We start from the raw sequence: 56,634 nt of genomic DNA, 5'->3' as shown, positions 1-56,634 counted from the left end.
ATGAGCAGGATCGAGGTCAGGGCCAGCAGGCCGCCGAGACCGCCGATCCACCCCAAGGTGGTGCCGATCGCGCCGGTCATGGCGGCGGCGCCGGCCGGGCCGGCGGTGAGGTGGGAGAGCAGTGACTGGCCGCAGGCCAGGCTGACCGCGCCGCCGAGCTGCTTGGTGAGCATCGAGCCGGCGGTGGCGGTGCCGATGTCGGGGCGCGGCACGCTGTTCTGGGCGACGATGCTCGCGCCGCCCATCGCCGGCCCGGTGCCAAGGCCGATGAGCAGCAGCCATACGGCGATCATGAACGTTGGGGTCGCGGCGCCGAGGGTGAGGAAGGGCAGGCTCCCGGCGGTCAGCAGCGCGGCACCGGCCAGGAGCGCGGGCCTCGGACGCCCGGTGCGCATGACGATCGTGGAGGTGAGCCGGTTGCCGGCCACCATGCCGGCCAGCATCGGCAGCAGGAGCAGCCCGGAGAAGGTGGCGGAGTAGCCGCGTACCTGCTGCAGGTACAGGGCCAGGAAGATGCCCACGGGCAGGCCGGCGGCCTGGAAGAAGAACCCGGCCGAGACGATCGCCGTGTAGGTGCGGTGGGCGAAGAGCCGTGGCGGCAGGATCGGCCCCGCGGCGCGCCGTTCCACCACGATCAGGGCGGCCAGGAGCACGGCGCCGGCGATCAGGGGCGGGCCGACCATCGGATCGCCCAGTGCCCGTACCCGGCCTTGCTCGGTGTTGCCCTTGAGGCTGAGCCCGAGCAGCACGAGTGACAGCCCGCAGGTGAGCGCCACGATGCCCGCCAGGTCCACCCGGCCGGCGCCGGCGGCCTTCGAGGGGGCGCGGGGCAGCAGGACGGCGAGGACGGTGGCGCCGGCCAGGCCGATGGGCAGGTTGAGCAGGAAGGCCCAGCGCCACCCGGCGTGGTCGGCGAGCACGCCGCCGACCAGCGGACCGCTGAGCATCCCGGCGACGAGCATGCCGGCCATCACGTTCTGCATGCGGACCATGCCGGCCATGCGGCTGGGCGGGTACAGGTCGCGGACGATGGACATGCTGACGGTGAGCAGTGCCCCCGCGCCCGCGCCCTGGACGGCGCGGAAGGCGACCAGCGTGGTCATGGACGGGGCCATGCCGCAGGCGAGCGAACCGGCCAGGAACAGCCCGAGCCCGAGCAGCAGCGGCGCGCGGCGGCCGTACAGGTCGGAGAAGCGGCCGTACAGCGGGACGGTGACGGTGGAGGTCAGCAGGTAGGAGGTGACCACCCACACGTACCAGGTGTCGGTGCCGCCGAGCTGGGTGACGATCCGCGGCATGGCCGTGCCGGTCACGGTGCCGTCGAGCATGCCGAGGAAGGCGCAGCTCAGCAGGGTGATGGTCAGCAGCCGGCGGCGGGCGGCCGGCAGGTCTTCGTAGGGGTCGTCCGCCGGGACGGTCGTGGCCGTGGTGGGCGGGGGCTCAGGGGCGGGCGGCGCGGGGCGCCGGCGTGGCAGGGTCGGCATGGCTGAAACCTACGGAGTGAGTCCTCACTCCGTCAAGTTCGAGTGAGGACTCACTCACCTCACCCCCGAGCCGGCGTCCCGGCGCCTGAAGCCGAGCGAGACGACATGAGGTGGAGGGTGCGGCCGCGGGTGAACGGCGCCTCGAAGGGGCGCAGGTCCGTCTTCCCGGTCGAGCTGAACACCTCAAGGCGCAGCTCGCGGCCGGGGCGCGGGCCGGCGTAGGCCAGGAAGAAGGACGGATCGCAGAGCCGGTCCAGGCCGAGCAGCAGGTCGGCGTGGTCGGTGCCGGTGTCGGGGTCGACGAGCTGGGAGGGGACGCCGGCGAAGCCGAGACGCCACTTGAACCCGAACAGGCCCGGCTTCGCGATGTGGCCGTAGACGTTGGGGTCCATGCCCAGGGTGATCGCCGTGAAGCCCCGCTCTCTGGCGACCTGCGCGGCCGCCAGGTACAGCACCCTGGCCAGGCTCGACTCCCGGCGGCGCGGGTCGACCGCCGAGAACCGGATGTGGACCAGGCCCAGGCGCGGCTTCTGCCAGCCCAGGCAGCAGCCGGCCAGCTCGTCCCCGTCGTAGACGGACACCGCGAAATGCTCGTCCGCGGCCTGCGTCAGCGCCGCCTTCTGCTCGGCGGCCACCGCCCACCCGTGCCGCATCTCGGCGACGCGGCTCGCGTACAGGGGCAGGAACCTGTCCAGCAGGCGCCGGTCCACCGGCTCGGTGCGGACCACCAGGCCCTCCTCGGCCGCGCGCCGCCGCGCCGTCCTGATGTTCTGCCGCTCCTTGGGGCCGAGTCGGGTCAGGAACTCCTCCTCGCAGGCGCCCGTGCCGGCGATCCAGGTGACCAGGAACGGCTTGGGCAGGAACCCCGCCCGGCGCAGCTCGGGCCACCGCTCGACGGGCGGATCCGGCACGCGCACCACGTCCAGGCGGTCGCGATGGGGCTCCCAGCCGCCGCCGAGCGCCTCGGCGGCGTCGAGAAGGCCGATCCTGAGGCCGCGGAATTCGGTGAGCTCCATCGTCTCCCCCAGATGCGAGTTTCAGACGCCCGACCCGGCCGGCACGTTCAGGTAGGCGTCGGCGCGGCGCAACGGGCCGAGCAGGAAGGCGGCGGCGATGGCGAGCTGGATCACCCCGAGCCCGGCGAAGACCGGCGCCGCGCTCCCGGCCCGGGCGGTCACCCACCCGCCGAGGACCGCTCCGAGCGGCACGGGCGTCCAGGACAGGACCTGGCTGACGGTGACCACCCGCGCCAGCATCCGCGGGGGCGCGAGCCGCTGCCGCAGCGTGCGCAGGTTGACGACGAAGAACATGCCGAGCCCGGAACCGAGCGCCCACAGCACCACGACGGAGGGGAAGGATTCGGCGACGCCGATGCAGAACATGCACACCGCGCCGCCGAAGAACGGGATCAAGATGGCCTGCGCCGCGCTCAGCCGCCTGGCGAGCCTCGCGCTGAGCAGCGAGAAGATCGTGGTTCCCAGGCCCGCGGCGACGAAGAGCCAGCTCACCGCGCTGTCGGTGGCGAGGTAGTGCTGCTTGGCCAGCGTCACGATCTGCTTCTCCGCGGTCGCGCCCACCAGCAGGTTGGTCAGGGCCAGCAGGATCGCGCAGGCGCGCAGCACCGGGTGGCCGAACACGAAGCGGACCCCGCCGGCGATGCTGTGCCGGACGGGCTCGCGGCCGGCCGCGGCGACCCGCTCGGGCAGCGAGCGGCGCAGCGACCTCAGGCAGCACGCCGAGAAGGCGAACGAGCCGGCGTCCAGGAGCAGGGCGGTGGAGGCGGACATGACCATGAGGGACACCCCCGCCAGGGCCGGCCCGAGGACCCCCACCGCCGAGTAGGCGGCCGAGAGCCGGCCGTTGGCCGCGTCCAGCCGGTCCGGGCCGACCAGCGCCGGCATGACCGCGAACTCGGCCGCGTTGAACGCGATCGTCAGCGTCGAGATCGTGAACCCGGCCAGGTAGATCCACCAGACGTCCAGCATGCCCGCGTGCGCGAGGACGGGGATCGAGGCGACGGCCAGCATCCGCCCGGCGTCGGCGGCGATCATGACCTGGCGGCGGGACAGCCGGTCCACGTACGCGCCGATCACCAGGCCGAACAGCGGATAGGGCAGGAACTCCACCGCCATCGCGATCCCGAGGCTCAGCGGGGACCCGGTGAGCCGCAGGACGATCAGGGGGACCAGCACCAGCGACACCGCCGAGCCGAGGTTGGAGACCGACTGCGCGAGCAGGAACACGTAGTACGGCCGGCCCAGCCCGGCGGGGACGTCCGCGCGGCGGAACATCAGCCGAGGGTGTAGCCGAGGCGGGTGGCGATCGACTCGGTCTGCTTCTTGTGCTCCAGTTCGTGCAGGGACATGGCGCGGCAGATGTCCAGGATGGTGATCGTCCCGTCGCGGGTGTGCTCTCCGGCGTACTCCAGCTCGTCCTTGGTGATCTGGTCCAGGGCGGCGATCCACTCCTTGCGGCGGGCCTCGAAGCCCGCCAGCCGGTCGGTGAGCGGGGTCCTTGCCCGGGCGAGGATCCGCTGCACCTCGTTCACGTCCATGTCGGGCAGGGTGAGGCCCGGTTGGGCGAGGATCTGCAGCACGCGCGGCGCCATGATCGAGTCGGCCGCCATGACGTGCACCGCCACCTCGGTGATCGACCATTCGGCCGGCTCCGGGCGCGTCTCGGCGTCCTCGCCGACCATGCCGGCGGTCCGGCGCAGCTTGGCCGGGGTCTGGGCGAGGTCGGCCAGCAGCCCGGCCAGTTCCAGCGAGGCCGCGCGGCCGCCGGTGCGCAGCCCGTAGGGCCGCCATTCGACCAGGGCGCTGTAGCGCTCGGCCGGCTCGACGGTGCTCCAGACGCCGGGTTCGCGGCGCGCCGCCTCGTCGATGTCGTAGTAGTTGATCCAGGGCAGGTACCCGGCGACGCGCCTGCCCCGCTGCTCCAGCACGCTCACCATGCTGGGCGTGGCGGGGCCGCCACCGGGACGCTGTTCGACGTCGATGTAGACGATCTCCTCGGTGGTGTCGCTGCCGGGTGACCTCCGCACACCCATCAGCGTGCCCGTCATGGTGATCTCGGACATGATGACGATCACTCCCGTGCCGTTGTCGATGGTGGACCGAACAGGGGGAGGTATCACGGTCCGGGCCGCGACGCCGGCGCCGGACCGTGATACGCGCGGGGGAGGCTCAGGACGCGCCGAGCGGGACGATCGCCGGAAGGCGGAAGAACGTGTGGTACCTGGTGTCGGTGCTGCCCAGGTAGATGATCACGTCGTAGGGGTCGATGGGCTCCTCGCTCGGCTGCAGCCAGGTGGCCTGGAAGTGCTGCTCCACCAGCAGGCCGGTGCCGATCGCCTCGAAGAGCTCCTCGCGGGTGTAGGCGCGGGTCTCGCGCTCGTCGGGGGTGCTGGTCAAGAACCCGGAGAAGTACATGTCCTCGGGCAGGCGCCGGCCGGTGCGGGCGAACAGCTCGGTGGCCTTGCGCGCGGTCTCCTCGCTGTGGATCCAGTGGACGTCCTCGCCGCCGATCTTCAGGCATTCGCCTTCGCCGGCGTTCTTGCGGTTGACGAAGATGGGGTTGCAGTCGACCCGGTGTTCCTTCTTGATGGCCATCACGACTTCGAGATGGGTGCTCTCGGGCAGGTCCTCCAGCTTGTGCTGGGCGATCTCGAACCCGTAGCTGATGTGCAGGTGCGGCAGGTGCTCGTGCAGGTGCTCCTCGAGGTTCTCGAAGGGCCCGTGCGGCATGTGGGTCGCGACCGGGGTCTCCCTGCCGGGCAGATCGAAGATGCCTCCGAACGGCGGGAGGCACGGGCGGATGATCAGATCGGGCTCGGCCAGCGCGGTGGTCATACCTCACTCCAATTTCCGTTGGACGCCGGCGTCGGCCGGCGATCCCGACAGTCTGTGGATCATCGAACGGCCCAGGAAGGGCGCCGGTGGAGGGGGCCGCGTGCGCACGCGGGCCCCGCGACGGCGCGGCCGTTGTTCGTCGTGCTCGATATGCGGGTGATGGTTCGCCCTACCTGGAGCCGGCGGCGGCAGGTCGATCCTCGGAGTGTCGCAGCCGGGCCGCCGGCCGGTCGAGACGTCATAGGGGGAGAGAAACCCGGGACTGGGGTCCCCGGCGGGGGGAGTCCCGCTCGGTCCGGCCGGGAACGACACGGCGGCCCGCGCCGCTCGCGAGGCGCGGGCCGCCGCTGTCGTGGCCGCCTTTCGTGGTCGTCGTTTCGTGGTCGTCCCGCCGTGCTGCTTTCAGGGCCGCACGGCGGGGTTCAGCGGCTGATCCGCACGGCGTCGGCGATCACATAACCGGTGCCGGAGGTCCAGCGGCTCACCCCGACCACGTTGAAGGTGCCGGCGTTGAGGGAGAAGGTGCCGATGCTCCGCCAGCCCCCGCCGCCCGAACGCTGGTCGACGTACACCGTCTGGTTGCCGCCCGAGGCGGCGACGATGTAGGGGGCGGAGCTGCTGTAGCCGGGGTCGGCGGGGTACCAGACCTCGACGCGGTAGGTGCCCGCGCTCGGGATGCTCGCCTGGAACCAGGCCGGGTCGCTGGCGGCCACCGGGTCGGCGTACCGGTAGTCGGCGCCGTAACGCTGGCCGGAGTAGGCGGAGGTGCCCCAGTTGGCGCCGGCCGTGAACCGGCCGGAGGTGGCGTTGTCGACGATGGTGGACCAGGTGGTGGTGCTCCCGGTCACATACCCCATGTACTTGTTCCAGTCCCAGTTCGGGCCGGGGTCGGTGTGGGTGGAGCCCGGCACCTCGACGTGCCCGATGATGTGGCTGCGGTCCTTCGGGATGCCGTACTTGTCGCAGATGTAGCGGGTCAGCGCCGCCGAGCCTCGGTACATGGCGTCGGTGAACCACGACGCGTCGTTGACGTACCCCTCGTGCTCGATCCCGATGGACCGGGTGTTGTAGCTCCAGTTGCCCGCGTGCCAGGCGATGTCCTTGTCGCGCACCATCTGGGTGACGGCGCCGTCGGAGGAGCGGACCACGTAGTGCGCCGAGACCTGCGCGCTGGGGTTCTGGAACCAGGAGATCGTGCCGGCGTAGGAGCCCTGCGTCACGTGGATGACGACCCGGTCGATCGCGTAGGCCGACGGACGGCTGGAGGCGGTGTAGTTGCTCGAGCTCGCGGCCACCCAGCTGCCGTCGGGGTAGTCGGGGGCGGCGGCCTGCGCGTTCAGGTCCATCGTCCGGGCGTAGTCGCCCCGGTCGGCGCTGACCTCCCGCGGGGTGACGGTCAGCCCCGCCGCCCGCAGGCCCTGGCCGAGCAGCCCGTAGACGGTGTCGGCGTACAGCCGGGCGATCTCGGGGGTGGAGGCGTTGCCGTACCTGGCCACGGCCGCGTACCACCGCCCGGCGTCCTTCCTTGCCGCATCGTCCAGGCCGAGCTCGTCGGCGTACGCCCTAAGGAGCGCGGCGGCGCCGAGGACGTTGGCCTCGGTGTCGGCGCGCAGCTTCGCGGCCGGCAGGCCGGTGAGCTCGGCGGCCCGTTCGAGGCTGTGGGTGGTGGGGTTGCTGACCAGGTGCATCACGCCGTAGCCGCCGCTGGCGCTCGGCTTGCCGCCGTGCGCGTCGAGGTGGGTCTCGGCGTAGGCGAGCGCGACGAGCAGGTCGCGGGGGACGTCATGGGCGGCCGCGGCGCGGGCGAACGCGGCGGCGAGGGCCGGTTCCCGCGCGGCGTCCGCCGGGGCGGCGGCGAGCGCCAGCAGGGAGCCGAGCAGGAGGAGCGCGGTGGCCAGCAGGCGGCCGGCTGTGGGGACTAATCGGGTTCGGGTTCCGGGAGATCTCATGGGGGGCTCCTGGGTGGGGGGTGCCGATGCGTGCACAGTAAGGGGTGTTTCTGACAAATGTCGATAATTGACATTACTCGCCAGTTGGCAGAAGATTTTTGCCCTTCTTGCTGCACGGCTCGGCGGGGCGTGACCCCGCCGCGCCGGCGCCGCGGACGGCCCGAAAGGTCAAAGGCCGTGCCGGCGGTCGCCCAGCGAGCGCTCGCAGGCCTCCCGTTCCGCCCGCGCCGAGAAGGGACTGCGGCGCGCGGCGACGGCGAGGCGGGTCTCCTCGGCCACCAGGTCGGCGTTGATCCCCGCGCCGGCGCGCACACCCGCCGCGGCGGCCGCGATGACCTGGTCCATCAGGTCGGCCACGTTGCCGGCCACCCACACCCCGGGCAGCTCCGTCGCTCCGAAAGGATCGGCGGCGACGTAAGAGCCGATCACGTGCCCGTCCCGCTCCTGCTCGGTCACCGCGAGGCCGAGTGCGGTGAGCAGGCCGGCGCGGGCGGTGAAGCGGGGGGCGACCACCAGGGCCTGGCGGGAGACCACCCGGCCGTCGGCCAGAGCCACGCCGGTGAGCCGGTCGGCGGTCACCTCCAGGCCGGTCACCTCGCCCCGCACCACGGTGATGTCGCGGGCGTCGAGTTGCTCGGACTCCTGCTCGCCGGGCTCGGGCGCGGTGTGCAGGAAGAGCGTCACGTCCTTGCTCCACTGCCGCCACAGCAGGGCCTGGTGGGCCGCCAGCGGGCCGGTGGCCAGGATGCCGAGCGGCTGGTCGCGGACCTCCCAGCCGTGGCAATAGGGGCAGTGCAGCACCTCGCGCCCCCACCGCTCGGTCACGCCGGGCACCTCGGGCAGTTCGTCGGCCAGACCGGTCGTCACCAGCAGTCGGCCCGCCTCCACCGCCGGACCGTCCTTCAGGAGCACGCGGAAGCCGCCGGCCTCCAGGCGCTCGGCCGCCACGACGTCGCCCTCCATGATCTGGCCGCCGTAGCCGGTCACCTCCTGCCGGCCCTCGGCCAGCAGCCGCGACGGCGCCGTGCCTTCACGGCCCAGGTAGCCGTGGACATGGGACGCGGGGGCGTTGCGCGGCCGGCCGGCGTCGATCACCAGCACCGAGCGGCGCGCCCGGGCCAGGGTCAACGCCCCGCTCAGCCCTGCGGCGCCGCCGCCGACGACCACGACGTCATATCGCCGGACCCCGCCCTGCGGGGAGACGGTCACACTCTTGCTTGTCGCCTCAGTCATGAAGCACCTCCTCCATTCACGGCAGATGCTGCGCCACCACCCGCCGGCTTGACAAACCTTGTTGCCGGGATGGCAAATAGGGACATGGCAGAGAGAGACTTCACGGCCGTGCTGACCGCCGTGGGCCCGCGCCTGCGCGCCCTGCGCCGCGAGCGCGGCATCACCCTGGCCCAGCTGAGCGAGGCGACCGGCATCTCCCTCAGCACGCTCTCGCGCCTTGAGTCGGGGCAGCGCAAACCCACCCTGGAGCTGCTGCTGCCGCTGGCCCAGGCCCACCGGGTGCCGCTGGACGAGCTGGCGGGCGCGCCGGCGACCGGGGACCCGCGCGTCCACTCCCGTCCCTTCGTCCGGCATGGCCGCACCTTCGTGCCGCTCACCCGCCAGCTGACCGGGTTGGCCGCCTACAAGCAGGTCATCCCGGGCGGCCAGAACGGGTGTGATCTCGAACAGCGGGTGCACGAGGGCTACGAGTGGCTTTACGTCCTCTCCGGCCGGCTGCGGCTGCTTTTGGGCGAGCGCGATCTCGTCCTGTCCGCGGGGGAGGCCGCCGAGTTCGACACCCGCACCCCGCACGCCTTCGCCAGTGCCGGCCCTGAGCCGGTGGAGCTCCTCATCCTGTTCGGCCCGCAGGGCGAGCGCATCCACGTCCGTGCCCGCCCCGCCGCCAAGTGATCTCCGCTCGCTTCTCGTTCGGGCCGGGTCTTGCCATGCGGCGGTAAAGACTCCGGTCCTCATCGGCCACACGCGTCACCCCGGCGTCACCGGTCGCGGCCGGGAGGCTCGCGGAGGGCCGGCTTCGCAGCCGGCCTCCAGGACTGCTGATGGACGGCTGGGACCGGGTGGCGGCCTACGTGGTGAACGAGCGGCTGGACGTGCTGGCCAGGAACGCGGTGGCGACCGGTCTGTACGACGGGCTCGAGCACAACGACAACCTGCTGAGGCTGGCCCTGCTCAACCCCCGGGCGCGGGAGTTCTACCTGGACTGGGAGCTGGACACCCGCTACAAGGTGGCCCACCTGCGCGCGGCCGCCGGGACGGCCCATGACGACCCGTTCTTCTGCGGCGCCCGGAGTTGACGAGGCGATGGGGCTCGGTCACCCGGACTCCGCCCGCGCCGTCGTGGGTGCGGTAGTCGAAGCGCAGCCGTTCGCGGTCCCTGCACGCGGACGCGATCGCCGCCAGCGTGCCGGCGTCGACGGGCGGGCCGGATCCCGGGAGCGTGACCATCGCCGCCGCGAGCGTGCTCACGCGGCGGCGCAGGCGGGAGGGCAGCATCCGTTCCAGTTTGGCCAGCGCGCGGACCGAACTGTCCTCGATCCCGGCCACCGTCCCGCCCGCCGCGGTCCGCAGCCCGATCGCCACCGCGACCGCCTCGTCAGACCTGTTCGGTGTCGCCCGGCGCGGGGCCGTCACTTATGGCAGCGCCGCTGAGATCCTGCCGAGTTTGGCCGGGTTCATCACCCACATGATCTGATCGATGCCTTCCGCCGAGGCGCTGATGGTCACGAGTGCGGCGACGGCCTCACCGTGCGACACCAGCACACCTGGCCGTCCGTTCGCCTCGACCCATGCGATCGTCGCACCAGGCCAGAATCGCGGCGCGAACGCCGCGACGAACTTGGCGACGCGCGTGCGGCCGGCCACGGGTATCCGCGCCACCCCGCGCACGGCACCCCCGCCGTCGGAGTAACTGACGACGTCCACGGCGAAGAGCCGTTCCAGCGCGGCGAGGTCGCCGGTCCGGGCCGCGGCGAGAAAGGCCTTGAGGAGGCGTCGATGCGCGGCCGAGCTCACCGGCTTGCGGCGCTCGGCGACGACACGCTTGCGCGCGCGGCTGACGAGCTGGCGGATGTTCGCCTCATTCAGCCGCAGGATGGCCGCGATCTGATCGTAGGGGTAGTCGAACGATTCCCGGAGCACGTACGCCGCTCGTTCCGTAGGCGTGAGTCTCTCCAGGAGAAGCAGGACCGCCAGCTCCAGCGCCTCGCCGCGTTCGGCTCTCGCATAGGGGTCGGCGCTGGTGTCCACCGGCTCGGGAAGCCATGGGCCGACGTAGGCCTCGCGCCGCCTGCGGGCGGATTGGGCGACGTTCATCGCCAGCCGGGTCGTCGCCGTCGCCAGGAAGGCGGCCGGGTCCATGACGGCCGCGCGGTCCGCGCTCTGCCACCGCACCCAGACATCCTGCACGACGTCCTCGGCCTCCGCCGAGCTGCCGAGCATGCGGTAGGCGATACCGAAGAGCCGGGGACGCAGGCCCTCGAAGACCGAAGCGGCCTGATCGAGCGCGCTCGCCGCCCCCGGGTCCCCTGAGTCCATGATCGCGTTTGCCTCCGCAGCTTCCTGCCTGACCTACGTCCGACCTACCCACGGTGAACGGCCGCCTCGCCGCCGGCGGATCCGGGGCGGACCGTGCTCGCACGGGTGAGGTCACGCGCGCCGATACAGTACGCGCATGTCACTGCTCCGCACCCGCATGGTGGCCCGCGACCTGGGAGAGCCGCATCGTGCCTCCAGCCCTCTGGAGCTGCTCTTCGACCTGACCTTCGTCGCCGCGGTGTCGCAGGTCGCTGGGCGGCTCGCGCACGCGACGGAACAGGGGCACGGCCTCGAGGCGGCAGTGCCGTTCCTCATGGTCTTCTTCGCCATCTGGTGGGCGTGGATGAACTTCACCTGGTTCGCCTCCGCGTACGACACCGACGACGTGCCCTACCGCGTCATGACCCTCATGCAGATGGCCGGCGTGCTCGTGCTCGCCGCCGGGGTGCCCGCGGCGTTCGAGGGCGAGTTCACCACCGTGACGGTCGGCTACCTCGTCATGCGGGCCGGGCTGGTGAGCCTGTGGCTGCGCGCGGCGATCGCGCACCCCGAGGGCCGGACGACGGCTCTTCGCTACGCGATCGGAGTCTCGCTGGTTCAGGTGCTCTGGGTGTCCAGGCTAGCCCTGCCAGGGGACGGGCCGTTCTGGCTGTTCTTCGTGCTCGTGGCGCTCGACCTCGCCGTGCCCCCGTTCGCGGAGCGCACCGGGACGACGGCGTGGCACCCGCACCACATCGCCGAACGGTACGGGCTGTTCACGATCATCTTGCTCGGCGAGAGCGTGCTCGCGGCGACGAACGCCGTGCGTGGCGCGGTCGAGAACGGGCTGAGCGCCCGCCTCGTCGTCATCGCGATGGCCGGTCTGGTCATCCTGTTCGCGCTGTGGTGGATCTACTTCTCCGAGCCGGCCGGCGAGGGGCTCGAGGAGCGACGCGACAGGTCGTTCTTCTGGGGCTACGGGCACTACGCGATATTCGCGGCGCTCGCGGCGCTCGGCGCGGGACTCGAGGCCGCCGTCGCGTCGGCGGGCGAGGGCGAGCACCACATCGAGGCGGGCGCGGGCGCCGTGGTCGCCTTGGTCGGCATCCCCGCCGCCGTGGTGCTCGTCATGCTGTGGGTACTGCACGCCCCCCTCGTGAGCCGCAACGTCGTGCGACCGGAGTCGATCGGCGTCGCGGTGGCGCTCGTGCTGCTCACCATGTTCGCCGCACCCACCATCGGTGTCGCCGCGGGGCTCACCGTCATCGCCGTGGTGCTCGTGCTCCTGCTCGCGGTGACGCTCGCGAGTGAGGCGCGGCGAGCGCGGAACCGATCGCTTCCGGCGCCCGCCGCCAAAGCGCCGGCCCCGGGATGAGCTCTCGCCCCCGGCCACAGCCGCGGCCGGGCCGCGGTCACTTGCCGGTCTCCTCGGGTGGGGCGTAGGCATCGGGGACGCCGTCATGGTCGCGGTCTTCGGTCTCGGCCCGATGAAGCCGGCGGTAGGCGCGGTTGCGAAGCCGCAGCACGACGGCGGCCAGCATGGCGGCGATCAGGGAGCCGGTCAGCACGGCGACCTTGACGTGCTCGTCGCGCAGGCTTCCTATGCCGAAGGCCAGCTCCCCGATCAGCAGGGAGACGGTGAACCCGATCCCGGCGAGGATCGCCAGGCCCGCGACGTCGATCCAGCCCAGTCCCTCGTCCAGGTCGGCCCGGGTGAAGCTGGCCGTCAGCCAGGTGGCGGCCATGATTCCGAGCGGCTTGCCGGCCACCAGGCCGATGACGACGCCCAGGGCCACAGGGTCGCCGAGTGCGGTGCGCAGCCCGTCGGCGCCGCCGAGGTGCACCCCGGCGGACAGCAGGGCGAAGACGGGCACGGCCACGGCGGCCGACAGCGGCCGGAAGCGGTGCTCGAAGTGCTCGGCCAGGCCCGGTCCCGCTTCCGGGCCGCCGGCGCGCCGCCTGCGGACGACCGGCACGGCGAAGGCGAGCAGCACGCCCGCGACGGTGGCGTGGATCCCGGCCGCGTGCACCAGGACCCACGTGGCGGCGGCCGGCGGCAGCAGCAGCCACCAGGAGCGCACGCGCCGCTGGACCAGCACGGTGAAGGCCGCCAGCGGTACGAGCGCCGCCGACAGCCAGGCCACCTGCAGGTGCTCGGTGTAGAAGACGGCGATGATGACGATGGCCAGCAGGTCGTCGACCACGGCCAGCGTGAGCAGGAAGGTGCGCAACGCCGAGGGCAGGTGACGGCCGACGACGGCGAGCACGGCCAGGGCGAAGGCGATGTCGGTGGCGGTGGGCACGGCCCAGCCTCGCACCGCGCCGCCGGCGGCACCGGTGTTGACGATCAAGTAGATGGCGGCCGGCGCGATGACGCCACCGACGGCGGCGGCGATGGGCACGACGGCCCGCCTGAGCTCACTCAGGTCACCGGCGACGAACTCGCGTTTCAGCTCCAGCCCGGCGACGAAGAAGAAGATCGCCAGCAGCCCGTCGCCGGCCCACTGGGCCATGGTCAGGTCCAGGTGCAACCCCGCCGGGCCGATCCGGGCGCCCTGCAGCGCCTCGTAGGCGCCGGCCCACGGCGAATTGGCCCACACGAGCGCCAGCGCCGCCCCGGCCAGCAGCAAGGCGCCGCCGATGGTCTCCCGGCGCAGGATGGCGGCGATGCGGCGGGTCTCGGGCCACGAGCCGCGGCCGAACAGGCGGGGGGCGCTGCGAGTGGTGCTGGGCATGGGCTCGCTTTCCAGGGTCGGGTCGAGACTGCCGACCAGACTTCCCGGCGCACCGGTCTCAGCCTATCGGTGCCCCCTGGTGCGCCGGAGGCGGAGCCCTCTTCTCATCCGCCGGGGTTCGTCCGGCTCTCGAGGGCGAGCACCCGGGTGCTCTCTTGTGGCTACGGCGTGCTCAAACAGACACATCGTAGCCATTGCGGTACGCTGTTCGCAACAGAGGAGGAGGCCCGTGATGACCGATCCGGGGAAGGAGCCCGCGCCCGTCCTGGTGTGGAGCAAGGACCGGCGCACCCCACGCCGTCAGGCCCCGAGCGTGGAGCAGATCGTGCACACCGCTATCCGGATCGCCGACGCCGAAGGGCTGTCCGCGCTGTCGATGCGTCGCGTCGCCGCCGATCTCGGCTCCGGGACGGCCTCGCTCTACCGGTACGTGGCCAGCCGCGACGACCTGCTGGATCTGATGATCGACACGGTGCAGGGCGAAGCCGGCCCGCCGCCGCTGTCCGGCGACTGGCGGGCCGACCTTAGCGAGGTCGCCCGCCACGTCCGCGCCACGATGCTTCGCCACCCGTGGCTCGGCTCCGAGCTCGCCGGCCGCCCGGCCCTCGGCGCGAACTCGCTGCGCCGGTACGACGTCGCGCTCACCACCGCCACCGCGCTCACTCCGGACATCACCCTCGCCGCCAACGTCGTCGACACGGTCCTGGCGTACGTCTTCGGCACCGTCGCCCGGGAACTCGCCGACGAGCAGGCACGGCGGCGATCCGGCCTCACCGAGGATCAGTGGCGAGACAGCGTCGCTCCCTACATCCGCGACGTCATCGCGAGCGGCGCCTACCCGCAGTTCGCCCGCCTGGTACTCGACGCCGAAGACACCGGCCCGGACCAGCGCTTCGACTTCGGCCTCGCCTGCGTACTGGACGGAGTCGCCGCCAGGGTGGGCGGCACCGGATCCGCCGGCCTCGCGCACTCCTAGGCAACGACATTGAGCCACCTCACCGCCTCCACGCTGCTTCCGGTCACGCCGGTGCTGGGCGTCGTCATGGGCGCGCTGGTCATCGCCGCCGCCGGTGTCGCGGCGTTCGGCCGGCTGGGATACGGCCGGGCCGCGCTCGGCGCATCGGCACGGGCCGCCGCGCAACTCGCGGCCGTGTCCCTGGTGATCACCTCGATCACCAGGTCGCTGCTGTTGATCGCCGCGTTCGTGCTCGTCATGTTCCTGGTCGCCGGCGGTACCGCGGGGCGGCGCATCACCAGCGACCGGACGGCCTGGTGGGCCCTTGTCCCCATCGGTGCCGGTGCCCTGCCGGTCCTCGCGGTCCTGCTGGCCACCGGCCTGGTGCCGCCGCGCGGAATAGCGGTGATCCCCATCGCGGGAATCCTCATCGGCGGCGCGCTGACCGCCACCTCGCTGGCGGGACGCCGCGCCCTCGACGAGCTCATCCAGCGGCGCGGTGAGGTCGAGGCCGCCCTGGCCATCGGCTTCACCGACAGGGAGGCCGCCGTGGAGATCTGCCGGCCGCAGGCCGCCACCGCCCTCATGCCCGCGCTCGACCAGACCCGCACGGTCGGCCTGGTCACTCTCCCGGGCGCGTTCGTCGGCATGCTGCTCGCCGGCGCCACCCCGCTCGCCGCCGGCGCCGTCCAGCTGTTCGTCCTCATCGCGCTGCTCGCCGTCGAGGCGATCGCGATCGTCGTCACCATCGAACTCGCTGCCCGCGCCAGATTCACCCGCCCACCGGCGGAGGCGGACGCAGCCGCGCCCAGAAGGTGGTTCGGCCCGCGGCGTCGTTGATCACCGGCGCCCGGGTGCCGACATAGGGGTGCCGTCAACGAACGCGTCACCCGCCCCGAACCTCGGATGATCACGGATGCAGGCCGGGATACGAGGGGCGGGTTTTGCCGGCGATGACGTTCTAGGGCGTTTCTAAGGTTCGCCGACGGCGTGGTGAAGGTGGCCCGGATTAGCTGACAGAGGTCGCCGGACAAGGCGCCGGCGCGGAAGGAGGAGGTCATGAATCGACGAAGGGCCGTCGTGGTCGCCGGGGTGATCGCGGTGCTAGGGCTGAGCGGATCGGGGGCCGTGGCGGCCTCGGCCGGTCAGGAACCCCCCGCTGTCAAGTGCGACCCGGCCACGGTGGGGAGCCGGGCCGCTGACCCTGCCGATGAGAAGGCCAAGGCCAACAGCAAGGACGAACCGATCGGCACCGAGGAACTGGCCCCGGCACTGGCCGCCGAGTTGGGCATCAGCCTCGACCAGGCGACCTCGGCCCTGCAGGAACTGTTCGCGCACGCCGACGAGCGGGGCGGGCTGCAGCCGGACTCGCCGAGCTTCCACGCGGTGGCCGACCGTCTGGGCATCTCCACGGAACAGCTGAGGCAGGCACTGGCCCGGGTCAAGCAGGCTCTGGACCCGATCAAGCAGGGCCAGGACGCGATCAAGCAGGCCCCGGACGCGGTCAAGCAGGCCCCGGACGCGGTCAAGCGGGCGGCCCAGCCGCCTGAGGATTCAGCCTCACCGGGCGCCGGCAAGCCCTAAGACCATTAGGGCGGGCGGGGCTAGGCGGCGGTGAGCTCGACGGGGAGAGTGGGATCATGCACGTCCTTGTGGCCGACGACGACGAGGCGGTACGCCGCTCCCTGACGCGTGCGCTCACCCGTGAGGGCTATCACGTGAGCACCGCCGCCGACGGCCTGCACGCGCTGGAGGCGGCAGGCGGCGGCAGGCAGGACGCGGTGGTGCTGGACATCATGATGCCCGGGCTCGACGGGCTGGCGGTGTGCCGCCGTCTGCGGGCGGGCGGAGACCGTACCCCGATCCTGATGCTCACCGCCCGCGACCTGGTCACAGACCGGGTCGCCGGCTTGGACGCCGGGGCTGACGACTACCTGGTCAAGCCATTCGCGCTGGAAGAGCTGCGGGCTCGCCTGCGCGCGCTGCTCAGGCGCAGCGGCGCGGCGCAGGAGCTGCTGCGTTTCGCCGATCTCGAACTGGACGCTGCGGCCTGCGTGGCTCACCGCGGCGGAAGGCTGCTCGATCTGACGAGAACCGAGTACACGCTGCTGAAGGTGTTCCTGCGCAACCCGAACCGGGTGCTGAGCCGTAGCGTGATCTTCGACGCCGTCTGGGGCTACGATTTCGGCCCATCCTCCAACGCGCTCTGGGTCTACATCAGCTACCTGCGGGCCAAGCTGGAGGCCGCAGGCGAGCCGCGGCTGATCCAGACCGTCCGGGGGCTGGGATACGTGTTGCGGGAGGAGCCGTGACGTTGCGCACGCGGGTCGCCGTGGCCGTGGCCGCCGTCGTGGCGGTAGCGCTGCTGGCCGCCTCCCTGGTGCTGTACCCGGCCATGGCGGCGGGGCTGGCCGGCCGGCACGACGGGGAGTTGGTGGTGGCCGCCGGGCAGACGCCCCGCCTGCTCAGCGCGCTCAAGGCCACCGACGTGCCCATGCCCTCGCCGCCGATCAACGTGGGCACCACCCTGCTGCAACTCTTCCCCCCTCCCGTCACTGCCGGCGCCGCTCCGGGATTCGTGCCGGTCACCAGCCGGGACGCCGACGTGGCGCGGGGCGACGGCGCCGCCTACTTTCAGGAGACCAGCTACAACGGGGTCCGTTACCGCGTCTACACCGCTCCGCTGCTCCTGCGAAATGGGTTGGTGCGCACCGCCGTTGCGCTGGACCAGGACGCGGCGACGCTCGCACAGCTGCGGCTCCTGCTGGCGGCGCTGACCGTCGGCGGCGCGCTGATCGCCGGAGCGGGCGCGCGTCTCGCCGCCGGGCGAGTACTGCGTCCCATCGCCCGGCTGACCGACGCGGTCGAGCAGATCACCGCCACCGGTAAGCTCACCGCCGACGGCCTGGACAGCGGCGGGCGCGACGAGGTGGGCCGTCTGGCGCGCTCCTTCACCACGATGACAAGCGCACTACGCGAGTCGATGCTCGCCCAGCGGCGCCTGGTCGCGGATGGCTCCCACGAGCTGCGTACCCCCCTCACCAGCCTCATCACCAATCTGGAGCTGCTGCAGGAGGGCCGCGGCACCGCCGACCCGCAGGCCCCCGCCCTCGTCCACGAGGCCCGTGCCCAGGCCGCAGAGCTGCGCGTTCTGGTCAACGACCTGGTCGAGCTGGCCAGGTACGGCGACATCCAGATGCACATCGAAGACGTCCGCCTCGATCTGATCGCGGAACATGCGGTCGCCAGGACGCGAGCCCGCGCGCCGCAGGTGTGCCTGCGCACCGAACTCGCGCAGTGCCTCGTACGCGCCGACGCCGACGCCGTCGAACGAGCCGCCACCAACCTCATCGACAACGCGGTCAAATGGAGCCCGGCAGGCGGTGAGGTGCTGGTACGGGTCACACCACCGGGCATCCTTTCGGTGAGCGACCAAGGGCCCGGCATCGCACCGGACGACCTGCCCTTCGTCTTCGACCGCTTCTACCGCGCGCGCGAGGCCCGCGCGCTGCCCGGATCAGGCCTCGGCCTGGCCATCGTGCGGCAGATCGCCGAGGCGCACGCGGGCACCGTACGCGCCGAACCGCTTCCGCGGGGTGTCCGCCTGCACCTGTCCCTGCCCGCAGCCAACTGAACCGGCCCCCAGCCCCGGGCAAGCCAGACTGACCACTTCCGTCTTTCGTGTCAGCCCGATCATCACCGGGAGGGCGACGTGCGCACCGCCGACCGCAGGCCTCTGGCCTGCTCGGCGCGGGCGGTATCCGGCGCACCGGTCGTTCAGGGACGCCCGCCCCTCGTCACGCGCTGCGCCAGCGGGCCCGCGTCCCGGCACCGTAACCGCACCTCATCAAGGTGCCGGAGCCGGTCCTGCCGAGCGCGCCCACTGGTGAGCAGAACGCGCCGGGGTGGACTCCGCTACGGATCGACGGCCGAGGCGGGCGCGCGGCCCGGGTCGCCCGCGGGGCCGGCTTGGGCTTGTGGACCCTCCTTGTCGGCGCCGGTGCCGGCGTCCGCGTGGGAGCCGCCCTGGTCATGGTCGGCGCCGAGGTCGCCGTCGCCCGTTCGTCCAAGGCGCCGGCGGGTTCGGGCGTGGTCGGCCGGCTCGACGTCCGGATCGTGGGGGATGGCGGTGCCGCGTCTCGGAGCGAGGTGGTGACCGATCCGCATCCCGACGCGAGGACGACGGCGGCGAGCAACGCGGCCGCCCGGGAGGATGTGGGCATGAGGTCCTCTCATGGGGTTCCGTGCGTGGGTATCCCAGCACACCCGCTCACGTACCGAACCCGCATCGCCACAATCCGTTATCGAATGGTGGTGTCCGGCAGGACGGCCGGTCCACCGTCCCAGCCGACCAGGAGCCACCGGTCGCAGACGACGGAGGACCGCGCGGCACGAGAACGGGCGGCTCGTCGTGCACGAGGACTCGCCGATCACCTCCCTTTCCGACCTCGCGGGCAAGCGGGTCGCGCTCGGGCACGGCTCCGGGCAGACCACGCTGCTGCTGTTCGCCCTCGACCGGGCGGGGCTGAGCTGGAAGGACATCGAGCCGGTCGACGCGTACGGCGACGCCGCCCAGCTGTTCCTGGACCGGGAAGTGGACGCCTGGGTCGGGTCGTACCCGTCCCTGACCCGCGTCGAGCGGGAGTCCTCCATCCGAGGGCTCGTCGCGACGGACGGACTGTTCAGCCACCGCTCGCTCTGGTTCACCCGGCGTGACTTCGCCGAGCGGCACCCCGAGGAGCTGGCGGCCATCGTCGCCGCCCTCCAGGAGTCGGACGCCTGGATCCAGCAGAATCATCGGGCGGCGGCCGAGCTGTTCGCCGCCGACGACGGGGGAGACGTCGACGCCTGGGAGCACGCTCTGCGCACCCGCCCGTTCGGGCTGCACCCCGTCAGCGAGGACTTCGTCGCCGAGCAGCAGCGCGCGGCCGACCTTTTCCACGCCAGCGGCCTGATCGACCGGAAGATCAGCGTCTCCGAGGCCGTCCTGCCGGAGATCAACAGGCTGGTCGACCCCACTCAGGCCGACTACCCAGACGAGGCAGGCAGGCTCTGAAGGCACGGGTCCGGGTCCCGCGGGGGCTCGGACCCCTCGCTTTCCGGGCCGTCATGGCCAGACCGGAATTCCGCGACGGCACGGCTGCTGATGGCTCGATGGTCGTTGCGGATCAAATGAATCTACAATGTAAAGGCCTCAGGTTGTTAGCGCTCAAACACCCCTCCCAAACCCAACCCCGCAGCGAAAGAAGGCTGCGCCTCGCCGCATCTCCTCGCCCCGATGGACTGGCTCGCAACCCGACGAACGCGTGCGGTAGCCACTTTTTTGTGGGTACTTGTCGGCCGGGCCGAAGTGGCCTGAAGCTTGGTCGTGGGCGGAGGCCCATGGCATCGACGCGGGCGTGATGCGTGCGGCCGAGGGCCTGGCGCGCCGCGCCATCGGACGGGGCCACGGTGCGGACGGGTTCCTCCGGATCACCGAGATCCTGAACCCCCGCTGAGCCGGATCGCGTGCCCACCGACTGCGAAACTCCGGTTCGACCAGGATCTGTGCGGTCGTTCCTGAACGGTCAGGGAACGTCCGGAGGGCCTGTGGCCGCTTCGTCTGGACGGGCTCCGCCTGGAACAGCCCATCCCCACCACGCAATAGCGGGATCATCTCGCCTACTCGCATAGAAGATCACAAGAATGCGGGCGGGTTGCGCCGGGTCGTGTCACTCCTCGCCGGAGAACCGCTCCCATGCGGACTGGCGGGTGATCCCGAGAGCTTCGCCGATCTTGACCCAGGTGACGCCGCGTCGGCGCAGTTCCTGCACCCACGAGCGCAGGTCGGCCTCGGCCTGGTCGATGTGCGCGGCGACGCGCGGAATGTGGCTCAGCATCTCCCCGTCTGTCATCGACTCCCAGACGGGCATGCGCGGTCCTGCGGGGCTGTCGAGGCTCCCGTCGATGATCGACGTGGCGAGAGCCACGCACTCGTTGCAGATGTACACTCCAGCGCCAGCGACCAGCTTGTCGACCTTGGTGTCCGGCTTGCCGCAGAAGGAACACCGAGCGAGTTCGGCCAGGGTGTCTGGCGGTGTCATAGCGCACTCCTAAGCTGTCAGGACGTCCCTGACACCCTAGGTCGTCAGGGGATCCCTGACAACTGGTATGCGCGTTGCACCGTTCTGAAACGCCTCGCCGGCAACACCCCAGTGCCAGGCGATCGCCGTTACTGAGACACGCTCCTAGCCGACGAGTGTCTGGGTGCCGAGCACGGTGAGCAGTGCGAGGCGTTCGGCGTCCTGCGTGCCGGGCTCGGCCGTGTAGATCATGATGCGCAGGTCGCTGCCCGCCACGGTGAGCACGTCGCAGTCCAGCGTCAGGGGGCCTGCTTGCGGATGATCGATGGTCTTGCGCGCGGCCTCGTGGCGGCCGACGGCGCCGGAATCCCACAGTTCGGCGAACCGGGTGCTGTTCGCGCGCAGTTCCGCTACCAGCCGCCGTAGCCGCTGGTCGGCCGGATAGCGGCCGGCGGCCGCGCGCAGGTCGGCGACCAGTGCGGCCTCGAACGCGCGCTGTGCCTGCGGTGTGTGGCGGACCCGGGTGCCCTCGCCGAGCAGGTTGCGCCATACCCCGTTGCGCTGGTTGCCACGCCATCCGGACGGATCGCCCATCAATGCCGCGTACGGCGGGTTGGCCACGAGCAGCGTCCAGGACGCGTCGTAGACCGCGACGGGTGTCCCGGTCAGCCTGTCCAGCAGCCGCTGGACGCTCGGGGTGATGTGCGCGGGGACCGTTTCCGGGCCCGGCGGCGCCAGGCCGGCCAGCCGGAACAGGTGTGCGCGCTCGGTTCCCGACAGCCGCAGGGCCCTGGCCAGGGCTTCGACGACCTGCGCCGACGGGTTGGACGCGCGGCCCTGTTCGAGGCGGGTGACGTAGTCGACGGAGATCCCGGCCAGCAGGGCCAGTTCCTCGCGGCGCAGCCCGGCCGCGCGCCGGTGCCCGCCGGTGGGCAGCCCGGCCGTCTCAGGCGAGACCCGGTCGCGCCAGCGCCGCATCACCTGCCCGAATTCCGCCGTCGCCATGCCCACCAGTGTGCACCGCCGGCCGCGGACCTGCCTGGTACCGGTAGTCCCAGGAAGACCGGACGCCTGGCTGACCACACCGTCCGCCCGGATCCTGGAGGCATGACAACGACACTGATCACCGGAGCGAACAAGGGTCTTGGCTTCGAGACCGCCCGCCGGCTCATCTCGGCGGGCCACACCGTCTACGTGGGCAGCCGGGACGCCGAACGCGGGCGCCGGGCCGCCGAGCGGCTGGGCGCGCGCTTGGTCCTCCTCGACGTCACCGACGACGCGTCCGTCGACGCCGCGGCGAAGACGATCGAGGCAGGCGGCGGACTGGACGTGCTGGTCAACAACGCCGGCATCGAAGGGCGAGTGCGGGACGGAGGTGTGGTCGGCGCCGCGGACCTGACCGCCGACGTGATGCGGCACACGTTCGAGGCGAACGTCTTCGGCGTGGTGCGCGTCACCCACGCGTTGCTGCCGCTGCTGCAGCGTTCCGCCGCCCCGGTCGTGGTCAACGTCAGCAGCGGCCTGGCCTCGATGGCCCGGGTCGCCGCCCCGGGCACCCCGGTGCACGCCTACCCGGGGGTCGCCTATCCGGCGTCGAAGACCGCGGTCAACATGATCACCGTGCAGTACGCGAAGGCGTTCCCGAACATGCGGATCAACGCGGTGGAGCCTGGCTTCACCAAGACCGACCTGAACGGGAACACCGGCATCCAGACCGTCGAGCAGGGCGCCGAGATCATCGTGCGCATGGCGCAGGTGGGCCCCGACGGCCCCACCGGAGGCTACTTCGACGCCGAAGGCACCCTTCCGTGGTAAGGAAGGGAATCATCAGGGGAAAGGCCCCGGCGTGGTCAAGTGGGTTCGGTGCGCAGGATCTCGCCCGCGGGGCGGCGGGCGCTGATGCGGGCTTGGTATGGCGGTGAGTGCCGGGGGCGCGCCGAGCGCGCGGGCCAGCGCCGAGGAGCGCCTCGCGTCGAGCGCGGTCGCCCAGATGATCACGCCGTGATCGTGGCCGAGACCGATGGCCGGATCATCCAATCGTCGTCATGGGCGCGGTCCCCGGGCCGGCACTGGACGCGATCGACCCGGCCCGGCACCTCGTCGATCCGTCGCCAGGCCACCAGGAAGGTCTCCGCGACGATGTCTGCGGCGTCGTCGGCCTGGCCGGTCCGGCGCATGGCGAAGCCGAGGATCGGGTCGACGTGCTCGGCATAGAGGCAGCGGAAGCGCTCCTGGGCGTTGGCGTGGTCGCGGCTCATGACTCCTCCATGTCCGGCACCGGTGAGATCGTCGCACCGGCCGACAGCAGTCTCTCCGCCAGCGCGCGACAGCGCCTCCTGAGCTCCGGAGGGTCGAGTACCTCGAAGTCGTGCCCCAGCAGGAGCACGTGCATGAGCACGAAGTCGAGACTGCCGGCGCCACTGAGCACCTCGCAGAGCTCGCTCCCTCGCCGTCGTACGACGGCCGCCGACGCCGGAATCTGCGCGCGCACCGTGTGGGCCGACGCGTGCACGAGGAAGCGCGCCTGGTGCGGGTAGACCCGACTCGCCACACCCTCCTGCACGTACGTCGCCGCGTCGGGCGCCGCGCGCGGGCGGAAGCGCCAGCTCCGTGCGGACACATCGGTCATCCGGTCGACGCGGAAGCTGCGCCAGTCGTCGCGATCGAGGTCGTAGGCGAGGAGGTACCAGCGCCGGTCGGAGGCGACCAGACGGTAGGGCTCGACCCGCCGCCGTCGCACCTCGCTCCCGGACGGGTAGCCGAAGCCGGCCTCGACCTTGTCGCGGCAGGCTCTGGCCAGCGTCATGAGCACCTCGGGGTCGACGGGCGTGCGGCCTCCGCCGAAGGACTCCACCGAGCCGGAGAGCGCGCGCACCTCGTGCCGCAGCCGGGTGGGCAGCACCTGGTCGAGCTTGGTCAGCGCCCGGAGTGCGGCGTCGCCGGCGCCGGCGACCGCGCCACCCGCGCCGGCGAGCAGCGAGACCACGGTGGCGATCGCCTCCTCGTCGTCGAGAAGCAGCGGCGGCAGGTCCTGCCCCGGGCCGAGCTGGTAGCCGCCGCCGACACCCTGGCTGGCATGCACCCGATAGCCGAGCGTGCGCAGCCGCTCGACATCACGCCGTACCGTGCGCGGTGTGACCCCGAGCCGGTCGGCGAGCTCGGGGCCGGTCCAGACCTGGCGCTGCTGCAGCAGCCCGAGCAGGGTGAGCACTCGCTCCGTCGTACCCCGCTCGTCACCGCTTGCCACGTTCATGTCGCCCACCCTGCCAGAGACAGCGGACCGATCCTGTCCGCTAGAGGTGTCAGGGTGGCTCCATGGACGCAGACGAACTCGACTGGAACCGGACGCTGCGCGAGCAGTGGGAGTTCCACTGGAACCATCAGCTCCGAGCCCGGCTCGACGGCCTCACCGACGACGAGTACTTCTGGTCGCCGGTGCCGGACGCCTGGAGCGTGCGGCCGCGCGGCAGCTCGATGGCGCGCGTGCAGGTCGGTGCCGGGGACTTCACGATGGACTACGCCTTCCCCGAGCCGGTCCCCGCGGCCTTCACCACGATCGCCTGGCGACTCGGTCACGTCATCGTCGGCGTGCTCGCCGCGCGCAACGCGGCGCACTTCGGCGCGCCGGCGGCGTCGTACGAGACCTGGGAGTACGCCGGCAGCGCGGCCATCGCGCTCGACCAGCTCGAGGCCCAGCTCGACGTCTGGCTGGCCGGGGTGGGCGGCCTCGGCGAGGCAGGGCTCCGGGTCCCGCTCGGCGCGAAGGAGCCCTTCCCCGAGGCGCCCATGGCCGATCTGGTGCTGCACGTCCACCGTGAGCTGATCCACCACCTGTCCGAGGTCTGCCTGCTGCGCGACCTCAACCTGCACACGAAACCCGCTACGAACGGAGCTACCCGATGAGCCGCCACATCCAGGTCACCTTCGACGCCCACGACCCGCGGGCGCTGTCGTCCTTCTGGCGCGACGTACTGGGCTACGTCCACCCCGGCCCGCCCGGAGTCGACCTGCCCGAGGACGCCGACCCGCTGGCGGCGTGGGACGACTTCCTCGCGCGGGTCGGCGTACCGGAGGAGCAGCGCAACACGAGATCGGCCATCGAGGACCCGGACGGGCACGGCCCACGGCTGTTCTTCCAGCAGGTGCCGGAGGACAAGATCGCCAAGAACCGCGTCCACCTCGACGTCCGTGCGGCTCCCGGGCTGCAGGGAGAGGAGCGGATGGCGGCGCTGGAGGTCGAGTGCGATCGGCTCGTCGCGCTGGGAGCGACGCGGGTACGTCGCTACGAGCCCGCTCCGCCGATGAGCGCCGGTTTCATCGTGATGACCGACCCCGAGGGCAACGAGTTCTGCCTGGACTAATCAACCCTCGCCGCGACCTGCAACGAAACCCTCAACCACCGTGATGACCTCGGCAGTCCGCGACTTGCACGAACTTCTCGTGGGGCGCAGCGAGCTCTTCGGCCCAGTACCCGGTCGGGTATTCCGAGCCGTCGTTGCGTTCCCAGATGCCGGCGGCGGACATGACGATCAGAATTTTGCGCACGATTTTTTCCTTTCTGTGACAAACGGCGAATTCTCAGGCGTCGGCGAAGTCAGTGGCGTCGGCGGTCTGCGCGGTGGCCTCGAGGTTCGCGCGCAGGGCATCGACCTTCGCGGTGGCGTAGGCGTGGGCGTCCGAGCCGAGCAGCTGGCGCAGCGGGCCCTCGCCGCGGACAACCTGGCGGATGATCGCCTCCGCGCCCTTGACCGGGTTGCCCAGCTGGTTGCCCTGGAGCTTCAGGTGGTTCTCGGTCATCTCACGCAGACCCGGGTACGCATCCGTCGTCGAGGCGGGCAGCGCGAGCGAGTCGGTGGTGAGGAAATCGGTGCGGAAGTAGCCGGGCTCGACGATGGTGACCTTGACGTCGAAGTCGGCCATCTCCTGGGCCAGCGCTTCGGTGAGACCCTCGAGCGCGAACTTGCCCGCGCAGTAGAGGCCCCAGCCCGGAACCGCGGTCAGCCCGAGAATCGACGACACGTTGACTACATGACCGCTCTTCTGCTCGCGAAGGACCGGCAGCGTGGCACGCAATACGTTCCACACCCCGACGACCTGGACGTCGAGCATGTCGCGAACCTCGCGGGCACTCGTCTCCTCCACGGCGGCCAGGTAGCCGTAGCCAGCGTTGTTGACGACCACGTCGAGCCCGCCGAACCGCTCCGTGGCTTGGCGGACAGCCTGCCGGACCTGCTCGTCATCACGCAGGTCGACGGTTAGCGGCAGCAGCCGCGAGGTGTCGACGCGGTCACCGAGGGCTGCCAGCAGCCGCTCCGTGGAACGGGTCGTCGCGGCGACCTGGTCGCCACGCTGGAGCAGCTGCGTGACCAGCTCCAGGCCCAGACCGCGGGAGGTACCGGTCACGAACCAGGTCGCGGGTCGATCCGTCGGGAAACTCATGGTCGTCCTTTGCTCACGATTTCGGTGATGCGCCTCCGGGCTGTTCCCGTGGTGGCGTTGCTTCAAGAGTGACCCGCCGCAAACCCCCTTGGGGGCCTATCTCGCGCCCTGTGGAGGCGCGGTCTTCGGAACCTAGGACTCGCCGGTCCACCGAGGACCGCGCCAGCTCAGGGATACTCGAACCCGTGAACGAAACCAACCAAGAACTCGCCGATTTCCTACGGCGCGCCCGCAGCCAGATCGACCCCGCGCGCGCCGGCCTGCCCCCCGACGGACGCGTCCGCCGCGTACCCGGCCTCCGCCGCGAAGAAGTCGCCCGCCTCGCCGGCGTATCCACCGACTACTACGCCCGCCTCGAACAAGGCCGCCGCATCACTCCCTCCGCCGCCGTCGTCGAAGCCATCGGCCGCGCCCTCGGCCTCGACGCCGCCGGACGCGCCCACCTCAAAGACCTCATCGGCCTGACCTCGACACCCACCCCCCGCCGAACCCACGACGTCCAGCGCGTCCGCCCCGGCCTCTACCAGCTCCTCGACGCCCTCGACGGCGAACCCGCCCTCATCCTCGGCCGCCGCACCGACATCCTCGCCGCTAACCGCATGGCCAAAGCCCTCTTCACCGACTTCGATCAGTTCCCCGCCGCCCACCGCAACTACGCCCGCTGGATGTTCCTCGACGGCGACGCCCGAGCCCTCTTCCTCGACTGGCCCGACCAAGCCCGCGCCGCCGTCGAAAGCCTCCGGTTCGAAGTCGGCCGCAACCCCGACGACCGCGCCACCACCGACCTCGTCACCGAACTACGCGAACACAGCCGCGAATTCGACCAATGGTGGGAACAACACCGCGTCCACCAGCGCACCCACGGCTCCAAACGCCTCCGCCACAACCTCGTCGGAGACCTCACTGTCGAATACGAAACCCTCGCCCTTCCCGGCGACCCCGAGACCACCCTGTTCATCTACACCACCGAACCGGAATCGCCCTCACGACGAGCCATCGACATCCTCGCCAGCTGGACCGCAACCATCCCCACCCTCGAACCGAACCCCAACATCACCGAGCAGTAACGCCCATCCGAGTTCGCCGGCAACAGCAGCATCGCGGGGCGATATCGACCTGCGACAGGCCGCCGCATCGGCCCGTTCGTCGTTCGCCGACCAGCTGCTGATCATGCGCAGCGCCCTGTAACCGCCCCGGAACCACAAGGGTGTTGTTCACCGGCGGGGACGGCGTGGCGCGTGATCGAGGAGGGTCTCGGCGGCCGCGCGGGCATGGCGGCCGTAGTCGGGGTCGTTGAGCACCATCGCGCGGCTCACGGCGCCGTCGGCGAGGGTGACCAACTGCTCGGCGAGCAGTTCCGGCTCATCGATGTCCATCTCGTCCACGAGCTCGGTCACCAGCGCGAGCATGACGAGCTTCTGCTCGCGCGCGAAGGCGTGCACGCGGCCGGCGGGATCGGGGTGCTCCACCGCGGCGTGGATGAACGGGCATCCATGGACGATTCCATCCGGCCAGGGCTGTACGACGAACATCGCGAGGAGCCGCTCGCGGGGCGTCAGGTCGGTGCGTGTCAGGGTTTCGAGCAGTGTGTACCCGGACCGCAGGAGGTAGTCCAGGTGCGCCAGGACGAGGTCCTCCTTGGTGGGGAAGTGTGCGTAGAGCGTCCTCTTCGAGACCGGGGCCTCGGCGGCGACATCCTCCATCGTGGTCGCGGTGATGCCCTGCTTCGCGAAAAGGCTGCTGGCGGCGGCGAGTACGCGTTCCCGGCCGCCGCGCCCGGCCCGTCGCACCGGCTCGTCACTCATGACGCCGACTATACGGCAGCGTTTACATAATGCGGATCCTCCGCTACGGTCGCTCAGGTAAACGCAAACGTCTACCTAAGGAGGCGGCATGGGAGCGGTGACGAGCGGGCTTCCCGCCATGGCAGAGCGGCTTATCCGGGATCGGCACGCGACCAGGGCGTTCCTGCCCGACCCTGTCCCGGACGAGACGCTTCGGGCCATCTTCGATATAGCCGGTGCCGCGCCGTCGAACGCCAACGCCCAGCCCTGGCACGTCGAGGTGGTCAGCGGGGTCGCACGGGACAACCTCGCCGAGGCGCTCATCTCCGCCGACCGAGCCGGTCGGCGGACAGTCGACTTCCCTTACAGCGAGGACATCTACACACCGGTGCACCAACGCCGACGTGCGGCGTTCGGTGCCGCGATCTACGCCGCACTCGGTATCGACCGCGACGCCTACGATCTGCGTGCCGCCTACGACGCCAAGAGTCTCCGCTTCTACGACGCGCCCCACGTCGCGCTCCTGTACGCGCCGGAATCAGGTGACCCGCGACTGACCGCCGATGTCGGCATGTACGCGCAGACCCTGCTGCTTGCCATGGCCGCTCATGGGGTAGCCAGCTGTCCCCAAGCGCTGCTGAGCTTCTACGCCGACACGGTGCGCGAGACGCTCGGCGTCACCGACGGGAAACTGTTGTTCGGCATCTCGTTCGGCTATGCGGACCCCGCGGCCGCGATCAACGCGGTCACCGTCGGCCGCGAGCCTCTAGGGGAGACAACGCGCTTCCATCGCTGACCGGACGCCCTCCAGCACCTCCTTGCGATCCTCACAGCGGTTCGCCGATCTGCCCTTGTCCGGCGGGCGAGCGGCAGAATGAACTCACCCCCGGCGATTCGAGGAGACTCCGTTCGGGGGCGTACGGCGGCTGTTGTCCGATCGAAGGTCTCCCGAGCAGTTGGCCGTCGTGCACCGGCGTGTGCGGAAGGATGCCATGGCCAGCCGGAAAGTGCCGCGGAGGCGCTTGCGGACAAAGTGGTCTCTCGCCTGCTGCTGGCGCGGTTCGCGGATGGAAGTCAGATCGAGGCGTGACCGGCCGGGTGGTCTCGGCTGTACTGCCGTCCGGCGCCACTCTGCGTTTCGGGTCGAGTTCCCGGGCGAAATAGGCGGACGCCGCCTTTAGGATTTCATTCGTCCGGCGCAGTTCACGGTTTTCTCGCTCCAGCTCGCCAGCTGACTACATGCGCCACAGGGGCGGTCGTCTCGTCCGGGAACCCCTGATGCAGAATCGCGCTGTACAGGTGCGTTAGCGCATCTGTGCGCGCCTTCTCGTCGGAGGACGTCAAAGCCGCCAGATGCCCGGGTGCGTCGGTAGCCTTTCTGTAGGCGTGCGTGAGGTGCGCCCAGTCGAACTGATCGATTATGCGATGCTTCCTTATGCCAGCCGTTCTTCGATTGATTGAACGGCGGCCATGATGCACGGCGTCGAGGTGGTGATCGAGCGGCTCACCAGGTGCTCGGGGCCGTATCAGGAGTGGATCTCGGCTAGCCGGTCCCGGACGTTAAGGTGCCGGCCGTCCGGGCCGGTGGTCATGTCGCAGTACGTCAGCGCCTTCACCAGTTCTGGCCGTTCCTGCGAGAACTCCGCCTGGAGGACGTCGAGTAGGCCGCGTTCGGCGGCCTCGTTGACCGCGCAGGAGTGATGGGCGACCAGGCGGCACAGTCGCTCGTCGGGCAGGTCGACCACAGGCAGCATCGCGTTCACCGCGGCACGCAGCCGCAGCAGGCTCGGCGGTTCGGCCTCGGGCTCCAACGCGGCCAAGTGCAGCCGACCGCGCTCATCGAAACGGATCTGGGTGTTGGCCGGCAGCCGGGCGGCGACCTCGCGGTAGGTGCCATCCAGCAGCGCGGCACAATCGGCCAGGTGATCAGCCGCCTCGCCGGGCAGCTTCAAGCTGGCCAGCACAGTGTCGCGGGCGGCCTCCCAAGCCGTTCCGGCCAGCAGTTTGGCGCGCGGGTCACCCCACCTGGAGGAGTTGGTCGCGAAAATCTCGCCGCGGCGCAGCATCCGGTGGAAGGTCTCCAGCACGCAGAACACATACGCTTTCCAGTCCACGTATCCGGCCTCCACATGCGGGGAGGACAGCACCAGGCGCCGCCAGGACCCGGCCAGCAGGTCGGTGTCGATCTCGGCGGGGGTGACCTTCTTGCGCCCCAGCAGGCCCGGCAGGCTGCGCAGCGCGGCCAGCACCTGACTGCCCTGGGGGGTGGCACCGAAGTCCACCACCTGCGTCAGCGCCGGCAAGAACGGCCGCACTGTGGCAAAGCGGGTGACCAGCTGGGCCCGCCAGGCCTCTTCGGCATCCGAATCCAGCGGCGGCGCCAACTCCAGCACCGCCGCGATCGCCGCCGCCAGCTCCCGGCGCCCAGAGCACCCCATGACGAATGTCATCACTGAGGACATGATCGCTCGTACTATCTCGGCGACCTGCGGCTTTCCTAACGTTGAGGCATGACGAAGAGCAACGACACCCAGTGGCGAGTGGCACTCCTCGGCGGATTCCGCCGCGACGGCAAATGGACCCCGCGTCGCCATACCGTGACGGTCCCGCCCATCGGCGGGGCCGACATCGACCTGACCGAGGCCGTCCTTCCCGGTGACGAGCTGACCATCACCAAGGTGTCGGCTCATCGGCGGCGTCAAGCTGACCGTGCCCGCGGACACGAACGTCGAGGTTCGCGGTTTAGCCTCTTGGGCGGCCGCAAGCTGGACCGCGCGCCCAAGGGTGCCGGTCCGACGGTGCAGCTGAACGCCTACGGCGTCGTCGGCGGGGTTCAGGTACGGCGGACCAGCCGCTGACCCCTTCCGCAGTTCCGGTCCGGAGTTAATGCGGGCTCTGACGGTGAGTATTCCAAACATTACGGACGGCGATGATAGGTTGTGTTGGTTGAGCCGTCCGAAGTCCCGTTTTTGGATGGGGGCACTTCGTGGTACTGGACATCGTGCTGTTCCCGCACTGCGATCTCCACCTGGCCCTGTCCGGTACGCTGCCGCTGACGCTGCAGGTGTTCGACCGGGCGGTGACGGCCGGTGGGTACACGCTGACGCCGATCGCCCCGGGGGCGATCGCGGTGAACTTCTTCGCGCCGCATCGCCCGGTCGGACAGCGGCTGCTCCCGCCGCTGCCGGCATACAACAGCGCCAACGGGCAGGTCACCGCCACCCAGCCGGGGGTGTACCTGTTCCAGGTCCGGCGCGGCAGCGACTACTTCGTCGGCCGGCTGCAGGTGCACAACTCGATCGTGGCGTGGTGGTTCGGCAACGACTCCATCACCACCGCCGTGGACGACGTGGCGCACGCCCAGCCGTCGATCTACGCCAAGTTCAGCGACGATCCGACCGGTACGGATCTGATCGGCGACATCACAGGGCACGGGTACGTGACGCTGACGTCGGCCGACACCAACACCTTCGTGGTCTACCCGCAGGGGCGGCTGCGCGGGCTGCGCGAGACCACCGGCACCCCCGGGACCGTGGACCTGACGGGCACGTTCCTCAACCAGACCCAGCGGCTGCCCGTGCGGGTGGTGAACTACGCCAAGCACCGCCGCGACCTGAAGCCGGTCCAGACGCCCAACGTGGCGCACGCGGCCGAGCAGCACAACATCGTCTTCCTCGCGGAAGGGTTCCGTAAGTCCGACGAAGAGACCTTCGACAAGATCGTCACCCGCGTCGTGGACCAGATGCTCGACCAGCCCCGGCATCAGCCGTACCCGATGCTGGAGGGCAGCTTCAACATCTTCAAGGCCTTCGGCGCCTCGCAGGAGCATTGCGCCACCGTCGCTTACCGGGTCGCCGACGCGGACCAGACGACGGGGACCGGCCTGCCCATCCCGTTCATCCGCAAGGTCAGCGACAACGAGAACGTCTACACGCTGCGGGACCTGGTCGCCAAGGTCGGGCTGCCGATGCGCAACGAGAGCAGGGCCAACCTCCCGGACATCTGGGCAGGGCAGGAGCTGACCGGGTTCGATCGCAACAAGGTGGACCCCAAGTTGCTGGGGGCGTGGAAGAAGCACCAGGGGACCGGGATCCTGCACGCACGCGACACCCTGTTCGGAATGCATCTGGGCTGCCGGTGGGGCGACCGCTTCTCCGACCGCAAGGCGGCGGTGACCCCGCCCGGAAGCGACCAGCCGGGCACGCCGGGGCTGCGCGAGTTCATCGCCCGGCTATATGAGTTCTACAAGCCCGAGCTGGCGACCAGGGCGTTGACGCCCGACCCCCGCAGGCATCCTCCCGAGCGGTTCGCCGGCCGCCACAGCACCAATCCGGGCAACCTGATCCTGCAGTACCTCGCGGGCCTGGAGTACGCGTTCGCCCCGTTCCATCACATCGGACCGGTCTGGGAGCCCGACGACGCCAACTTCAAGCCCAGCCGCGGACTGGTTGCCCTCATCACCTATGACGAGGTGACCGGCGGCAGCAACGTCAACAACAACACCCTGACGGCCCTGACGACTAACAAGGGCGGCGGGGTGGAGTTCGAGTACGCCCCGGGCGACAAGCGGGTGATGCGACGCAAGCCGTCGTCGGAGCCCGACGTCAACTTCACCGAGACCGTCGACACGGTCGCGCACGAGTTCGGCCACAGCTTCGGCCTGAAGGACGAGTACGAGAACTCTGGGGAAGACGACCCGAATGCGCCCGCGACCTCAACGGACGACATCCGGGGCGACAACGTGAGCATGCTGGGGTTCCTGCGGGTCAACCCCGCGCCCGACCGGCAGATCGACGTCACCAAGGTCAAGTGGTTCGCGCTGCCCCGGATGCGCCAGTCCGCACGGCTGATCATCGACTCCGCGCCGGGTCTCGGCGGCATCGAGATCATGATCGACAAGCGGTACATCGCGCCGTGGCAGAAGATCGCGGCGCAGAACCCGCCGGCCGAGGTGCACCTGCGCAACTTCCACGTCAGCCCGCAGGGCTTCCAGCTGCCGCTGGCCACCGGCCCCGCCCAGATCCTGACCAACCTGAAGATCGCCCACATCGAGCCCGAGCTGGGCACCATGACGCTCGACGGCCCGGGCCTGCCGCCCGCGCCGTTCCCGACGTTCGCCGCGGGCTCGGCCGTGTACGTGCCGCTGAAGGACGCCGCCGGTCAGGTCCGCACCGTGGTCGAGCCGGCGGTGCGCAAACACCTGACCACTCCCACCCCCGCCAACAGGACGCCGCTGAACGTCGACACCGACATCCTGCATCCCAAGCGCGAGGTCGATAACCCCAGGTCCATCCCGGACTTCGAAGCGCCCTGCACCCCCTCGAAGCTGATCGGCGTCTACGAGGGCGCGCTCGACTTCGCGGGCGGCTACTACCGGCCGACCGGAGCGTGCAAGATGCGCCGCTCCGACGACGAGGACAACGACGGCGAGTTCTGCTTCGTCTGCAAGTGGCTGATCGTCAACCGGGTCGATCCGGGTTACCACAGCATCCTCGACGCGATGTCCTACCCGAAGGCGAAGAAGAATGGCTGAGCCCGGCACGTTCGACAGGCTGGTGGCCGAGCTGGGGCAGGCGCTGCTGCCGCTGCGCGAGGCGCTCGCCTCCCCGGAGGCCTTCATCGCGTTCCTGCAGAAGCTGGGCTGGCGCGCCGAGGACATCCCGCAGCCGCTGCGCAACCTCGGCAGCGGGGTGGAGACTCTCTACGACGGCCTGACCAGGCTGCTCGGCGAGGGCGGCCTCAATGTCGGCGGCTCCGTGGGCGACGGCGAGGCCTCGGTGCAGATCTCGCCTGACGACGTGAGCCGGGTGCTGCGGGCCTTCCAGGATGTGGTCAACGCGATTAGAGCGATCGCGAACGCACCCGACTCGGCCATCCCCGCTCCGCTGCGCGCGGACGGCTTCAAGGAGAAGTTCCCCGGCCAGCTCATCGACTACCTGGTCATCACCTACCTGCAGCGGTACCACCCGTCGATCGGGTTCGGGCTGCGCGCGCTGGGCGTGGTCAAGACGGGCTACGCGCCGCCTGAGGGCAATCGGCCGCCGTACATGAACGTCCGGCTCGACCTGACGGACCTGCCCAAGACGCTAAGCGAACCCTCGCTGGTGCTCAAGAACGCCTTCGGCTGGGGCGAGGCGGACTTCGACTTCGAGGCGCTGGCCGTGCAGGTCGACAACCTGATGATGGCCATCGGCGTGGACATCGCCACCGCCGAGATCCCGACGGCGAGTGCGGCCGCCCTGCAAGGCACCGCTCCCAAGCTGACCGACCCGCCGGTGCGCGGCATCCGGGCGGTCTTCTTCGAACGGGCGCAGGCCTCGGGCCGGATGGCGGCCGAGATGAGGCTGCTGCCGGTGCCGGCGGCAGCCGGGAGCCCGCCCGGCCTGGCGCTGATCCCCGCCTTCAACGGCTCGCTGGACTTCAAGTTCCAGCTGGGCGACGACATCGCCGTCACCATCCGTACCGACCTGAACCTGCAAGGCGGGATCGGGCTGCAGGTGCGGCCGGGCCGCCCGATCGAGATCATCGTCGGCTTCGCGGGCGGCGGCTCGCCGTCGCACGCCGGCGGCTCGCTGGTGGTCAAGGCCGAGCGCGGCAACGCCGACGCCGGCCCGATCGTGTTGCTGGGCTCACCTGGAGCGACCCGGCTGCAGTTTCGAAAGGTCGGCGGCACCGGCGGCATCCGGCTGTCCGACGGCGCGGCGGATGTGTTCGCCGAGTTCGAGCTGGCCGGTCTGGAGTTCGTCTTCGACCCCGGCGAGGCCGACGGCTTCATCGCCAAGATCGTGCCGGACGGCGGCTTCTCCTTCGGGGCCGACCTGACGCTCGGCGTCTCCCAGCGCACCGGCTTCTACTTCCGCGGCACCTCCAGCCTGGAGATCCAGCTGCCCGTCCACCTCAACTTGGGCCCCATCGACATCCAGTCGCTGACCGTCTCGGCCGCCCCCGGCGCGGACGGCCTGCCGATCAACCTCGGCGCGACGTTCAAGGCCGAGCTCGGCCCGATCAAGGCGGTCGTCGAGGAGCTCGGCCTGGCGGCGACCTTCGGCTTCACGTCCGGCAACGACGGCAACCTCGGCCCGCTGGACGTCTCGCTGAGGTTCAAGCCGCCCAAGGGCGCGGGCCTGTCGGTGGACGCCGGGGTGGTCAGCGGCGGCGGCTACCTGTTCTTCGACCCGGCCAAGGGGGAGTACGGCGGGGCGCTGGAGCTGGAGTTCGCCGGGCTGTTCGACGTCAAGGCGATCGGGCTGATCACCACCCGGATGCCGGACGGCTCCGCAGGCTTCTCGCTGCTGCTGATCATCACCGCCGAGTTCGGCACCGGCATCCAGCTCGGCTTCGGCTTCACCCTGCTGGCGGTGGGCGGGATCGTCGGGCTGAACCGCCGGATGAACCTGCAGGCCCTGGTGGAGGGGGTACGGACCGGCTCGATCGAGTCGGTGATGTTCCCGCGCGACGTGGTGGCCAACGCGCCGCGCATCCTGTCGGACCTGCGCGCGTTCTTCCCGCCCGAGCAGGGCACGTTCCTAGTCGGGCCGATGGCCAAGATCGGCTGGGGCACCCCCACGCTGGTCTCGGTCTCGCTCGCGGTGATCATCGAGATCCCCGGCAATATCGCCATCCTCGGCGTGCTGCGCTGCGTGCTGCCCACCACCGACCTGCCGCTGCTGGTTCTGCAGGTGCAGTTCGTCGGCGCGATCGAGTTCGACAAGCAGCGCCTGTGGTTCTTCGCCCAGCTCTTCGAGTCGCGCGTGCTGTTCATGACCCTCGAAGGCGGGATGGGCCTGCTGGTAGGCTGGGGCAACAACCCCGACCTGGTCATCTCCGTCGGCGGTTTCCACCCCTCCTACAAGCCGCCGCCGCTGCCGTTCCCGGTGCCGCCCCGCATCCGGGTGGACATCCTCAACCGGCCGGGCGCCCGGATCACCGTCTCCGGCTACTTCGCGATCACCAGCAACACGGTGCAGTTCGGTGCGCGCGCCGAGATGGTGCTGGGCTTCGACGACTTCGGCATCTCCGGCCACCTCAGCTTCGACGCGCTCTTCCAGTTCTCCCCGTTCCGCTTCGTCATCGCCATCTCCGCAGGGGTCTCGCTCAAGGCGTTCGGCGTCGGCCTGTTCGGCATCGATCTGGACTTCCAGCTTGAAGGCCCGGCCCCGTTCCGGGCGCACGGCCGGGGCTCGATCTCGCTGCTGTTCTTCGAGATCTCCGCCGACTTCGACATCACCTGGGGCGAGGACCGCGACACCACGCTGCCCCCGATCGACGTGCTCCCGCTCCTGGCGGGCGAGGTCGCCAAGCCCGAAGGCTGGCAGACCCGGCTGCCGACCGGCGGCGGCAACCCGCTGGTCACGCTGCGCACGTTGCCGCCGACCGAGGACCTGGTGCTGCACCCCCTCGGCTCGCTGTTCATCCGCCAGCGTGCGATCCCGCTCGCCGTACGGCTGGATCGCATCGGCGCGCAGCGGCCGCGCGACGGCAAACGGTTCACCGTCGAGCCCCTGTCGGGCAGCGGCCTCGTGCGCGCCTCCGTCACCGCCGACAAGTTCGCGATGGCCCAGTTCCAGGACATGGACGACGCGACCAAACTGTCGCGACCGGCGTACGAGGACCAGGACGCGGGGCTGGAGCTGGTGGCGGCGCAGGGCGCGATCGCCTCCGCCCGCGTCGTCAAGCGCAGCGCCCGCTACGAGCAGATCGTCATCGACAGCAGGCTGCGCCGCCCGCCGGGCACCGTACGACCGGTGACCCGCACGATCGTGCAGGCCGACGGACTCGTCCGCAAGGTCGCCCCCACCGCCGCGCCCACCAAGACGCTGACCAGCGTCAGCCCGGCCGTGTTCACCCGGCTTCTGGAGGGCAGCAGCACCAGCCGTTCGCCCCTGTCGCAGCGCGAAGCCGACCAGCGCCAGCCGTACGCCCCTGACGAGACCGTGCAGGTCACGGGCCAGCGCTTCGTGGTCGCCTACCTGCGCAACAACGCCCAGGCCTTCCCGCCGGCCTCGCTCGGCTCGGCCACGGCGAGTTTCCGCAGCCAGGCGGCGGCCGAGGAGGCCCTCGCCGAGTGGGTCATCGCGGACCCCGCGCTCATCGGCCAGCTCCACGTCATCCCCGAATCCGAGGCGGCGGCCCTGCCCGTCACCCCGCAGTCGTGGACCTCCACCGGCTCCCTGCCCACCCCGGCCATCGCCCCGGCAGCGGTACGGCTGAGCAGCGGCAAGATCCTCGTCGCCGGCGGTCAGGACGCCGCGGGCAAGCCGCTCGCCGCCGCCGCGCTCTTCGATCCCATCGCCGGGACCTGGGCCGCCACCGCGCCGCTTCCGGTCGCCCGCGACGGGCACACCCTCTGCCTACTGCCGGACGGCCGGGTCCTCGCCGCCGGCGGCGTGACCCAGACCGCGCCCCTGGCGACCACCGAGATCTACGACCCGCTCACCGCGACCTGGAGCAGCGACGTTCCGCCGATGCACACGGCCAGGCTCGGCCATAGCGCCACCGTGCTGCGCGACGGCAAGATCCTGGTCACCGGCGGCACCGGCGCCCGCGGCAACTCGCTCGCGTCCGCCGAGGTGTACGACCCGGCCAAACGGCAGTGGACCGAGACCGCGATGACCGACCCTCGCTCCGACCACCAAGCCGTACTGCTCGCGGACGGCCGGGTCCTGGTGGTCGGCGGCGTCCTCAAGACCGGCCGGACCAGCGCCGCGCTCGGCTATTGCGAGATCTACGACCCGGCAACCGGCAAATGGACCCCGACCGGCTCGCTCGCCACACCTCGCGCGGGTCACCAGGCGACGCTGCTCGCCGACGACACCGTCTTGGTGACCGGCGGCGATGCCCCGACCGGTCCGGCGCGCGGTCCGTACAACTCCGCCGCCCTCGCCAGTGCCGAACGCTTCACCGTCGGGTCTGGCACATGGACGGCAGTCCGCGACATGCCCGGTGGGCGCACCCGGCACCGCGCCCTGCCATTGCGCTCCGGCCTGGTGCTCGTGGCGGGCGGCACCTGTGCCCCCGCCTTCGACGGCGGCTTCCGCAGTGCGCTGCTGTACGACCCGGCCACCGGCACCTGGACCCCCGCGAGCGGCCTGGCCACCGGCCGGTGGGCGTTCGCCGTGATCGACCTGCCCGACGGCCGGGTGCTCGTGGCCGGTGGCCGGACCCGCTCGGCCGCTGCCGCCCCGCACCCCGGCACCGACATCCTCACCCCGACCGCCGAGATCTTCACGCCCTGACGACGGAGGCACCCCATGACCAGTCCCACCGTGGCGGCTACCGGACAGTGGACGAGCACCGGGGCCCTCCCCTCCGCACGCGTGTGGTCCGGCCAGCACGACGGCCCGGTCGTGCTCGCCAGCGGGAAGGTCCTGGTGGCCGGAGGAGCCGACGCCGCCGGAGCCGCGCTGGGGCAGGTGGCGTTGTACGACCCGGCCGCCAAGACGTGGACGGCCGCCGCCGCGCTGCACACCGCCAGGCGGCTGCACACCGTCACCCTGCTGGGCAGCGGCAAGGTGCTGGTCACCGGCGGCATCACCGGGGCGGCGACGTTCCCGTCCGCCGGACTGGCCTCCGCCGAGGTGTTCGACCCCACGCAGGGCACCTGGACCGCGACCGGCAGCCTGAAGACCGGCCGGTGGGGGCACAGCGCGGTGCTGCTGCCCGACAAAAAGGTGCTCGTTGCGGGCGGCTGCACCACCCGGTCCGGGCAGTCGGTCAAGGCGCTGCGCTCGGCCGAAGTCTACGACCCGGACACCGGCGCATGGACGGAGGTCACCGCGATGACCGACGCGCGCTGCGGCCACCCGGCGCTCGTGCTCAACACCGGCAAGGTGCTAGTGGTCGGCGGCAGCGCGCCCGTGTCCCGCGAGACCGACGCGGCACTGGCCTTCTGCGAGCTGTATGACCCGGCCTCGGGCACCGGCGGTACCTGGACGCCGACCGGGAGCCTGCTGGTGGCGCGCAGCGGGCACCAGGCCACGCTGCTCCCGGACGGCACCGTCCTGGCCAGTGGCGGCAGCCCTCCGGGCGCACCGGGCAACGGCACCTTCGACCCGTTCAGCAGGGCCACCGCCGAGACGTTCAACCCCGTCGCGGGCGCGTGGAGCGCGGTGCAGGACATGCCCGCCGGGCGCGGCCTGCATCGGTCGGTCTCACTGGGCGGGGGCAAGGTGCTCGTGGTCGGCGGCACCGACAGCCCGGACAACGGCGTCGGCTACGCCAGCGCGCTGATCTTCGACGCGGCCACCCGGAACTGGAGCCCGGCGGGCGGTCTGGCGGCCGGCCGGTGGGGGTTCGCCGCCGTCCCGCTGACCGGCGGCAAGGTGCTGGTCACCGGCGGCATCACCCGCGCGGGCCCTGCCGCCGCCGACTCCGGCGCCACCGAGGTCACCGCCACCAGCGAGATCTTCGGCACCGGCCCGGTGACATCGTGAGCAACGCGTACTCCTTCCTGCCGTGGCTGCGGACCGGCCTCAGCACCCGGATCACGACCGATCCGGGCACCGCCGACCGGGCCGTCATCCCGGTCAAGCTGCGGCTGACCGGGGACGGCGTGTCCGGCGACACGATCACCCGCGACGTCGATAAGGCCGTGCAGCTGTACGGGCCGGGCGACGTGGTGGGGGTCGATCCCCGGGTGATCTCGCGGGTGGAGCCGCGTCCATGGATCACCAACGTGGAGCCCAACTACCTGGCGCACATCGAGTTCTACGACGAGGGCCTGCCGTGGAGTTACAGCCCGGCCCCGCCCGACGGGGCCAACAAGCGGCTGCTGCCCTGGCTGGCGCTCGTCGTGCTCGCCGGAGCGGCCGAGCCCGCGGGCGACCCGGGCGCGGAGTTCACCGAGGGCGCGGTCGCCGGGCGGCCGCTGCCGTCGATCCAGGTCAAGGACCCGGCCGGGACGCTGCCGCCGCCGGGCCAGCTCGGCGCGTGGGCGCACGTGCACGTCAACGGCGAGCTGGACGGCCTGGTCGCCAACGACGATCCCGCCGGTGCGCTCGCCGCCCTGCGCCAGGTGCTGAGCACCAACGCCGACCTGGCGTGCTCGCGGCTGATGTGCCCGCGGCGGCTCATGCCCAACAGCGGCTACCACGCGTTCCTGGTCCCCGCGTTCGAGACGGGCCGCCTGGCCGGGCTCGGCCTGGACCCGGCCACCGCGCCGGGCGCGCTGCACTCCAGCTGGGGCCCCGACTACCCGGGCCGCCCCGAGCCCGCAACGTTGCCGTACTACCACCGCTGGTTCTTCGGCACCGGCAGCGCGGGTGACTTCGAGTACCTGGTCCGGCTGCTGGAGCCCCGGCCCGCCGACCCGGCCATCGGCCGCCGCGACCTCGACGTGCACAACTCGGCCGGGCCCGGGCTGCCGCCCATCACCGGCCCGGCGGAGCTGCACGGCGTGCTCAAGCTGGGCGGCGCACTCCAGTCGCCCAACCGGCCCAAGGGCGACGTCTACGACAAGTGGGACGAGCCGTACCCGCACCTGTTCCAGAGGGCCCTCGCCGGACTGATCAACCTGGCCGATGCCTACCTTGACCAGACCCCGGCCGCCGCGCACGCCGCCTACGGGGTGCAGGACGTGGCGGGCGAGGTCGATCCGATCATCACCCCGCCGCTGTACGGGCGCTGGCACGCCCCCGCGAACCGGCTGCTGACCAAGCGCGACGGCAGCCCGATCACGCCCGACCGCAACTGGGTGCACCGGCTCAACCTGGACCCGCGCTTCCGCGTCGCCGCCCACCTGGGTACCCGCGTCGTCCAGGAGCGGCAGGAGGAGTTCATGGTCGCCGCCTGGGCGCAGGCCGGCGACGTGCTGGCGGCCAACGCCAAGATCCGCGCCGCCCAGCTCGCCCGCGAGGTCGGGACCGTACTGCAGGCCAAGCATGTGGAGCCCGCCGCCGCACCGATCACGCTGGCCGACGAGCCGGTGCCGTCCGGCAAGGCCCTCGTACTCACCGCTCCCGCCAACTCGCGGGTGACCACGCGTGATCGGGCCCTGCGCGGGGCGGTGGCGGTCGAGGGCGAGCGGGTCGCGGTCGGGTTCCACGTGGCGCGCAGCCGCGTGACGGCCGCGCCGCTGTCCCCGCCGATGCGGCGGATGCTGCGGCCGGGGCGGCTGATCCGCGACCTGCCGTTCAGCGAGACCAAGCCGCCCGACGCGCTGATCCCGCGGATGGACGACCCGGGCGACCCCGTGACGGCGGCCGCCGCCAAGGAGACTCCCGACGCGGTGGTGACGCCCAAGCAGCTGAACGATGTCCTGCACCCAGCACCACCGCCGATCGGGCTCACGGCCGCCACCGAGGCCGACCCAGCCGATCCGGTCGACCAGCTTCCGCACAGCGCCAACTTCCGGATCACCTTGCCGGGCGACACGTTCGTCCCCTCCGAAGGCGGCGACGACAGCGAGGAGGCCAAGCGGTTCAAGGACGGGCTACGCGACATCTACCGGGGCTGGCACGCGGCGGGCGTCGGTGGCCAGACCGAGGGCGGCGACGACCCGCTGAACGTCCGCGCCACCACCGACGCGATGATGATCGGCCTGCGCGCCGAGAAGACCGTGCCCACCAGCCTGCTGACGTTGGTCGGCCTGCCCGAACGGCTGCAGTCGTTCGCCGAGCGGTTCATCGAGGCGATGGCCTATCCCGTCATCGACCTGCCGATGTACAAGGCGCTGCTGGACCTGTCGGTGGACTACTTCGCCCCCAACCTCGGGCTGATCCCGCAGAACACGGTGACGCTGCTGGAGACCAACCAGGAGTTCATCGAGTCCTACCTCGTCGGGCTCAACCACGAGATGGCCCGCGAGCTGCTCTGGCGCGAGTACCCCACCGACCAGCGCGGCTCGCCTTTCCGGCAGTTCTGGGACACGCGCGGGGGCGTGAAGCAGTACGACATCCAGCCGCTGCACACCTGGCCCAAGGCCGCCAAGCTCGGTGAGAACGACGCGCGGGAGACCGGCGAGCAGGCTGACGACCTCGTGCTGGTCATCCGCGGCGACCTGCTGAAGAAGTACCCGAACGCCGCCATCTACGCGCACCGCGCCCGCTGGCAGCCCGAGTCGGGACCGCCGGACCCGGCCCAGGAACGGGTCCCGGTCAAGCTCGCCGACCCGGCGCACCCGACGCTGGAGGAGATCAGGCTCCCGCTGTACGAGGCCAAGGTGGACCCCGACCTGACGCTGCTCGGCTTCGACCTGACGGCGGCCGAGGCCAAGGGCAACTTCGCCACTGGCGCGGCGGGCTGGTTCTTCGTGATCCAGGAACGTCCCGGCGACCCCAGGTTCGGCGCGGACGAGGGCCCGCCCACCCCGGTCGAGGTGTGGAGCGACCTGACGTGGGCCGACGTGGACCCGGGTGGGACCGGGTTCATCCGGCTCGACGCGAGCACCGTGCAGGTCCCGCTCAAGGACTTCGACGACCCCGCCGCCGACGCCGAGAAGAACGACCAGCACCTGGAGGACGCGTTCCTGCCCGTCTGGCACGGCGGGCTGAGCTCGGCCGACGTGGCCTACATGCTGTTCCAGGCGCCGGTGCTGATGGCCGTCCACGCTCAGGAGATGCTGCTGTGACCGCGCTCAGCGACGACTTCCCGGTACTGCTCGGCCCGGTCCGGGTGGAGACCCGGTTCACCGCCACCGAGCTGCTGGTACGGATCTTCCCGGACGAGTGGTGCACCGATAAGTTCGAGCCCAAACCGACCCGCGCCGAGATCACCGCGGTGGACGCGTACTGGACGGCGCACTGGCGGACCGGCGGGAACGCGGTGGCCGAGCAGGCGGCCTGGCAGGAGCTGGTCGCTCGGGTGCCCGGCGGCCGGGCCAGCTGGCTGCTGCAGACCCGTACCCCCGTCAACCCCGCCGATCGGCCCGCGACGGTGCCGGAGGCCGCGACCGTGCTGGTGGTCGTGACCGGCCAGGCCGTACCGGCCGCCGACCGGCAACCGACCGTCACGTACTGGACGGCGGTGTGGCGCGCGCACGGCGACCGGGCCAAGCTGCGCGCCGCCGACACCGCGCTGCGCGCCGACGTCGGGGCCGGCCGTGCGGACACAATCCGGTCCCGGCGCCCGGTGGGCATCGACGCCGCGCCTACCGCTGTCGGCGACGCGGTGATGGTCGCGTTCCTCGTGCTGCCGCCACCGGCTGCGGGAAGCCTGGCCGAGCAGTCGTGGACCCAGGCGGCGAAGGCCAGGCTCCTGCCGGACCGCTTCACCGTGCTCGGATACGTGGGCGGCGAGCGGATACTGACAGCGACCGGCGAGGCGGTGCCCGACGCGCTCGCGGTCAGCCCCGACCCCGAGGCCGACACCGACAAGCAGCTCAAGGTGGACGAGCAGACCGGCGCGCTGCGGGTGCCCGACGAGCTACAGTGGCTGACCGACTTCGGGCGGGCGGTGACGCTCGGCATGGGCCTGCGCATCCCACTCACCCCGCAGATCCGCAACGGCCTGGACCGGCTAGTGGTGTTCGGGCTGCGGGAGCGGTCCGGCCCCGAGCAGACGGCCGTCCAACTGGCCGACCTCATCACCCGGCAGCTGCGCAGCCCGTCCGGGTACGGGCTGCTGCCGCAGGGCACCCCAACCAACAACAGCGAGGCCGCCCCCGCCGGCCAGGACCGCCGCGCCGAAGCCGAGGCCGCGCTGCGCACCGCGTTCGGGTTCGCGGCGGCGGACGCGCCTGACGACTGGCGGACCCGGACCGACGGGCAGTGGCTGGCCGACCTGCTCGGCATCGACCCGGCCGTGCTGACCGGCATGCCCAACGCCGACGGCACCGACCAGCGTGACGCCCGCGCGGCCAACATCGCCCTGTGGCCCGCGACCTGGGGCGCGTACCTGCGCGGCATGATGCATCCGATCCTGTCCGAGCAGGCGGTCGACCAGACGCGCGAGTTCTTCGTGCGGTACGTGTCGGGGCGCGGCCCGGTCCCGGCGGTCAAGATCGGGCGGCAGCCGTACGGCATCCTGCCCACCACCGCCTTCTCCAAGATGACCTTCCCGGAAAGCGCGACGCACCGCCGCGCGCTGTACAAGCTGCTCAGCGTCGCGGCGGGGGACTGGCAGAAGGCCGTCGCGAAGGTCAGCTACCTGGGCAAGGGCGGGGACCCGCACCAGCTGCTGCTGGACATCCTGGCGCTGCATCCGACGTCGGCGGAGTTCTACCAGCGGTACGCGGAGAGCGTCGAGGACATCTTCAACCGGGAGAACCTCAACAGCGGCGGCCCGCGCGTCATCCCCGCGCTGGACCAGCTCAACATGCCGCAGCCGATCCGTGCCCTGCTCAACCGCCTCGGCTACGCCATCCCGCCTGGAGCCGACCCGGAGGTGATCCGGCGGCTGTTCGTGGGCGACCAGTACCCGCTGCTCGGGCCGCTGGTCGATGACCGGCCGCTGTCGGAGACCGACCACATCCGCGCGTACCTTCCCGACGGCGGCAACTACCTGCACTGGCTCGCCCAGCACGCCGAGCACGACCTGGAGACCATCCGGCTCGAACTGGGCTTCAAAGGCGACAAGCCGCCTGCGGCGCTGCTGTATCTGCTGGCGCGGCACGCGGTCCTGCTCGCCTGGGAGGACGCCGCCCGCCGCCTGGCCGCCGCAGCCGGGAGCACGGTGCCACCCGCGCGCGATCCGCTGTTCGTCCACGTACGGCCCAACCGGCCCGGCGCACCCCCAGTGGAGAGCGAGAGCCGGTTCCGCCAGCTGTACTCGCCGGACCGGGCCATCACCGGCAGCCCAGACCGGCTGGTGGCGAGCTTCATCCCCGAGGTCATCAGGCAGAGCCCGGCCACCGCGCAGCTCGCCGAACAGATCGACGTGCTGAAACACCTGGCCGGGCTGCCGACCGCCCGGCTGGAACGGGTGCTGACCGAGCACCTGGACTGCGCGACCTACCGGCTCGACGCTTGGCGCTTGGGGCTGGTCAACGAGCGGCTCGCGGAGCTGCGGTACGGGTCGTCCGGCACGGGACCGGCCCGGCGCGGCATCCACCTCGGTGCGTACGGCTGGCTGGAGGAGGTACGGCCCAAGCCGCGCCCCGGCATGACGCAGGTCGAGCTGACCGGCGACCTCGGGCAGCTGTTCAACCCGCCGGGCGCGCAGCCGCTGATGCACGACAAGGCCAACGGCGGTTACATCCACGCTCCCTCGCCAGCGCAGGCCACCACCGCCGCGGTCCTCCGCGCCGGATACATCGCCAACGCCAGTCCCGCCGACCGACACATGTTCGCCGTCAACCTGAGTTCCGAACGGGTCCGGGTGGCGCTGACCTTGCTGGACGGGCTGCGGCAGGGACAGTCACAGGGCGCCCTGCTCGGCTACCGGCTCGAACGGGCCCTGCACGACCGGTATCCGGATGCCGAGCTGGACTCGTTCATCACCGCGCTGCGCGGGGCCTTCCCGCTGCGGGCCGGGCGGATCGAGGAGACCAAGCCGGCCCCGGGCACCGCCGTCGAGCTGGTCGAGGCCCGCAACGTCATCGACGGCCTCGAACTCGTGCGGCGGGTGACCCAGGTGCCCGGCGCGGACGTCTACCCGTTCGGCGCCCAGGGGCTCCCGGACCCCGACACCAACCAGCGCAAGGCCATCAACGAGGAGGTGCACCGGCTCCTCGACATCCACGACGCGCTGGCCGACCTGGCGGTGGCCGAGAGCACGCACCAGGCGCTCGCAGGCAATCCCGAGCGGGCGACGACGACCCTCGACGCCTACGCGAAGGAAGGCGTCGCACCCGAACCCGAGGTGGTCCGGACACCGCGCAGCGGCACCACCTTGACCCACCGGATGGCTCTGCAGCTGACGCCGGGCATCCGGCCGGGCCACAGCGCACCGTCCGTACAAGGCGAAGGCCCGCGCGCCAAGGCCGAGCCCGCCGTGGACGACTGGCTGCCCACGCTGCTGCCCGACCAGCGGGACGTGGCCGCGCTGGTCACCTGGACCGACCCGGTCAACGGGGTGGCCCGCAGCAGCGTGGTCACCCAGCGGGACCTGCGGCTGCGGCCGATCGACCTGCTGTGGGCGGTACGGCCCGCGAGCGAGGCGTCGATGACCGATCTGGACGACCGGATCATCGGCGTGGTCGCCACCCGCGACCAGCCACGTCCGGACGCGCGGCTGGTGATCGAGCACACCAAGCGCATCACCGGCAAGGTGACGTTCTTCGAGCTGTCGCCACTGATCGCCGCTCTGCGGTCGCTGCTGACCACGTCCCGGCCGGTGCGGCCCACCGACCTGATCCCGGCCGCTGGGGACGCCCCAATCGACCGCTCCGCCGACGCGGCCGTGACGCTGCCTCGCGAACGGCTGGTGGCGGTGCGGGACGCGCTGGTGGCGCTGCGCACGGCCGTCACCGGCTACCTGAACGACCTCGGGCCGCTGTTCCCCGAGCCGCCTGCGCCGGTCCGGCGCAGCGAGGTGATCAGCGGCATCGACACGTTCCTGCGCCGGTACGGGGATCTGATCGTGACGACGGGCGGGTTCGGCATGGTGCGCAGCGGCTGGGGCGAGGCCGCCGGGTGGCGGCGGGACCGCTACACCGAGGTGCTCGCGGCCGTCGACGAGGTCGCCGACCGGATGGCCAAGGCGCTGGCCGACGCCAACGCGCTCATCGCCGCTTACGACGCGCTCCCTGCGGCCACCGCGACCCCGGAGCGGTTCCGGCTGCTGCAGCAGATCGAGCGGCTGCTGACCACCACGCCGACCACGCCGCGCCCGAACACACCCCAGCAGCTGCGCTCGATCATCAACAACCGGCGGCAGGCGTTCCAGAACAAGCTGCAGGATTTGCGCGAGGTCGCCGACACCGGCCAGAAGACGCTGAGCGGGCTGCTGGCCGAGGTCGCCGCGCTGCTGCCGCTGACCGGCTTGGACCCGGCCGGGCTGACGCTGACCCCGTACGAGGACGTGATCGTCGCGTACGGGAAGGAACTGCTGGACCGGGCACGGGCGCTGCAAGCCGAGATCGCCGAGCGGCTGACCGCAGCCGACGCGGCGCTGACCGAGCACGACGCGGCGGTGACCGGGCCCGACCGGGTGGAGGCCGCGCTCGACACCCTCAAGGCGCTGCTCGGCGAGGATGTTCTGGCCGTACCGGAGTACACCCCGTCAGCCGCGCTCGCTTCGGACTGGAAGAAGGCCCGCGACGACAGCGGCGGCCTGATCGAGCACCTGGAGGACGCGGGGCGCGACTTCCCGGTGGACGACTGGCTGCACGGCATCGCCCGGGTCAGGGAGAAGCCGCGGCTGTGGGAGCAGGTGGCGATCCTGAGCGACGCGCTGCGCGGTGACGGGGGACTGCTCGGCCATCTGCCCGGTTTCGAGGAGCCGCAGCTGGTGCCGATCCAGCTGCCGTACCGGACCGACGACCACTGGCTGGCCATGGAGTTCGCGCCGGGCACGACGCTGGATGAGGACCGGCTGCTGTTCACCGCGCACTACGCCGCCAAGCCCACACCGCCGACCGACGACTTCTGCGGCCTGCTGCTGGACGAGTGGACCGAGGTCATCCCGGCGCAGAAGGAGACGACCGGGATCGCGCTGCACTATGACAAGCCCGACTCCGAGCCGCCGCAGGCCATGCTGCTGGTCACCCCGCCCACCCGTACCGGGACGTGGAACGCCGACGACCTGGTGGCGGCGCTGCACGAGACGTACGACCTGATGAAGGCCCGCGCCGTCGAGCCCGCGCACCTGGACGAGACCGCCTACGCCCACCTGCTGCCCGCCACGCTGGTGTCGGCCGCCAGCAAGCCGATCACCATCAGCACCGACTTCGCGACCAACAATCTGCGCGGGAAGAACCCATGACAGAGCGCATCGAGAACCTGCCGAAGGCCCTGGCGGAGCGGGAGCACCCGACCGTCGGCCTGTGGAACCGGCTGGAGGGACGTCCCCGCACGGCGGACTTCGAGCGGGCCTTACGCGTGGAGGTGCGGGACGCGCTGTGGCTGCTCACCCGGCAGTGGCAGCTCGGCGAGTTCCGCGGCTCCGACGCCGGGACGCCGGTCACCGCCATGTACTCGGTGGGGATGGCGGTTCCGAGCCGGTTCCAGTCCGCGTTGGGCGGCTCGGCTGAGAACCTGCCCGCTGACCGTCCGTTGGAGGACGTCGCTGAACGCCGGGCGCTGCCGTTCGCCTTCGGGCCGGAGCGGATCTCGTACGATCTGCGTCTTGCCATCGGCCGCCGCTGGCTCAAGCTGATGAGCCTGCACCCGCCCATCCGCCACCATCGGCAGGACTTCGTCGAGCTGTATCCCATCGCACTGCCGTCCCCGGCCAGCGACGCCGACACCCCGCGCGTGGCCCACCCCGAGGTCTGGTCCACGCTGCAGGCCGTCGCCGGCCGCCGGATGGACGGGTACGAGCTGTACCTTCACATCAAGGCGGGACATGAGGCCGCCGACGGCATCGACCATGTCGCGCCACCGCACCGCACGCTGATCAACGAGCTGGGCACCCGGCTGGTCGGCTGGTTCGACGGCCTGATCGATCAGCCCGCCGGCGACGCCACCTGGGATCCGCGCCGCCTGGAGCACCGGTTCTCGGTCGCCGCGGGGCAGCCGGGGGGCGCGGAGAAGGTGCTGACCGCGCAGGAGTACCCGGGCGGCGAGCTCGACTGGCATGCCTTCTCCATCGACCCCGGCACCCAGGTGGGCGGGGCCGCCGCACCGCCCGCCCCGATCAACCGCACGGTCTTCCCGGCCCCGGTGCGCTACTCCGGCATGCCGCTGCCGCGCTGGTGGGCGGTGGAGGACGGCAAGACCAACTTCGCCGCCGTCCGCCCGGACCGCACCGACATGGCCCGCCTGGTCGTCCTGGAGTTCGCCCTCGTCTACAGCAACGACTGGTTCCACCTGCCGTGCGACCTGCCCACCGGGACGCTGGCCTCGCTGCGCGGCCTGGCCGTCACCGACGTCTTCGGCCAGCGCCTGTGGATCACGCCCGCCGGGGCAGGGGCCGACAACGACTGGCAGCGCTGGTCCATGTTCACCCTGGACACCATCGGCTCAGACGCCGTCCCCGCCGACACAGGCCTGTTCCTCGCCCCCACCGTCCCCAAGGTCGCCGACGGACCCGTCCTGGAAGAGGTCGACCTCATCCGCGACGAGAACGCCAACATGGTCTGGGGCATCGAGCAGACCGTACGGCTGCCCACCGGCCCGGGCCGCAGCGGCAGCGAGGTCGCCGCCGAGATCCTCGCCCAGCGCCGCCGCCTGTTCCCGCCCACGCCCCCCACCGCCCCGCTGGCCCCCATCGCCTACCTGGCCATGACCTCGGTCCCCGGCCACTGGATCCCGTTCATCCCCGTGCACGTCCCCGGCGACAGCCGCAAGATCCAGCTCCAGCGCGCCGCCATGCCCAGCGAGATCGACACCAAGCCCGTCCGCCCCCGCACCACGATCCTCCGCGAGGGCCTGGACGCCGCCCCGCAACGCTCGTACTTCCTCAACGAAGAGGAGGTCCCGCAGACCGGCACCAAGGTCACCGTCGCCTACAACCGCACCCGCTGGGGCAACGGCCGCGTCGCCGTCTGGCTCAGCGCCCGCCGCGGCACCGGCCGCGGCGAAGGCTCCAGCGGCCTAACCTTCGACCTCCCCGCCGACACCAAACCCCTCACCTGACGCCGAACCGCTCCATCAGAGATGTCCTGCTTCGCGTTGTCTGCGAGGCTGAACCTCTGCTTGCTGAACGCACGCCCAGGCACATCCTTCGCGAAGCTGAGCGGACACCAAGGGAGATAGAGCCGTTCATCGATCAGCGCCTGCAGCGGATGAGGTCCAGGGCGACCTCGGGTGCTCGGCACCACTGCGGCCGCGCACGGGATGACGCCGTCGGCCGCGGGTGTGTCATGAATTAGGCTCTGTCTCTCTCTGGACACACCCGGCTGCCTGCAGAAGACCCGTCCCGATCGACGAAGCGGAATGTGATTCCGTCCTAGACGATCGGGCGGTCTTGCTAGCTCCGGCCAGTCGTCGGCAGCGCTGGAGCCCCGGGTGTCGTCCAGGGCGTCCGTGCTCATCCTGCGATATACCTGTATCAGGGCGGCGACGTGCTCGGGGGAGAGTTCGGCGTTGACCACTAGGGCAGCAAGTAATTGTGAGCGACTCACGTTCTCGCCGGCCGCCAGTCCGGCGGCAAGGACCCGCTCGAGACGATCGTCGACGGCCTCGGGCCAGGTAACCAGGGTGTTGCGGCGTCGAGCGCGCACGCGGCGACCGCTAGAAGTGATGGGGTCCGGGGTGGTGCTCGAAGAGTAGACAGTAATCGGGGTCGTCGGGGTCTTCCTCGATCCCGGGCGGAGACACGGACCCTGGACGGACCCGCGAGCGAGCCGTCAAGCCGCGACGAAGAGGCGGGAAGCCAGGAAGAACGGTGCCGTGGCGTGGGCGGGGCGGTCGTGTGCACCGCCCCGCCCTGGATTCGTGTGGTGTGCTCGGAGACTAACGAGTCGCCACGTCGAGGATCTTGAATCCGTAGGCCGGCAAGCTGACGGTGTACTGAGCCCCCTTGATGACGGGGCCCTTGCCTCCGTCGTACAGGTCCTTCGGCATCTGCGCGGTGTCGATGCCTGTGCCTGTCAGGTCCACGGTCACCTTCGTCGGGCTGCTGTTGAAGTTGTAAACGAGCAGTGCCGTCTGCTTGCCGTCCTCGCTCGTCCGGCGCATGGCATAGACCTTCGGGTCAGCCCCGGCGGGAACGCGCGTGCGGCTGGCCGACGGGAGCAGCGCCTTGTTGGTGTTGACGGTTTCCAGCACCCTGTCCCAGTTGGCCTTGAGCTTGGGGGACCACCGGATGTACTGGTCGTACATGCCCGAGCCATAGAGGATTCCTGAGCCCGCGAGGAGTGCGGCCTCCTGCACCCTCATGACGTCGTCCTTGGGATACGTCGGGTAGGTGTGCGGGATCAGGTTGGTCTCCGGATCGTCACCCCAGATGCTCCACGCGTACGTGGTGGACCCCGCGTTGCGGGCGGTGTCGGTGTTGCTCAGCGCGGCTTCGAGTCTGTTCGCGTCGATGCTGCCGTCCACGATCCGGGTGTAGTCGTTATCGGTGTCGTCGTCCGCGTAGTTGAACCAGGAGTTGATCCCGAATTGCTGGTAGTCGGCGGCGTTGGCTGAGCTGGAGCGCTCGAAGGTCAGCCATTTGTCGTTGGTGGTGTAGGTCTTGGGGATGTTGACCGCGAAGGGCTGCCAGCGCGAGTCCGTCCGGCCCACGTCCCACATGAAGCCGTCGAGGCCTGTGTCCAGCCAGAACTTCTCGATCCGCTCCACTTCGGCCCTGTTGGTGGGCAGGTCGTAGTCGAATCCCGGACCGAACCACAGCCTCCAGTAGTAGGCGCCGGCCGTACTGCTGTACGCCCACGAACTCTCCGAGGGAGGTCCCATCCGCAGCGTGGGAAGAGGCTCGGACGGGTCCGTGGTCCAGTGGAAGGAGCTGACCTCACGGGAAGTGCGGTCGCCCGCCGCGTACTGCCTCTCGGCGGTCCTGAAGTACCCCGACTTCTCGTCCATGTAGATGTTGACGAAATAGGCGACCACCTTCATCCCCTTGCGGTGCGCCGCGGCGACGAGGTGCCTCCAGTCCTCGATCGTGCCGTTCTGCGGCGGGACGGAGTAGAAGTCGAGAGGGGAGCAGCCGTCGCAGGTGTCCTTGTCGCCGTTGTACGGGTTGAAGAAGCCGAGCACCCGAATTCCGCGGCGCTTCAGGTTGTCGAGATCCTTCTCGATGTCCGCGTACTTGTAGCCGAAATACGTGCTGTAGTACCACATGAACCCGTTGAGGTTCTGGAAGTCGCTGCTATGGCGGAGCTTGTCGGGGTGCGCCACCGCCGTGGCAGGGGTGGTGGCCGCGGCCGAGGTCACGCTCGGGGCGAGTGTCAGGGGGAGCGCCAGGGTGAGGCCGAGTGCTCCGGTGAGAGCGGTCCTGAACCTGGGATGTGCCATGCCGTTCTCCTCATCTTGGAGAGTGCCGCTGCGCATTCGAAAGCACAGCGAAATGGGGGGTGGGTTGGGCATTGAGTGATGGAACGAGAGGCCGCGGTCAGCCCGTCATGCCGGATGAGGTGTAGCCCTCGACGAAGCGGCGCTGGAGCAGGAGGAAGGCGATCAGGACCGGGATGACCATGATCAGGCCGCCGGCGCTGACGAGCGTGTAGTCCTGTGTGTAGCCGGACTTGAAGGAGAAGAACGCGGTGGAGACGGGCATCTTGTCGCTGCTCTGGATGAAGGTCACCGCAAGCATGAACTCGTTGTAGGCCGAGAGGCCGGCGACGAGGGCGGCCGTCAGGAAGCCCGGCCAGACCATCGGCAGGACCACCCGGGTGAGCACCCGCCATTCGCCCGCCCCGTCGATCCGGGCGGCCTCCTCGTATGCCTTGGGAACGCCGACCATGAATGAGCGGATGAGCAGGGTGGCGAAGGGGCTGAAGATGGCCCAGTAGATGACGATCAGGCCGAACAGGTTGTCGTAGAGCCCGAGCTTGGTCCACAGGTAGAACAGCGGGACCAGGAAGAGCTGGATCGGCAGTGCCGTGGTGACCAGCAGGTAGAAGATGAAGAAGTTGCTGCCGGGCACGCGCAGCCGGCTCATGGCGTAGGCCGCGCAGCCGGAGATCACACACACGCCGAGCGCGGTGGCGATCACCAGCACGGCGCTGTTGCGCAGCCCGGCACCCATGTTGGCCTGCTGCCACGCGTCGACGAAGTTGTGCCACTGCGGGTGCGTCGGGAGGCCGAGCGGAGAGGCGGCGAGCCCCGGCTGGGTCTTCAGCGCGTTGAAGGCGAACAGCACCATCGGGCCGATGGCGTAGAGCGCGAGCAGCAGCAGGACGCCGTACATCGCGTATCGTCCGAGCGACATCCTCCGGACGCGTTTGGCGGACAAGGTGCTCAAATGTCCCACCCCCGGCGGCGCAGGTAGAGGAAGCCAGAGACCGAGATCACGCTGATCAGGGCCATGACGACGCCGATCGACGCGGCGTAGCCGGCTTGCTGGTTGGCGAAGGCGTTGCGGTAGAGCAGGGTGCCAAGCACGTCGGTGGAGCCTGCCGGGCCGCCCTGGGTGAGGATGTAGATGTAGTCGAAGACGAGGAACGACCAGATGACGGTCATCAGGCCGAGGAACATCACGGTCGGCCGGATGCCGGGCAGCGTGATGTGCCAGAACTCCTGCCAGGTGTTCGCGCCGTCGAGGCGGGCCGCCTCGTACAGGGACGGGTTGACCGCCTGCATCGAGGCGAGGAAGATCACGACGAGGAAGCCCCACCACTGCCAGGTGTTGACGAACGCGACCGTGCCGAGGGCCAGGTGCGGGTCGCCGAGGAAGTTGATGTTCTTCAGCCAGGGCAGCCCCAGGTTCGCGAGCCCGTCGCCGATGCCCTGGTCGGGGCTGAGCAGGCTCTCCCAGATCGAGCCGGAGACGACCGTCGCGACGACGTACGGGATGAAGTAGGCGACGCGGAACAGCATCTGGAAGCGCTTGATGCGGGAGAGCAGAAAGGCTCCGAACAGGCCCATCGCCATGGGCACCGCGAGGAAGTACGCCGTCCAGGCGAGGTTGTGCAAAAGCGCGGTGTGGAACTCGGGGTCGCCGAGCAGGTGCCGGTAGTTGCCCAAGCCGACGAAGTGGGCCGGGCCGAGCCCGGTCCAGTCGGTGAAGGAGTACCAGACCGACAGGGCGCCGGGCACGGCGATGACGATGAGGTTCACCACGAGCAGCGGCGCCATGAAGGCGAAGCCGATGGCGGTGCGGCGCAGCTTGGGGCGGCCGGCCCCGCGGCGGGGCTGTACGGACTGTGCCGCGGTCCGGTCCATCTGCAGGACGCCCATGGGTCACGCTCCTCTCGGGGCGGGCACGGGCGGCCGCTTGCCGGCCTGCAGCTCCTCCTGGAACAGCTTGTCGAGGCCCGCGCAGTAGTCCTGCGGGCTGAGCTGGCCGGTGAGCACCTTCTCCACCTGCTCGTAGATGTAGGTGTCCGACTTGGGGGGCCAGAAGGTCCAGGTCGTGTAGCCGAAGTTCTCGCCCGCGCTGAGCTGCAGGTACTGGCGCTTGACCCGGGGGTCGACGTCGGCGGGGAAGTCCTTCTCGGCCACCTTGACCGGCGAGGGTGCCACGCCGGTCGCGGCCAGCGACGCCAGCTGCCGGTCTGGGTCGCCGGCGAAGTAGTCGAGCACTGCGGCGGCCTGGTCGGGGTGCCTGCAGTCCTTGTTGATGGAGTAGGCGCCGCCGACCGACAGCGGCTGCACCCCTGCGGCCACGCCGCTGTTCATGGACGGCAGGGGCGCCCAGTCCCAGGTCGCGTCGTTGCCCGCCTCCTTGCCGAAGTACGGTGCGATCTCGCTGAATGTCCACGATCCGTTGAACATCAGGGCAACCTCTCCCTTGGCCAGCCCCCCGTACACGTTCGCGAACTTGTTGGTGAAGTAGCGATCCGTGCTGCCGCCGAACCAGCCCTTGTCGAACCAGGCCTTGAGCATGGCGATCGCTTCGACGAAGACTGGATCGGTCCACCTGCCCGGACATCTCCCGGAGGAGGAGGCCCGTCGCGGCGCCGAGATGCGCCGCAAGATCTTCGGACAGGAGGGCTAGGGCAGCGGGTCGCCGGGCCGGGTGAAGTCAACGTCCGGGTACATCTCCGTGGCGATGTCCTCGGAGATGTCCGGGTTGTTCTCCATGAACTCGTGGAAGCTCATGTTCTGCGCGGTCTCCAGGTAGTTCTTGCGAGATTCCTCGGAAAGATCCCACCACGCGTTGCCGGTCGTCTCAGTGTCACTCATGCCCCTGATCCTATTTCGCAGGAGGGACAAGACCGATGGTTCAAGGGGCCTGGGCGTCAGCCCCCTGAGCAGCTGGTGTCTGACCGGCTGGCCGAGCTGATGGGAGCCGCTGAGGCGGTCCCAATTGATCATGTCGAACTCCTGGAAATAGGTGGGTGCATGCCATGAGTGAGCCACACCAAACCGCGGTGGGCAGCCGCATGTGAGAGCTACCCCGCCGGTCACCTCGACCAAGCCTGGCCGGGCTGCGGTCGTACCGCCAGTTAACAAGTAGCCGATGAGCGGATGTCTTCTGCGGAGGCGACCTGACAGCTCGGCTATGTGGAGCTCGACCGGCTTGGTGCCGAGGTGCCTTTCAGGTTCTGGCGGACCGGAAGAGGAGGCATCCGTCGCAGCCGATCCAGATCATGACAGGTTTGCCCCGACTAGACTGGCGGATCTAGCAGGTAGTGGCGATGCCAACGGGGGCGCGGCGATGAGCACCGACGATCGGATCGAACGGGCCAGAGAGGTCTATGAGCGGGCAGTGTTCGGCGGCGATACCAGCGCGCTGGTCGACGCCGAACAGGGCCTGGACGCGGTCGAGGCCGATGCGGCGTTGGCGCGTGGGCTGATTCTGCATGCGCGGTTTCAGAGCGCGCCCGCCGACGCCGGTTCGTTGCCCGCCGAGGATCCCGCTGAACTGCCGTTGTTTGAGCGCGCGCTCGAGTTGTACCGGGCACTGGGGGACACGCGCGGCGAGGCCGAGGCATTGTTCTGGATCGGTTGCCTCCACCAGTTCATCCGGCGTGACAACGAGACCGCGGTTCCGTACCTCGAGCGGTCCTGCCTGCTGGCAGCGCAGACCGGCGACAAGCCGACCCGATCCGAGGCGCTGCGGCACTTAGGCATCGCAGCGCACGCGGCTGGCCGGCTGGATGAGGCGCGCGAGCGGCTGGAGGAGTCATCCCGGCTGCGCCGGGAGGTCGGGGCCCTGCCGGGCGTGGCCTCCAACATGATCGGGCTGGCCTACATCGCCGCCGCCCAGGAGCGCCACGCGGACGCGTTTGCAACACTCGACGAGGCGCACGCCATCGCAAGCGCGCATGGTGCTCACGCCATCGTGCGGCACATCGAGCAGGCGAGAACGCAGATCTGAGCGTGCGGCCACGGCAGACGTTCCGCCGGCCTGTCGCGGGCGCGCACATCTGCCGCGAGTCGCACCCCCGGCGCGACTCTGGATTGATCATGTCAATCATCAACCGAGGCTGCAGTGTCAAGCATCAACAGAAGCAGGACACCTAGCTCAGGGCAGGACGCCGAACCGTTCCGCTAGGTCCCGAAGTTCCGGACGGGGGCGGCCACCCGATAGTTGGATGAGGTCGCGAGCGACGTCCCGGGCGACGTTGTGCGTGCGGGTTTGCTCGGGGGTAAGACGTTCGGCCTCTTCGAGGGAGTGGAGGGCTTCGCCGATCTGGCGGCGCATGGCTTGGGCCTGTGCCAGGTCGATGAGGAACCGCGCTTGCCGCTCGGGGGACATGTGCGATGTGTCCACGCCTTGGGCGAGGTCAAGGGCCTGTCCGCCGTCCCCCAGCTCCACGGCGATGGCTACGGCGTGAATTGCGACGTTGGTAGGGCCGAACTCGGTGCCGTAATCGTTGCGATCTTCGCCGATCCGTTCGGCGGTTTCACGGGCGGCGTTGAGGTGCTTGTGCGCCTGGGCTCGCTCATTGTCCCGGGACTGCTGCAATGGCCAACACGAGCTTAAAGGCGCCGTAGAGCGACAGGGCCTCGGCTGAGGGGTCGGTGCGAATGCGTGACTCCAGAGCCTGGCCGGCTGTTGATCCGACCTGATACGCCTGCGTCGTCTGGCGCAAGCTCAGGAAGACGTGCGCCATTCGAAACAGGCTGGCGGCGACGGCCAATGGCCAATCGAGTGATTCGGCGATGAACGCGGCTCGATCTGCCGCGATCCATGCCGCGTCGTTCTCTCCCAGCTTGGACAGTGAGCCGCCCCGAGCCTTCCGGACAGTGCCCCCACTAAGATTGGGGTCGTCTGGAAAGGAAGATGGTTGTCGCGGAATCGTAGGAACTTCTCGC

The 56,634-nt window shown here is 70.6% G+C and carries 47 protein-coding genes and 2 pseudogenes (1 of these 49 only partly in view); 23 read left to right on the top strand and 26 right to left on the bottom strand.

Annotated elements, in window-relative coordinates:
* The 7 genes from MYF83_RS35380 to MYF83_RS35350 form a co-directional block, all read right to left on the bottom strand.
* Window positions 1-1,484: the 5' portion of an MFS transporter gene (locus tag MYF83_RS35380; protein WP_248965114.1), read on the bottom strand. The gene continues 85 nt to the left of window position 1, outside the view; 1,484 of the gene's 1,569 nt are visible here — the first part of the coding sequence; the start codon lies at window positions 1,482-1,484; its stop codon lies off the left edge, out of view.
* A 59-nt stretch (window positions 1,485-1,543) separates the two neighbouring features.
* On the bottom strand, window positions 1,544-2,500 hold the full coding sequence (locus MYF83_RS35375; protein WP_248965113.1) for a GNAT family N-acetyltransferase: 957 nt from the start codon (window positions 2,498-2,500) through the stop codon (window positions 1,544-1,546).
* Window positions 2,501-2,521: 21 nt separating this feature from the next.
* A complete protein-coding gene (locus MYF83_RS35370; protein WP_248965112.1) occupies window positions 2,522-3,775 on the bottom strand; it encodes an MFS transporter in 1,254 nt (417 codons plus the stop codon).
* Window positions 3,775-4,563, bottom strand: coding sequence for a DinB family protein (locus MYF83_RS35365; RefSeq protein WP_248965110.1), 789 nt, complete (start codon window positions 4,561-4,563; stop codon window positions 3,775-3,777). Before MYF83_RS35365 ends, MYF83_RS35370 begins: the two co-directional genes overlap by 1 nt.
* A 106-nt stretch (window positions 4,564-4,669) precedes the next feature.
* Window positions 4,670-5,335, bottom strand: a complete 666-nt coding sequence (locus tag MYF83_RS35360) for a hypothetical protein (protein ID WP_248965109.1) — start codon at window positions 5,333-5,335, stop codon at window positions 4,670-4,672.
* Between the two features lie 422 nt (window positions 5,336-5,757).
* Entirely contained in the window at window positions 5,758-7,284 is a 1,527-nt protein-coding gene (locus MYF83_RS35355) for a golvesin C-terminal-like domain-containing protein (RefSeq protein WP_248965108.1), read from the bottom strand.
* 168 nt (window positions 7,285-7,452) lie between these two features.
* Window positions 7,453-8,517, bottom strand: a complete 1,065-nt coding sequence (locus MYF83_RS35350; protein ID WP_248965107.1) for an NAD(P)/FAD-dependent oxidoreductase — start codon at window positions 8,515-8,517, stop codon at window positions 7,453-7,455.
* 84 nt (window positions 8,518-8,601) lie between these two features.
* On the opposite strand from MYF83_RS35350, the gene MYF83_RS35345 reads away from it, so the two are divergent.
* The gene (locus tag MYF83_RS35345; RefSeq protein WP_248965106.1) at window positions 8,602-9,189 is read left to right on the top strand and encodes a helix-turn-helix domain-containing protein; all 588 of its coding nucleotides are present in this window, start codon (window positions 8,602-8,604) and stop codon (window positions 9,187-9,189) included.
* A 149-nt stretch (window positions 9,190-9,338) separates the two neighbouring features.
* On the top strand, window positions 9,339-9,593 hold the full coding sequence (locus MYF83_RS35340) for an MmyB family transcriptional regulator (protein WP_248965105.1): 255 nt from the start codon (window positions 9,339-9,341) through the stop codon (window positions 9,591-9,593).
* Here the strand turns inward: MYF83_RS35340 and MYF83_RS35335 are convergent.
* Together MYF83_RS35335 and MYF83_RS35330 are read right to left on the bottom strand one after the other, a co-directional pair.
* Window positions 9,577-9,894, bottom strand: a pseudogene (locus tag MYF83_RS35335) (helix-turn-helix transcriptional regulator); the annotation flags it as partial. The gene MYF83_RS35340 and the pseudogene MYF83_RS35335 sit on opposite strands and share 17 nt — an antisense overlap.
* A gap of 36 nt (window positions 9,895-9,930) precedes the next feature.
* On the bottom strand, window positions 9,931-10,833 hold the full coding sequence (locus MYF83_RS35330) for an RNA polymerase sigma-70 factor (protein ID WP_248965104.1): 903 nt from the start codon (window positions 10,831-10,833) through the stop codon (window positions 9,931-9,933).
* Between the two features lie 136 nt (window positions 10,834-10,969).
* Between MYF83_RS35330 and MYF83_RS35325 the strand changes: the two genes are divergently transcribed.
* On the top strand, window positions 10,970-12,187 hold the full coding sequence (locus tag MYF83_RS35325) for a low temperature requirement protein A (protein WP_248965103.1): 1,218 nt from the start codon (window positions 10,970-10,972) through the stop codon (window positions 12,185-12,187).
* A 37-nt stretch (window positions 12,188-12,224) separates the two neighbouring features.
* Here MYF83_RS35325 and nhaA read toward each other — a convergent pair whose 3' ends face one another.
* Complete coding sequence (gene nhaA / locus MYF83_RS35320; RefSeq protein ID WP_248965102.1) at window positions 12,225-13,547, bottom strand: Na+/H+ antiporter NhaA; 1,323 nt, start codon at window positions 13,545-13,547, stop codon at window positions 12,225-12,227.
* A 232-nt stretch (window positions 13,548-13,779) separates the two neighbouring features.
* Between nhaA and MYF83_RS35315 the strand changes: the two genes are divergently transcribed.
* The 5 genes from MYF83_RS35315 (at window position 13,780) to MYF83_RS35295 (ending at window position 18,136) form a co-directional block, all read left to right on the top strand.
* Complete coding sequence (locus MYF83_RS35315) at window positions 13,780-14,523, top strand: TetR/AcrR family transcriptional regulator (RefSeq protein ID WP_248965101.1); 744 nt, start codon at window positions 13,780-13,782, stop codon at window positions 14,521-14,523.
* A gap of 9 nt (window positions 14,524-14,532) precedes the next feature.
* Complete coding sequence (locus tag MYF83_RS35310; RefSeq protein ID WP_248965100.1) at window positions 14,533-15,342, top strand: ABC transporter permease; 810 nt, start codon at window positions 14,533-14,535, stop codon at window positions 15,340-15,342.
* A 219-nt stretch (window positions 15,343-15,561) separates the two neighbouring features.
* The gene (locus MYF83_RS35305) at window positions 15,562-16,086 is read left to right on the top strand and encodes a hypothetical protein (RefSeq protein ID WP_248965099.1); all 525 of its coding nucleotides are present in this window, start codon (window positions 15,562-15,564) and stop codon (window positions 16,084-16,086) included.
* A gap of 56 nt (window positions 16,087-16,142) precedes the next feature.
* Window positions 16,143-16,814, top strand: a complete 672-nt coding sequence (locus tag MYF83_RS35300) for a response regulator transcription factor (protein ID WP_248965098.1) — start codon at window positions 16,143-16,145, stop codon at window positions 16,812-16,814.
* Window positions 16,811-18,136, top strand: coding sequence for a sensor histidine kinase (locus MYF83_RS35295; RefSeq protein WP_248965097.1), 1,326 nt, complete (start codon window positions 16,811-16,813; stop codon window positions 18,134-18,136). Before MYF83_RS35300 ends, MYF83_RS35295 begins: the two co-directional genes overlap by 4 nt.
* A gap of 281 nt (window positions 18,137-18,417) precedes the next feature.
* On the opposite strand, the gene MYF83_RS35290 is transcribed toward MYF83_RS35295, so the two are convergent.
* A complete protein-coding gene (locus MYF83_RS35290; protein ID WP_248965096.1) occupies window positions 18,418-18,669 on the bottom strand; it encodes a hypothetical protein in 252 nt (83 codons plus the stop codon).
* Window positions 18,670-18,736: 67 nt separating this feature from the next.
* Between MYF83_RS35290 and MYF83_RS35285 the strand changes: the two genes are divergently transcribed.
* Entirely contained in the window at window positions 18,737-19,558 is an 822-nt protein-coding gene (locus MYF83_RS35285) for an ABC transporter substrate-binding protein (RefSeq protein ID WP_279340505.1), read from the top strand.
* A 277-nt stretch (window positions 19,559-19,835) separates the two neighbouring features.
* Window positions 19,836-20,000, top strand: coding sequence for an imine reductase family protein (locus MYF83_RS44595; protein ID WP_372500335.1), 165 nt, complete (start codon window positions 19,836-19,838; stop codon window positions 19,998-20,000).
* A 213-nt stretch (window positions 20,001-20,213) separates the two neighbouring features.
* Here the strand turns inward: MYF83_RS44595 and MYF83_RS43330 are convergent, their stop codons facing one another.
* On the bottom strand, window positions 20,214-20,585 hold the full coding sequence (locus MYF83_RS43330; protein ID WP_279340504.1) for a ClpX C4-type zinc finger protein: 372 nt from the start codon (window positions 20,583-20,585) through the stop codon (window positions 20,214-20,216).
* 144 nt (window positions 20,586-20,729) lie between these two features.
* Window positions 20,730-21,569, bottom strand: coding sequence for a helix-turn-helix transcriptional regulator (locus MYF83_RS35275; RefSeq protein ID WP_248965094.1), 840 nt, complete (start codon window positions 21,567-21,569; stop codon window positions 20,730-20,732).
* 102 nt (window positions 21,570-21,671) lie between these two features.
* Here MYF83_RS35275 and MYF83_RS35270 point away from each other — a divergent pair, with 102 nt between their 5' ends.
* Entirely contained in the window at window positions 21,672-22,379 is a 708-nt protein-coding gene (locus MYF83_RS35270; RefSeq protein WP_248965093.1) for an SDR family NAD(P)-dependent oxidoreductase, read from the top strand.
* Between the two features lie 179 nt (window positions 22,380-22,558).
* On the opposite strand, the gene MYF83_RS35265 is transcribed toward MYF83_RS35270, so the two are convergent.
* Window positions 22,559-22,822: an RNA polymerase sigma factor gene (locus MYF83_RS35265; RefSeq protein ID WP_248965092.1), complete on the bottom strand. Its 264-nt coding sequence runs from the start codon at window positions 22,820-22,822 to the stop codon at window positions 22,559-22,561.
* Window positions 22,819-23,817: a helix-turn-helix transcriptional regulator gene (locus MYF83_RS35260; protein ID WP_248965091.1), complete on the bottom strand. Its 999-nt coding sequence runs from the start codon at window positions 23,815-23,817 to the stop codon at window positions 22,819-22,821. The genes MYF83_RS35265 and MYF83_RS35260 overlap by 4 nt, the downstream gene beginning before the upstream one ends.
* A gap of 62 nt (window positions 23,818-23,879) precedes the next feature.
* On the opposite strand from MYF83_RS35260, the gene MYF83_RS35255 reads away from it, so the two are divergent.
* On the top strand, window positions 23,880-24,467 hold the full coding sequence (locus MYF83_RS35255) for a DinB family protein (RefSeq protein WP_248965090.1): 588 nt from the start codon (window positions 23,880-23,882) through the stop codon (window positions 24,465-24,467).
* Window positions 24,464-24,925: a VOC family protein gene (locus MYF83_RS35250; RefSeq protein WP_248965089.1), complete on the top strand. Its 462-nt coding sequence runs from the start codon at window positions 24,464-24,466 to the stop codon at window positions 24,923-24,925. The genes MYF83_RS35255 and MYF83_RS35250 overlap by 4 nt, the downstream gene beginning before the upstream one ends.
* Before the next feature lie 31 nt (window positions 24,926-24,956).
* Here the strand turns inward: MYF83_RS35250 and MYF83_RS35245 are convergent, their stop codons facing one another.
* The gene (locus tag MYF83_RS35245) at window positions 24,957-25,109 is read right to left on the bottom strand and encodes a hypothetical protein (protein WP_248965088.1); all 153 of its coding nucleotides are present in this window, start codon (window positions 25,107-25,109) and stop codon (window positions 24,957-24,959) included.
* A 33-nt stretch (window positions 25,110-25,142) separates the two neighbouring features.
* Entirely contained in the window at window positions 25,143-26,003 is an 861-nt protein-coding gene (locus tag MYF83_RS35240; protein ID WP_248965087.1) for an SDR family NAD(P)-dependent oxidoreductase, read from the bottom strand.
* 185 nt (window positions 26,004-26,188) lie between these two features.
* On the opposite strand from MYF83_RS35240, the gene MYF83_RS35235 reads away from it, so the two are divergent.
* Window positions 26,189-27,070, top strand: coding sequence for a helix-turn-helix transcriptional regulator (locus MYF83_RS35235; RefSeq protein ID WP_248965086.1), 882 nt, complete (start codon window positions 26,189-26,191; stop codon window positions 27,068-27,070).
* Window positions 27,071-27,217: 147 nt separating this feature from the next.
* Here MYF83_RS35235 and MYF83_RS35230 read toward each other — a convergent pair whose 3' ends face one another.
* On the bottom strand, window positions 27,218-27,808 hold the full coding sequence (locus MYF83_RS35230; protein WP_248965085.1) for a TetR/AcrR family transcriptional regulator: 591 nt from the start codon (window positions 27,806-27,808) through the stop codon (window positions 27,218-27,220).
* Window positions 27,809-27,896: 88 nt separating this feature from the next.
* On the opposite strand from MYF83_RS35230, the gene MYF83_RS35225 reads away from it, so the two are divergent.
* Window positions 27,897-28,583 carry a nitroreductase gene (locus MYF83_RS35225; protein ID WP_248965084.1) on the top strand — a complete coding sequence of 229 codons (687 nt, stop codon included), beginning with the start codon at window positions 27,897-27,899 and terminating at the stop codon, window positions 28,581-28,583.
* 730 nt (window positions 28,584-29,313) lie between these two features.
* On the opposite strand, the gene MYF83_RS35220 is transcribed toward MYF83_RS35225, so the two are convergent.
* Window positions 29,314-30,249: a hypothetical protein gene (locus tag MYF83_RS35220; RefSeq protein ID WP_248965083.1), complete on the bottom strand. Its 936-nt coding sequence runs from the start codon at window positions 30,247-30,249 to the stop codon at window positions 29,314-29,316.
* A gap of 48 nt (window positions 30,250-30,297) precedes the next feature.
* On the opposite strand from MYF83_RS35220, the gene MYF83_RS35215 reads away from it, so the two are divergent.
* The 7 genes from MYF83_RS35215 to MYF83_RS35185 all read left to right on the top strand — a co-directional run bounded on the left by MYF83_RS35215 (window position 30,298) and on the right by MYF83_RS35185 (window position 49,401).
* Entirely contained in the window at window positions 30,298-30,645 is a 348-nt protein-coding gene (locus tag MYF83_RS35215) for a hypothetical protein (protein ID WP_248965082.1), read from the top strand.
* A 128-nt stretch (window positions 30,646-30,773) separates the two neighbouring features.
* Entirely contained in the window at window positions 30,774-33,320 is a 2,547-nt protein-coding gene (locus tag MYF83_RS35210; protein ID WP_248965081.1) for a M64 family metallopeptidase, read from the top strand.
* On the top strand, window positions 33,313-38,022 hold the full coding sequence (locus MYF83_RS35205; RefSeq protein WP_248965080.1) for a kelch repeat-containing protein: 4,710 nt from the start codon (window positions 33,313-33,315) through the stop codon (window positions 38,020-38,022). The genes MYF83_RS35210 and MYF83_RS35205 overlap by 8 nt, the downstream gene beginning before the upstream one ends.
* Before the next feature lie 15 nt (window positions 38,023-38,037).
* Window positions 38,038-39,219, top strand: coding sequence for a Kelch repeat-containing protein (locus tag MYF83_RS35200; RefSeq protein ID WP_248965079.1), 1,182 nt, complete (start codon window positions 38,038-38,040; stop codon window positions 39,217-39,219).
* Window positions 39,216-42,353, top strand: coding sequence for a hypothetical protein (locus MYF83_RS35195; RefSeq protein WP_248965078.1), 3,138 nt, complete (start codon window positions 39,216-39,218; stop codon window positions 42,351-42,353). Before MYF83_RS35200 ends, MYF83_RS35195 begins: the two co-directional genes overlap by 4 nt.
* Entirely contained in the window at window positions 42,350-47,587 is a 5,238-nt protein-coding gene (locus MYF83_RS35190) for a hypothetical protein (protein ID WP_248965077.1), read from the top strand. The genes MYF83_RS35195 and MYF83_RS35190 overlap by 4 nt, the downstream gene beginning before the upstream one ends.
* Complete coding sequence (locus MYF83_RS35185) at window positions 47,584-49,401, top strand: hypothetical protein (protein WP_248965076.1); 1,818 nt, start codon at window positions 47,584-47,586, stop codon at window positions 49,399-49,401. Before MYF83_RS35190 ends, MYF83_RS35185 begins: the two co-directional genes overlap by 4 nt.
* An 819-nt stretch (window positions 49,402-50,220) precedes the next feature.
* Here the strand turns inward: MYF83_RS35185 and MYF83_RS35180 are convergent.
* From MYF83_RS35180 to MYF83_RS35160, 5 genes are all read right to left on the bottom strand, one after another.
* The gene (locus MYF83_RS35180) at window positions 50,221-51,723 is read right to left on the bottom strand and encodes an alpha-amylase family glycosyl hydrolase (protein WP_248965075.1); all 1,503 of its coding nucleotides are present in this window, start codon (window positions 51,721-51,723) and stop codon (window positions 50,221-50,223) included.
* Window positions 51,724-51,820: 97 nt separating this feature from the next.
* On the bottom strand, window positions 51,821-52,639 hold the full coding sequence (locus MYF83_RS35175; RefSeq protein ID WP_248965074.1) for a carbohydrate ABC transporter permease: 819 nt from the start codon (window positions 52,637-52,639) through the stop codon (window positions 51,821-51,823).
* Window positions 52,640-52,668: 29 nt separating this feature from the next.
* Window positions 52,669-53,607: a carbohydrate ABC transporter permease gene (locus tag MYF83_RS35170; protein ID WP_248965073.1), complete on the bottom strand. Its 939-nt coding sequence runs from the start codon at window positions 53,605-53,607 to the stop codon at window positions 52,669-52,671.
* 3 nt (window positions 53,608-53,610) lie between these two features.
* A complete protein-coding gene (locus MYF83_RS35165; protein ID WP_279340503.1) occupies window positions 53,611-54,345 on the bottom strand; it encodes an extracellular solute-binding protein in 735 nt (244 codons plus the stop codon).
* An 18-nt stretch (window positions 54,346-54,363) separates the two neighbouring features.
* Complete coding sequence (locus MYF83_RS35160) at window positions 54,364-54,555, bottom strand: hypothetical protein (RefSeq protein WP_248965071.1); 192 nt, start codon at window positions 54,553-54,555, stop codon at window positions 54,364-54,366.
* A gap of 475 nt (window positions 54,556-55,030) precedes the next feature.
* Here MYF83_RS35160 and MYF83_RS35155 point away from each other — a divergent pair, with 475 nt between their 5' ends.
* Window positions 55,031-55,693, top strand: coding sequence for a tetratricopeptide repeat protein (locus tag MYF83_RS35155; RefSeq protein WP_248965070.1), 663 nt, complete (start codon window positions 55,031-55,033; stop codon window positions 55,691-55,693).
* Window positions 55,694-55,840: 147 nt separating this feature from the next.
* Here MYF83_RS35155 and MYF83_RS35150 read toward each other — a convergent pair whose 3' ends face one another.
* Window positions 55,841-56,284, bottom strand: a complete 444-nt coding sequence (locus MYF83_RS35150; RefSeq protein ID WP_248965069.1) for a hypothetical protein — start codon at window positions 56,282-56,284, stop codon at window positions 55,841-55,843.
* A pseudogene (locus MYF83_RS35145) lies at window positions 56,262-56,634 on the bottom strand (hypothetical protein); the annotation flags it as partial. The pseudogene MYF83_RS35145 and the gene MYF83_RS35150, both read right to left, overlap by 23 nt.

The sequence above is a fragment of the Sphaerisporangium perillae genome (assembly GCF_023276435.1).
In the GTDB taxonomy this organism is placed as follows: domain Bacteria; phylum Actinomycetota; class Actinomycetes; order Streptosporangiales; family Streptosporangiaceae; genus Sphaerisporangium; species Sphaerisporangium perillae.
The sequence above is the reverse complement of the archived record's forward strand: the minus strand, read 5'-3'. Positions and strand labels throughout refer to the sequence as shown.

What these genes read in the sequence shown, in the direction of transcription:
- MYF83_RS35375 (WP_248965113.1), bottom strand. Translation starts at nt 2,500, where the DNA reads ATGGAGCTCACCGAATTCCGCGGCCTCAGGATCGGCCTTCTCGACGCC.
- MYF83_RS35370 (WP_248965112.1), bottom strand. Translation starts at nt 3,775, where the DNA reads ATGTTCCGCCGCGCGGACGTCCCCGCCGGGCTGGGCCGGCCGTACTAC.
- MYF83_RS35365 (WP_248965110.1), bottom strand. Translation starts at nt 4,563, where the DNA reads ATGTCCGAGATCACCATGACGGGCACGCTGATGGGTGTGCGGAGGTCA.
- MYF83_RS35360 (WP_248965109.1), bottom strand. Translation starts at nt 5,335, where the DNA reads ATGACCACCGCGCTGGCCGAGCCCGATCTGATCATCCGCCCGTGCCTC.
- MYF83_RS35355 (WP_248965108.1), bottom strand. Translation starts at nt 7,284, where the DNA reads ATGAGATCTCCCGGAACCCGAACCCGATTAGTCCCCACAGCCGGCCGC.
- MYF83_RS35350 (WP_248965107.1), bottom strand. Translation starts at nt 8,517, where the DNA reads ATGACTGAGGCGACAAGCAAGAGTGTGACCGTCTCCCCGCAGGGCGGG.
- MYF83_RS35345 (WP_248965106.1), top strand. Translation starts at nt 8,602, where the DNA reads ATGGCAGAGAGAGACTTCACGGCCGTGCTGACCGCCGTGGGCCCGCGC.
- MYF83_RS35340 (WP_248965105.1), top strand. Translation starts at nt 9,339, where the DNA reads ATGGACGGCTGGGACCGGGTGGCGGCCTACGTGGTGAACGAGCGGCTG.
- MYF83_RS35330 (WP_248965104.1), bottom strand. Translation starts at nt 10,833, where the DNA reads ATGGACTCAGGGGACCCGGGGGCGGCGAGCGCGCTCGATCAGGCCGCT.
- MYF83_RS35325 (WP_248965103.1), top strand. Translation starts at nt 10,970, where the DNA reads ATGTCACTGCTCCGCACCCGCATGGTGGCCCGCGACCTGGGAGAGCCG.
- nhaA (WP_248965102.1), bottom strand. Translation starts at nt 13,547, where the DNA reads ATGCCCAGCACCACTCGCAGCGCCCCCCGCCTGTTCGGCCGCGGCTCG.
- MYF83_RS35315 (WP_248965101.1), top strand. Translation starts at nt 13,780, where the DNA reads ATGACCGATCCGGGGAAGGAGCCCGCGCCCGTCCTGGTGTGGAGCAAG.
- MYF83_RS35305 (WP_248965099.1), top strand. Translation starts at nt 15,562, where the DNA reads ATGAATCGACGAAGGGCCGTCGTGGTCGCCGGGGTGATCGCGGTGCTA.
- MYF83_RS35300 (WP_248965098.1), top strand. Translation starts at nt 16,143, where the DNA reads ATGCACGTCCTTGTGGCCGACGACGACGAGGCGGTACGCCGCTCCCTG.
- MYF83_RS35290 (WP_248965096.1), bottom strand. Translation starts at nt 18,669, where the DNA reads ATGCGGATCGGTCACCACCTCGCTCCGAGACGCGGCACCGCCATCCCC.
- MYF83_RS35285 (WP_279340505.1), top strand. Translation starts at nt 18,737, where the DNA reads ATGGGGTTCCGTGCGTGGGTATCCCAGCACACCCGCTCACGTACCGAA.
- MYF83_RS43330 (WP_279340504.1), bottom strand. Translation starts at nt 20,585, where the DNA reads ATGACACCGCCAGACACCCTGGCCGAACTCGCTCGGTGTTCCTTCTGC.
- MYF83_RS35275 (WP_248965094.1), bottom strand. Translation starts at nt 21,569, where the DNA reads ATGGCGACGGCGGAATTCGGGCAGGTGATGCGGCGCTGGCGCGACCGG.
- MYF83_RS35270 (WP_248965093.1), top strand. Translation starts at nt 21,672, where the DNA reads ATGACAACGACACTGATCACCGGAGCGAACAAGGGTCTTGGCTTCGAG.
- MYF83_RS35265 (WP_248965092.1), bottom strand. Translation starts at nt 22,822, where the DNA reads ATGAGCCGCGACCACGCCAACGCCCAGGAGCGCTTCCGCTGCCTCTAT.
- MYF83_RS35260 (WP_248965091.1), bottom strand. Translation starts at nt 23,817, where the DNA reads ATGAACGTGGCAAGCGGTGACGAGCGGGGTACGACGGAGCGAGTGCTC.
- MYF83_RS35255 (WP_248965090.1), top strand. Translation starts at nt 23,880, where the DNA reads ATGGACGCAGACGAACTCGACTGGAACCGGACGCTGCGCGAGCAGTGG.
- MYF83_RS35250 (WP_248965089.1), top strand. Translation starts at nt 24,464, where the DNA reads ATGAGCCGCCACATCCAGGTCACCTTCGACGCCCACGACCCGCGGGCG.
- MYF83_RS35240 (WP_248965087.1), bottom strand. Translation starts at nt 26,003, where the DNA reads ATGAGTTTCCCGACGGATCGACCCGCGACCTGGTTCGTGACCGGTACC.
- MYF83_RS35230 (WP_248965085.1), bottom strand. Translation starts at nt 27,808, where the DNA reads ATGAGTGACGAGCCGGTGCGACGGGCCGGGCGCGGCGGCCGGGAACGC.
- MYF83_RS35225 (WP_248965084.1), top strand. Translation starts at nt 27,897, where the DNA reads ATGGGAGCGGTGACGAGCGGGCTTCCCGCCATGGCAGAGCGGCTTATC.
- MYF83_RS35220 (WP_248965083.1), bottom strand. Translation starts at nt 30,249, where the DNA reads ATGTCCTCAGTGATGACATTCGTCATGGGGTGCTCTGGGCGCCGGGAG.
- MYF83_RS35215 (WP_248965082.1), top strand. Translation starts at nt 30,298, where the DNA reads ATGACGAAGAGCAACGACACCCAGTGGCGAGTGGCACTCCTCGGCGGA.
- MYF83_RS35205 (WP_248965080.1), top strand. Translation starts at nt 33,313, where the DNA reads ATGGCTGAGCCCGGCACGTTCGACAGGCTGGTGGCCGAGCTGGGGCAG.
- MYF83_RS35200 (WP_248965079.1), top strand. Translation starts at nt 38,038, where the DNA reads ATGACCAGTCCCACCGTGGCGGCTACCGGACAGTGGACGAGCACCGGG.
- MYF83_RS35185 (WP_248965076.1), top strand. Translation starts at nt 47,584, where the DNA reads ATGACAGAGCGCATCGAGAACCTGCCGAAGGCCCTGGCGGAGCGGGAG.
- MYF83_RS35180 (WP_248965075.1), bottom strand. Translation starts at nt 51,723, where the DNA reads ATGGCACATCCCAGGTTCAGGACCGCTCTCACCGGAGCACTCGGCCTC.
- MYF83_RS35175 (WP_248965074.1), bottom strand. Translation starts at nt 52,639, where the DNA reads ATGTCGCTCGGACGATACGCGATGTACGGCGTCCTGCTGCTGCTCGCG.
- MYF83_RS35170 (WP_248965073.1), bottom strand. Translation starts at nt 53,607, where the DNA reads ATGGGCGTCCTGCAGATGGACCGGACCGCGGCACAGTCCGTACAGCCC.
- MYF83_RS35160 (WP_248965071.1), bottom strand. Translation starts at nt 54,555, where the DNA reads ATGAGTGACACTGAGACGACCGGCAACGCGTGGTGGGATCTTTCCGAG.
- MYF83_RS35155 (WP_248965070.1), top strand. Translation starts at nt 55,031, where the DNA reads ATGAGCACCGACGATCGGATCGAACGGGCCAGAGAGGTCTATGAGCGG.